Origin of the sequence: Nesterenkonia sp. CL21, from assembly GCF_031705515.1 — a bacterium.
GTDB lineage: Bacteria > Actinomycetota > Actinomycetes > Actinomycetales > Micrococcaceae > Nesterenkonia > Nesterenkonia aethiopica.
The window spans coordinates 112,785-154,421 of the sequence record NZ_JAUTWR010000009.1; the positions used below are offsets into that span (position 1 = coordinate 112,785).

Consider the following 41,637-nt stretch of genomic DNA (forward strand, 5'->3'; position numbering starts at 1 on the left):
CCGCCACCACGCGGGCCCTGGCCGCCGAGCTCGGCGTCGCCGTCGGGTCCCTGTGGCACTACTTCTCCGGCTTCGACGAGGTGCTCTCCCAGGCCTTCGAGATGATCTTCGAGCGCACCGACGCACGCATCGCCCGGCGGGTGGACGACTCCGCCGGGCTGGACGCGCTGCGCGCCATGCTCGAAGAGGTCCTGCCGATCGGCGGCGTCCCCCGCGATGAGGCCTATGTGGTGGTCAGCTTCTGGGGGCGCGTCGCGGCGAACCCCAGTGTGGGCAGCCTGCAGGTCGCGGTCGAGCACCAATGGCGTCAGCAGATGACCGGATACCTCAGGGAGGCGGTCGATGCGGAGGAGCTGCACCCGGAGGCGCCGGTGGAGGACATCGCCGATGCGCTGCTGTACCTGGTCACCGCCTCACAGTTCGAACGAGTGCTCGGCACGCGCCTGGGCCAGGAGGCCAGGCTCTGGCAGATCGTGCGCCACCACCTGGCCCCCTGGATGACCGAGCAGGCGGCTCAGCAGTGGCAGCCGCCGTCGTCCTGGGGTGATGCGCCGGAGGGGGAGGCTTCCGGCGCGCCCGAGGCCTGACAGTGCCAACCGGACTCCGGCGGGACGTCCAGGGTGGGGTTGCGGTCGAAGAACCCGTTCGGCGTCATGCGGAATCCCGCGTAGTCCACCGGCATGATCGGCCAGTCCTCGGTGCGGGGGAAATGGGTGAGGCCGAAGGTGTGCCAGAGCACCACGTCCTCCCCGTCGAGTGCTCGGTCCTGCGCCGCATACCGGGGGAGGCCGTCGTCGCCGGGGTTGAGGTTGACGAGCCGGCCGGCGGGGTACAGCTCCTCGGCGTCGTACCGGGTCACCCACAGGTGATGCGCGGCGAAGGCCGCGCGACGCCGGATCGGGGAATCGTCGGCCGCTAGCAGCGTGGGTGAATCCTCCGCGTGGAGCACGTAGGCGGTCGGCTGCCCCAGGCGGTTGGTGCCCTCGGTGCTGCTGATGCGCCAGAGGCGACCTGAGGAGCCGTCCGCATCGCGGATCGCCTGCTGTTCGGAGGGGAGTCGGGTGATCGTGCGGTTGAACGCGTTGCCCCACGGATTGCTCTGCGAGGTGGGCTCGCGGACGACGTCGATCTCGTCCACCGCGTTCGCGGTGCCGTCGACCATCATGTCCATCCGCGCGCAGAACAGGTGCTGGTGGATCGGGGCGCCGAGCCCCGGGGCGATCTCGGTGGAGTACGGGTAGTCGCCGCCGGGGTGGGCGTTGGTGAACACGATGCCGGTCGCTTTGGACTCCAGCTCGATCTTCCCGTCCAGGTACAGATGCCAGTAGAAGCCGTAGTCGTAGTTGCCCACGGTGACGAAGAAGGAGATGACCAGGCGCCGCTGGCGGCGGACCTCCGAGCTGCCGGAGAAGTCGTCGGTGTGCTTCCACAGGATGCCGTAGTCCTCCTCGTGGAGGCAGATGGCGTTCGGCAACGTCTGCGGGCGCCCGAAGTCATCGGCGACGACGGCGTCCACGTAGGTGATCTCCCCCTTGCAGTCGCAGCCCAGCTCCAAAGCGTTGGCGAGCCGTCCGAACTGGAACTCGCCGACGTCGTAGTAGTTCTGCCAGGCGTTGGTGGGGGAGGGGTCCCCGTAGTTGACCACCATCTCCGCCACGGAGCCGCGGTACATGATGGGGCGCCGGCGTCCCTGGTCGGAGAAGGTGAGCTGATGCAGGGTCAGGCCCTCCCGGCCGTTGAACCCCAAGCGGACGCTCCAGTTCTCCCACTCCAGCACGCCGTCTTCCAGTGTGAAGCTGACTCCCTCGGGCTGGGTGATGGAGATGGGTTTCAGTGAGGTGCGGAGCTCGCCGCGCACGGCCGGGTCCAGGTAGTCGCCGGACTCTTCCGGCACGTGGGTCACCTCGGTCTCCACGACGCGCAGGACCTTCCGGTCGGTCATGTCGATGTGGGCGACCATGCCGCCGATCGGGTGGGCCCAGATGGAGTCGGTCGGGTAGTCCTGCCGGAAGGAGAGCGCGCGCAGGATGCGGTGGCCGCGCTCATCCTCGTAGCCGAAGACGCCGGCGGAGAGGCCGATGACGACGACCTTCTCGAGGTCGGTCACGCCACGGTGCTCCAAGGCCTCGATGTAGCGCGCGTCGGCTTTGAGGACGTCGTCGACCCCGAAGAGCTCCTCCATGAAGATCGGGCCGGTGCCCTGCTCTGCGACGTCGACCGCCTGGTCGGAGACGATGGTGTCGCCGTCCAGGTCGACGATGACGTCACGGACCGCGTTGGTGGCCAGGTCGGTGACGACGAGCGAGGCCTGGCGGGGGAGCCGCTGGTCCGGCGTCCAGGCCAGGACCTTCTGCTTCTCCGGCTCACGCAGCATCAGGTAGCTCACCCGCGCGGACTCGGGCAGCAGGTCATGGTGCTCCAGCACGGCGCGGATCCGGGAGATCTCCTCGGCGGAGAGAGGGGTCAGCGGGTGGGCGGCGGCATCGCCCGAGGTCTTGTCAGTCATCGAACTCCTCCTTATAGTTGAGCGCACGCTCAAAATAAATATGGCACAGTTCACAGCATTCAGGGAAGAGGTGACGCCCATGGCGCCCGTCGTCCTGCGTCGTGCCGCGGCGACCTGTGCGGCGCTCTCCGGCGTGGTGCACCTGGTCCTGCTGGGCCATGGAGGACTGCTGATGGGTCTCGTCATGGCTGCCATGGCCGTGGTGTGCCTGCCGTGCGCGGGCCACCTCTGGCGGGGCGAGTCCCTGCGCGCCTGGACGATGATCGCCGTCATGAATGCCGGGATGCTGATCCTGCATCTCGGTCTGATGAGGTCGAACGGCGCTGAGGCGGGGAGCCCCGGAGAACTCGAGGCGGACGTGTCCCACCACGGCGGCGGCGTCGGGCCGGCCGAGCTGCACGAGCCGCTCATGCATCTCGCCCTCGGGTTCGCGACGGCGGAACTCCTGCTGGTGCTGGCGGCCATGTGCTGGCATCTGGGCTTGCGGCGAGAGACTCGGGCCGGGGAGACGGCGCGCTCCCGTCATAGAAGGCTGCAGGGGAAGACAACACCTTCCCGGCAGCCGTCGCGCACAGTGAAGTGAATGAAGCATTCCTGACGATGGAGGAGGAATCACAGCGATGACGACGCAGAACGTGCCCCAGAAGGTGTCCCTGCTGGAGCGGATCCAGCCGGCTGTTGGTGGGCGGGAGATCCTGGACCCGGCCACCGGGGAGGTGGTCGGTCGAGCCCCTGAGGCCACCGTGGAGGATCTCGATGCCGCGGTGGCCCGGGCCCGAGCGGCTCAGCCCGGATGGGCCGCCCACTCGGATGCTGACCGGGCAGAACGGCTCAACGCGGCTGCTGAAGCGATCGAGGCCCACGCCGAGGAACTGGCAGTGCTGCTCTCCCGTGAACAGGGCAAACCCCTCAACGGCCCCAACGCCCGGTTCGAGGTCGGAGCCTGCGTGGCCTGGCTGCGCGCCACCGCGTCCTTCCCGGTGGGCCCGGAAGTCATCGTCGATGACGAGTCCGGCCGGGCCGAGCTGTACCACCGCCCCCTGGGTGTGGTCGGGGCGATCGGGCCGTGGAACTGGCCGATGATGATCAGCATCTGGCAGATCGCTCCTTCCCTGCGGATGGGCAACACCGTGGTGATCAAACCCTCCGAATACACCCCGCTGTCGGTGCTGGGACTGGTCGAGGTGCTCAACACGGTGCTCGATTCTGATGTGCTCATCGCCGTGCCCGGGCGCGGAGACATCGGGGACCGACTCACTCGGCACCCCGACATCGCCAAGATCATGTTCACCGGCTCCACCCCCACGGGCAAGAAGATCATCGCCGCAGCCTCCGAGACCGTGAAGCGGCTGACCATGGAACTGGGCGGCAACGACGCCGGCATCGTCCTGGACGACGCTGACCCGACCGCGATCGCCGAAGACCTCTTCTGGGGGGCATTCATCAACACCGGGCAGACCTGCGCGGCCATGAAACGCCTCTATGTCCCCGATGCCCTCTATGACCAGGTCTGTGACGCTCTGGTGGCGATCGCCGGGCAGATGCCCATGGGAGTCGGGCTCGATGAGGCCAATGTGCTGGGCCCGGTGCAGAACCGTGCCCAGTGGGAGATCGTGGACCGGCTGGTCACCGCGGCCCAGGACTCCGGGGCCAGGATCCTCATCGGAGGAGACCCAGACCCCGAGGTCATCGCGGGGCGCGGTGGACATTTCTACCCGACCACCCTGGTGGCCGACATCGAGGAAGACAATCCACTGGTGGTCGAGGAGCAGTTCGGACCGGTGCTGCCGATCATCCGCTACACCGATCTGGAACAGGCCATCACCGCGGCCAACGCTCTGGAGGTCGGGCTGGGCTCCTCGGTCTGGTCCTCGGACCTGGACCGGGCCCGGGCGGTGGCGGCCCGGCTGGAGGCCGGTACCACCTGGATCAACAAGCATGGTGCGGTCGATCCCCGGATCCCCTTCGGCGGGGCCAAGGAATCCGGGTTCGGTCTTGAGTTCGGCACCCACGGGCTGCGTGAAGTCTCCCAGCCCCACGTCATCGCCTGGTAGCCCCACCGTCATGTTGCCTCAGCGGCCCAGCACGGTCTGCATCTCGTCGTCAGCGGTGCCGACGTGCTGGGTCTGGGTGACTTTTTGAACTGACCAACCGTTCGGTCAATAAATCTGGTACATTCTGTCGCAGAGGTGAGCTGCATCACACGATCCGGCCCCTTTGCCGGCGGCCCGTCCGCATCGACCGCACCCGGAGAGCACATGAGCCAGACGATCTATCTCAGCACCGAAGGCCATGAGATGACCCGCGAGGAGAAGAAGGTCCTCGCCGGGACGCTCGTGGGCACCACCATCGAGTGGTACGACTTCTTCATCTACGCGCAGGCGGCAGGCTTCGTGCTCGCCGTGCTGTACTTCGAGCCTCTCGGCCAGGAGAACCAGGCGTTGGCGCAGATCGTCGCCTGGGCCTCCATCGGCATCTCCTTCCTCTTCCGACCCCTCGGCGCCATCCTGGCCGGCTGGCTGGGGGACAGGTTCGGACGCAAGATCGTCCTGGTCATCACGCTGATGGGCATGGGCGGAGCGACCGTGCTCATCGGCCTGCTGCCCACCTACGCCACCCTGGGCATCGCCGCGCCGATGATCCTGATCTTCCTGCGGATCCTGCAGGGACTCTCCGCCGGAGGCGAGTGGGGCGGTGCCGCGCTGCTGTCCGTGGAGCACGCCCCGCGCCACAAGCGCGGCCTCTTCGGCGCCTACCCGCAGATCGGCGTCCCGCTGGGCATGCTGCTGGCCACCGGGTTCATGTTCGGCCTCAACGCCGTCACCACCGAGGAGCAGTTCCTCGAATGGGGCTGGCGCGTGCCGTTCCTGTTCTCCTTCGTGCTGATCATCGTCGGCTACCTGATCCGGGTGAAGGTCGACGAGTCCCCGGTGTTCACCGAGATGAAGGAGCGGAAGAAGGAGTCCTCGGCCCCGCTGAAGGAGCTGGTGACCACTCATAAGAAGTACACCTTCCTGGCCGCGCTGATCTTCGCCGCCAACAACGCCGCCGGCTACCTGGTCATCGCCTTCTTCGCCGCCTACGGCGTCAGCCACCTGGGTATGGCTCGTACCGAGACGCTCATCGCCTCGCTCATCGGCGGTGTGGGCTGGTTCTGCTTCACCCTCTTCGGCGGCTGGGTCTCCGACCGCATCGGCCGGGTGCGCACCTTCCAGATCGGCTACGGCATCATCATCGTGTGGGCGGTGCCCATGTGGTTCCTGCTGGACACCGCCTCCCTGCCGCTGTTCGCCCTGGCGATCTTCGTGCTCACCGTGGGCCTCGGGCCCTCCTACGGCCCGCAGTCCGCCCTCTACGCCGAGATGTTCCCGGTGGCCATCCGCTTCTCCGGGGTCTCCATCGGCTATGCGCTCGGCTCGATCATCGGTGGAGCCTTCGCCGCCACGATCGCCCAGACCATCCTGGACACCACCGGCAAGTCCTGGCTGATCGGCGTCTATATCGCGGCCCTGGCCGTGATGTCCTTCCTGGCGGTCTCGGTGGTTCCGAAACACCTGCAGGGCATCAACCTGACCGACGACAGCGACCGCGAAGAGCTCACCATCCTGAAGTCTTCGCGCTGACACGCCCGCCGAGGGCAGACAATCGGCGCCGACGTCGCGCATGATGTCAGTCATGGATCGCTCACCAGCGCTGATGACTGATCCGCACCACAGATGAGGAGAACCCCCATGCGACACCACAGCACCATTCTGAGGCTCTCGGCCGCCACGGCCGCCGCCGCTCTGCTGCTCACCGCCTGCGACGGCGGCGGCGAGGGAGAGGACGACGGCGGCGACGACGGCGACAGCTACTCCATCGGCATCACCCAGATCGTCTCCCACCCGTCCCTGGACGCCGCCCGCGAGGGCTTCAAGGCGGCCTTCGAGGACGCCGGCGTCGAGGTGGACTGGGACGAGCAGAACGCCCAGAACGATCAGGCCACCGCCACCAACATCGCCGGCACCTTCGCCACCGCAGGCCACGACCTGGTCCACGCGATCGCCACCCCCACCGCCCAGGCGGCCGCCCAGTCCATCACCGACATCCCGATCGTCTTCTCCTCGGTGACCGAGCCGCAGGAGGCCGGCCTGGTGGACGACTGGGACGCCCCGGGCGGCAACGTCACCGGCGCCTCGGACATGAACCCGGTGGCCGACCAGCTGGAGCTGCTCCAGGAGATCGCCCCGGACGTCGAGTCCGTCGGCATCGTCTACTCCTCCGGCGAGGTCAACGCGGCCGTCCAGGTGGAGCTGGCGCACGAGGCCGCCGAGGAGCTGGGTCTGGAGATCCACGAGGCCACCGTCTCGAACTCCGCGGAGGTCCAGCAGGGCGTGGAGTCGTTGAGTGTGGACGCGATCTACGTGCCCACCGACAACGCCGTCGTCTCGGCTCTGGAGTCGGTGCTGCAGTACGCGCACCAGAACCAGATCCCCGTCATCGCGGCAGAGGGCGACTCGGTGCAGCGCGGGGCGCTGGCCACCTATGGCATCAACTACGAGAACCTGGGCCGCCAGGCCGGGGAGATGGCGCTGCGGATCCTTCAGGATGGCGAGGACCCGGCCGAGATGCCCGTGGAGACCGGTGAGGTCCTCGAGCTGGTCGTCAACCCGGAGGCCGCCGAGCAGATGGGCATCGAGCTCGACGACGAGCTGCTCGATCGGGCCGACGGTGTGGTCGGCGAGGACCTCGAGGAGCTGGACCCCGAGGACGGCGACGAGGACGCCGACGAGGACGCCGACGAGGATTCCGACGAGGACTCGGACGAGGACGCTGAGGACGACGTCGACGAGGACGACGAGTGACCCTGACGCTGATCACGCACGCGTAGGATCACCCAGAGACAGAATCCAGGACGGGCATCGGCCTGGCCCACCAGGCCGAGCCGGTGCCCGTTCCCTGGGCGGACGTGGAGACGTCGTCGGGCGGAACCCGGCCGACGACGGCGGATGAGGACAGATGATCACAGCACTTGAGCTCGGGCTGATCTACGCGATCATGGCCCTGGGCGTCTACCTGACCTTCAGGATCCTGAACTTCCCGGACCTGACGGTGGACGGTTCGTTCACCTCGGGCGCGGCGACGGCGGCGATCCTGATCACCAACGGGGTCAACCCCTTCCTGGCGACGGCGGCGGCGTTCGTCGTCGGCTGCCTGGCCGGCCTGATCACCGGGCTGCTGCACACCAAGGGCAACATCAACGGCCTGCTGGCCGGCATCCTGACCATGATCGGGCTCTATTCGATCAACCTGCGCATCATGGGCGGGGCCAATGTGCCCCTGCTGGGGCAGGACACCATGATCAGCGCGCTGCGCTCCGTGGCCGGGGTCGGCTGGACCTCCGTGCTGGTGCTCGCCGCGGCAGCGGTGATCTTCAAGCTCGTCATGGACTGGTACCTCCACACGGACAACGGTCTGGCACTGCAGGCCACCGGTGACAACGAGCAGATGATCCGCTCCTTCGCGGTCTCCACCGACCGGCAGAAGATCACCGGACTGATGCTCTCCAACGGGCTGGTCGGAATCTCCGGCGCCGTGGTGGCCCAGCATCAGGGCTTCGCCGACATCGGCATGGGCATCGGTCTGATCCTGGTGGGCCTGGCCTCGGTGATCGTCGGTCAGGCGATCTTCGGCACCCGCACGGTCTTCCAGGCGACCCTGGCGGTCGTCCTGGGCGCCGTGATCTACCGCCTGGCCATCCAGCTGGCCCTCAACGTGGGACTGAACCCGAACGACATGAAGCTGATGTCCGCGGTGCTGGTGGTGGCCGCCCTGCTGCTGCCGCAGTGGAAGGGCTTCGCCAAGCTCACCCGCCGTCGCAAGGGACGCTCAGCACTGAGCGCCGCCGCCGAGGCCACGCTGACCTCCGACGCCGCTGCCGGCGCCGGCAAGAAGGGAGCCTGACATGTTGAGCATCACCTCCGTGTCCAAGACGTTCTTCCCCGGCACCGTCAACGAGCGTCGGGCCCTGGTGGACGTGGACCTCGAGATGGGCGAGGGCGACTTCGTCACCGTGATCGGCTCCAACGGCGCTGGAAAGTCCACCCTGCTGAACACCGTGGCCGGCCGGATCATCCAGGACGACGGCGTCGTCGCCCTCGACGGCAAGGACGTCAGCCGCCTCAAGGAGCACCAGCGCGCGGCGAAGGTGGGCCGGGTCTTCCAGGACCCCATGGCCGGCACCGCCCCGAACCTCACCATCGAGGAGAACCTCTCCCTGGCCGACCGTCGCGGCAAGATGCGCGGCCTGGCCCGGGGCGTGACCAAGGCGAAGCGCGAGCGGTTCGCCGAGGCGCTGACCCAGCTGGAGCTGGGCCTGGAGAAGCGTCTCAAGACCAAGGTCGGGCTGCTCTCCGGCGGGCAGCGGCAGGCGCTGAGCCTGCTCATGGCCACCTACTCCGACCCCCGGGTGCTGCTGCTGGACGAGCACACCGCCGCCCTGGACCCGCAGCGGGCGGAGCTGGTCACCCGGCTCACCCGCTCCGTGGTGGAGGAGAAGGGGCTGACCACCCTGATGGTCACCCACAACATGGTCCAAGCCTTGGAGGTGGGCAACCGGCTGATCATGATGCACGAGGGTCGGATCATCCTCGACGTCGATGCTGAGCGGAAGTCTCAGATGACCCCGGAGGACCTGCTGGCCGAGTTCGGCAAGCTCAAGGGCGCCGTCGTCGACGACAAGACGATGCTGCAGTAGGCGCACTCCGTCACCGTTGAGCTGGTGCGTTTCCACCGGAATCAGGCGCTGTCGAGCGTCATTCGGGCGGGAACGCACCAGCTCAACGCGTTCTGAGGGAGTACCGTGGGGGTCATGACTGCTGACGCGCTGGTGCTCCTGTCCGCCACCCCGCTGGTTCCGGCCGGGTTTGAGGCCGTGGCCAGCGGAGCAGGGCTCCTGACGCTCGCCCTGCTCGTCTGGGCGCTGGTCGAGATCTTCCGCTGCCCTGGCCTGGCCCCCGGGTGGAAGCTGGTGCTGGGACTGCTGGCGTTCACGCTGCCGTTCTTCGGTCCGCTCATCGCGGTGGTCATGGCACGTTCGCACCGCCGGCGGGTGGAGTCCGGGGAGCTCGCGCTCACAGCGATGGCACCGCGGGGTCGATGAGCGCAGGCTCTGCCACCGCCAGCAGGTGAGCCGCCGCTCGGGGCGGTGTGCCAGGCCCACGGCCCGCTCTCACAGGTCGACGTCGTCGCCGAACCAGGGTTCCGTGATCTCCTCGTAGGTGCCGTCGTTCAGGGCCATGGTCAGCCACTGGTCCACATAGTGCTTCATCACGGTGTCGCCGCGCGGAAGCATATAGGCCTTCTCGAAGTAGTCGAAGGGCTCGTCCGGATTCACAGCGCAGAGCTCGTCATACTCGTGGGCGATCCACAGCACCTCGGAGCGGTCGGTGGTCATGACGTCGGCCTCGCCGTCGACGATCTGGTCGAAGATCGTCAGATTGTCATGGGTGACCAGGTCCCCGTCGGGGTAGTGCTCCTGGGCGAAGATCTCGTTGGTCCCGCCGCTGGGCATGATCGAGGTGACGTCAGGGTCGTTGATCTGCTCGATCGTGCGGTACTCGTCCACGTTCTCACAGCGCGTGATCGGGGTCTTGCCGTCCTCCATCAGCGGTGCGGAGAAGAACACCTGCTCGGACCGCGCCGTGTTGATCGAGATGCCGCCGACGGCGATGTCGCATTCGGCCAGATAGTCGTCCATGAGGTCGTCCCAGGTGGTCTGCACCCAGTCGATCTCCACCGCGAGGTGCTCGGCGAGGTCCCGAGCCATGTCGACGTCGATGCCGGTGTACTCGCCGGTCTCCTCGTCGAGTTCGGTGAAGGGCGGGTAGTCGCCGGTGGTGCACACCGCCAGCGAGCCGGCGTCGAGGACCTAGTCCAGCCGAGAGGTGTCCTCGACGGCCGGTGGGGCGGCCTGCTCAGTGCTGCCCTCAGTGCTGCCCTCGGTGCTGTCCTCCGCAGAAGCGTCGGCACCAGCGTCGACGTCGGCCTCAGAAGCCGGGGAGCAGGCGGCGAGCAGCGCGACGGCGACGCCGGCGGCCGTCAGCAGGGCTGCGGTGGGTGTCAGAGCGGTGGGGTGGGATGTCATAGGACCTTCCGAGTCGAGTTCAGGGTGGTGGGGGAGCTCAGGACACGATCAGCAGCGTCGCGCCGAAGACGAGTCCGGAGGCGATGAGCACGATCGTGGTGTAGCCGAGGATGTCGCGCATCTTCAGCCCGGCGATGGCCAGCAGCGGCAGCGCCCAGAACGGCTGGATCATGTTCGTCCACTGGTCGCCGTAGGCCACCGCCATGATCGCCACTGCCGGATCGGTGCCCAGGGACTCGGCCGCCTCCAGCAGGATCGGCGCCTGCACGGCGATCTGCCCGCCGCCGGAGGGGACGAAGAAGTTCACGATCCCGGCCGAGAGGAATGCCCACAGCGCGAAGGTCTGGTCCGTGGAGATCGCCACGAACGCTTCGGAGAACACCTGCATCAGCCCGGTGCCGGCCATGATGCCCAGGATCCCGGCGTAGAGCGGGAACTGCAGCAGGATGTCGCCGACATTCGCGGCGGCCTCCTTGGTCAGCGCCAGCAGCTCGAAGGGGCTGCGCACCAGCAGCATGATCAGCGTCAGGAAGCTCCAGTTGACGATGTCCAGGGTCAGCCCGCCTCCGCCGGAGAAGTGGATGGCCAGGTAGCCGACCAGCATGAGCCCCACCAGCATCGTGGGAATGCGGCTGGCGTCCACGCGGTCGGCCGGAGTGACGACGGCGTCGTCGACCTCCGTGTCCTTCAGGCGCGCGTCCACTCCCAGCGGGACGACGTCGTGGGGATTGCGGGGCGCGATGAGCGTGAGCGCGCCGGCGACCACGAGGATCGTCACCGCGGCGGCGATCAGGTTCCAGCTGGAGAACACCGTCTCCGCGATGGACAGCGGCTCGCCGAGGACATCGGCCACGAAGGAGTCCGGCGTGGCGGCGGTCAGCGGTCCGGAGGCCGAGTACCCCATGTGCCACACCACGAAGCCGGAGAACCCGGCGGCCACCAGCATCGGGAAGTGCACCGGCATCTCCCGACGGCGGGCCTGCTCGGCGACCTCCCGGGCCATCAGACCGCCCACCACGAGTCCCAGCCCCCAGGTGATCAGCGAAGCCAGGGCGGCGATCAGGAACACGAACAGGTAGGCCTGCATGGGGGTCCGCGGGACCTGGGCCAGCCGGCGCAGCAGGGCGCGGACCGGACGGGTGCTGGCCAGGATGTAGCCCAGGAACAGGATCAGCGCGATCTGCGTCATGAACTCCAGCAGACCCGCCAGACCGAGGCCCCATTCCTCGACCACCTGCACCGGGCCGGCGTCGGTGAGCAGCAGGGCGAGCACCGCGACGATGACGGTCAGCCCGATCGCGAAGACCAGGGCAGAAGGGATCAGCTTCTCGACCAACGCGTTCAGCGGTCGCATGACGGGGCCGAGCAGGGCTCCGCCTCCCGCGCTGGGCTTCTGGCCTGAGGGGGCAGCGTTCACGGCATCCTCCTTGATGGTGAGACTGAGGCGTCAGTGACAGGGGAGGGGTGATCCCTGAGTGACGTGGCTCACCTCACCCTAGCCAGTCGACCGCCCTGACGGGCGGGCGACCCGCTGGGTGCAGTGCAGGCGACCATCTGGTGATTGACCTCACAGCCCGGGCGTGGAAGAGTGTTCAGGTGAACGATCGGTCAGTAATTCCGGTCCGGCGACCTGCCGCCGCCCTGCAGCCCTCACCGACAGTCGGAGGAACCCCGTGACCACCCCCGCCTTCCTCGTCTCCGGGACACGCACGCCCGTCGGCCGCTACGGCGGCGCGCTGTCCTCCGTCCGGCCCGACGACCTCGCCGCCCTGGTGGTGCGCACCGTCGTCGAGGACGCCGGCATCGACCCCGCCGCCGTGGATGAGGTCATCCTCGGCAACGCCAACGGCGCGGGCGAGGAGAACCGCAATGTGGCCCGCATGGCCTGGCTGCTGGCCGGGTTCCCCGAGACCGTCCCGGGCATCACCGTCAACCGGCTGTGCGCCTCCGGGATGAGCGCCATCGCTCAGGCGCACCACATGATCGCCGCCGGTGCCGCGGACCTCGTCGTCGCCGGGGGAGTGGAATCCATGTCGCGGGCCCCCTGGGTGATGGCCAAACCCACCCGCGGCTTCGGCAAGCCCGGGGAGATCGTCGACACCTCCATCGGCTGGCGCTTCGTGAACCCGACGTTCCTCACCATCGACAAACGGACCTACTCCATGCCGGAGACCGCCGAGGAGGTCGCCCGCGTCGAAGGCGTCACCCGGGAGGAGGCCGACGCCTTCGCGGTGGAGTCCCAGCGTCGGGCGGCCGCCGCCGTCGACGCCGGCCGGCTGGCCCGCGAGATCACTCCCGTGGAGGTCCCCGGGCGCAAAGGCGCGGTGACCGTCGTCGACACCGATGAAGGGCCCCGGCCCGGCACCAGCATGGAGGACCTGGCCGGTCTGCGACCGGTGGTGGGCGGCGGCGACGTGGTCACCGCCGGCAACTCCTCGTCCCTGAACGACGGAGCCTCCGCCGTCATCGTCGCCTCCGAAGCCGCCGTCGAACAGTACGGGCTCACCCCCCGGGCGCGGATCGCCGGCGGGGCCAACGCCGGCCTGGCCCCCGAGATCATGGGCATGGGGCCCGTGCCGGCCAGCACCAAGGCCCTCAAGCGTGCCGGCTGGGACATCGGCACGGTGGAGGCCGTGGAGCTCAACGAGGCCTTCGCCACCCAGTCCCTGGCCTGCATCCGACGCCTGGGCCTGGACCCCGCACTGGTCAACGCCGACGGCGGCGCGATCGCCCTGGGCCACCCGCTGGGCTCCTCCGGGGCGCGCATCGTGCTCACCCTGGCCCGCCGCATGGAGGACGAAGGCGCCCGCCGCGGCCTGGCCAGCATGTGTGTGGGAGTCGGTCAGGGGTCGGCGATGCTGCTGGAGGCGGTGTGACCATGACTGAGACCCCTGCGCCGCACTCCTCCGACCAGAACGGACCCCGGCTCGACGCCGCCGCCTTCACTACCCTGCGCATCACCGAGGCCGAGGACCGCCTCCACGCCCGACTCGACCGGCCCGAGGTCCGCAACGCCATCGACGCGACCATGGTCGACGAGCTCCACGCGCTCTGCGCCCACCTGGAGCACCACCCGAAGATCCTCATCCTCTCCGGCACCGACCCGGACCCGCAGGCCGGCCGGCCGGGAGTCTTCGCCTCCGGAGCCGACATCGGCCAGCTGCGTGCACGCCGCCGCGACGACGCCCTGCGCGGGGTCAACTCCACTGCCTTCGACCGCCTCGCCAAACTCCCCATGCCGGTCATCGCCGCCCTGGACGGCTACGCCCTCGGCGGCGGGGCCGAGCTCGCCTGGGCCGCCGACTTCCGACTCGGCACGCGTGAGCTGAGGATCGGCCAGCCGGAGACCGGACTGGGCATCATCCCCGCCGCCGGGGCCCTGTGGCGGCTGCGCGAGCTCGCCGGGGAAGCGATGGCCAAGGAGATCCTGCTGGCTGGGCGCATCCTCGACGCCGAGGAGGCTCTGGCCCATGGGCTCCTCAACGCCGTGCACCCGGCGGAGGAGCTGCTGGAGGCCGCCGATGCGCTCGCCGATCGGATCGCGAGGCAGGACCCGCTGGCGGTACGGATCTCCAAGCAGGTCTTCCACATGCCGCGGGAGGCCCACCCGCAGATCGACAACCTCGCCCAGGCGATCCTCTTCGAGTCCGAGGCGAAGTTCGACCGCATGCAGGCCTTCCTGGATCGGAAGCGACGCCAGGCCGCCGAGAAGAACACCGGAGACGACGCATGAGCACCCCACAGACCGTTGAGCCCGCCCGAGACGCCACCCTCCCCGACGTCGTCGGCGTCCTGGGGGGAGGGCGCATGGGCGGAGGCATCGCCCACGCGTTCCTCATCTCCGGAGCCGAGGAGGTCGTCGTCGTCGACGTCTCTGCGGAGGCGGCGGAGGCCGCCCGTGGGCGCATCGAGGCCGACGTCGCCGCCTCCCTGGACCGCGGCAAGATCAGCGGCGAGCTGACCGACTGGACGGCGAAGCTCACCTCCACCGACGACGTGACCGCCTTCGCCCGCTGCGGGCTGGTCATCGAGGCTGTGCCGGAGGACATGGCGCTGAAGACCTCCTCCCTGCGCCGGGCGGAGCAGCAGCTCTCCGCGGAGGCGTGGCTGGCCACCAACACCAGCTCCCTGTCCGTGACCGGACTGGCCGAGCACCTCCAGCGTCCCGAGCGATTCTGCGGACTGCACTTCTTCAACCCTGTGCCGGCCTCCAAGCTCGTGGAGGTGGTGCTCGCCGAGACCACTGGCGAGGAGCTGACTCGCCGCAGCCCGCAGTGGGTACAGGCGCTGGGCAAGACGCCGGTGGTGGTGAACGACGCTCCGGGCTTCGCCTCCTCCCGGCTGGGGGTCGCGATCGGACTCGAAGCCATCCGGATGGTGGAGGAGGGCGTGGCGAGCCCGCAGGACATCGACAACGCCATGGTGCTGGGCTACAAGTTCCCGATCGGTCCCCTCGCGCTGACCGACATCGTGGGCCTGGACGTGCGGCTCGGGATCGCCGAGTACCTCGAGTCCCAGCTGGGGGAGCGCTTCGCCCCGCCGCAGCTGATGCGGGACATGGTGGCCCGTGGAGAGCTCGGGAGGAAGACCGGCAAGGGCTTCTACGACTACCCTCAGGACTGACCCGTCGGCCCTCCTGATCCGGATGTCCTGCCGTGGACTCCCTGACGTGGCCGGTGACTAGCACACAGGAGGTGCCCTGAGCGCACGCCAGGACGCAGCGGAGCCGCGACCCTTCGGCCCTGGCCGGTGGGAGGAGTCGACGACGGCGCGGGGCCTGCACGCCGTCGTCGCGGCCCTGTGTGCCGTGGGCCTGGTGACCTCGGTGCACCTGGGGTGGACCACGGAGACCAGCCTGCCCGTCGGGGTCGGCTATCACGGAGGATTCGCGGCCGGGTGGGAGCACACCCTCAACCAGCCCGCCTACTTCACGGTGCTCTCCGGGTTCCTGGCCTGCCTGACCTCGGCGATGCTGGCGGTTCGGGTGCCTCGGACCTCCATGGTCTTCCATGCCCTGCGGCTCTGCGGGGTGGTGAGCGTGATCATCACCGGAGTGGTGTTCAACCTGCTCCTGCGGGGCCCGGACGTGCTCACCGGGGTGCGGTGGGTCAATGACACGGTGCTGCATGTCATCGTGCCGATCCTGGTGCCGGCCGTCTGGCTGCTGGTCGGGCCGCGAGGAGTCATCACCGGCAAGGTGGTGGCGCTGTCCCTGCTGGTGCCGTTGGGCTGGCTGGCCGTCACCCTCGGACGAGGGCCGCTGATCGACTGGTACCCCTATGACATCCTCGACGTCCCCGGGATGGGCTACGCCGGGGTCGGGGTGTACGTCGGCGCCATCCTGGGCGGGTATCTGCTGCTGGCGTGCCTGCTGTGGGCGGTGGATCGCCTGCTCGCGCGCGTGCCTGGGTGAGGTGCTGCGGCTCGGCTCGATGCGGTTGGCCTCGAGGAGTCATTCTCCCGCACATCGGGGAGGGCTGACGCGCGTCACCCGGCCTGTGGCGTGAGGGAAAGTGACTCCTCGATGGAGACAGCGTCCAGGTGAAGGATTCTGACGAGACGGCCGGGACGCGGCCACCGCTGCGTGGAGTCACGCGGAGGTGGGCCGTGTCCCGGCCGTCGTGCAGGGTGCGAGTGATCCTGCGGGCGGTCCGAGGGACCGGCTCAGTGGGACCGGCTCAGTGGGACCGGCTCTGTGGGGTCCGGGCGGTGGGGAGCGGCTCAGAGATCTGCCAGGGCTGTGGTGGGGTCCTCTACGCAGCGTGCCACGAAGTCGAGGAACCCTCCGGCGGTGCCGCCGTCGCAGACCCGGTGGTCGAAGGCCAGGGTGAGCGTGGTGATGCTGCGCACCGTCAGCTCCCCGTCCACCGCCCAGGGGCGGTCCAGGATGCGTCCGATCCCCAGGATCGCGACCTCCGGGTGGTTGATGATCGGAGTGGCCCCGTCGGAGCCGAAGACCCCGTAGTTGTTCACCGTGAACGTGCCGCCGGTGAGCTCCTTGCCGGAGATGGAGCCGTCGCGGGCGGCCCCCACGAGTCGGCCGATCTCGCCGTGCAGCTCACGGGCGGAGAGTCGCTCGGCATGCCGGACCACCGGCACCACCAGTCCGGTGTCGGTCTGGGCGGCGAAGCCCAGGTTCACCCCGTCGAAGTGGACGATCTCCTGCTCACCGTCCTCCCGGGTGTCCACCCGGGTGGCCAGCTCCGGGTGGCGGGACAGCCCGGCCAGCACGAACCGGCCGATGAGTGCGAGCAGTGAGGGCGCGGAGGAGCCTTCGGCCTCCGCCTGACGCTTCAGGCGGGCCCGCAGCGCCAGCAGCTCGGTGGCGTCCACGTCCTGCCACACGGTGGCCTCCGGGATCTCCCGGCGGGAGCGGGAGAGCGTGGTGGCCACGGCCTTGCGGATGCCGGTCACAGCGACCCGCTCGCGGATCTCGAGCCCGCCGGGAGCCGGCAGGGACGGCGAGGCCGACACAGAGCCCGTCGGCACCGGGCCAGCCGACGCCGGCGCCTGAGCAGTCTGCTGGTCCTGGGCGGGCGCCGCGCCGCGCGACTCCGCGGCGGCCAGCACATCGGCGCGGACGATCAGCCCGTCCGGGCCCGTGCCCGTCAGGCCGGTCAGCGGGACGGAATGCTCCCGGGCCAGTCTGCGGACCAGCGGAGAAGAGACCCGCGGTGCCTTCTGCGCGGGACGTTCCGCCACGGCGAGTGCGCTCCCAGCGCGGTGGCCGGCGGGCGACTGGCTCGAGCCACCGGCGCGACGGCGACGACGGCGGGCGCCGGCTGAGGCGGAGGTGCCGTAGCCGATCAGCACGTTCCCAGAGCCTTCGTCGCCCGTGTCCTGAAGGGTCTCCTCCCCGCCGCCGTCGGCGGGGACCGCAGTCCCGGCCCGCTCCTCCTCGCGGTAGCTCAGCGCACCCGCGGAGGAGACTGCGGCCGCGCTCGGCCCGGCGGCGTCGTCGAACCCGCCGCCGCCGTCGGTGTCCACGGTGATCAGCGGTTCGTCCACGATCAGCGTCTCGCCGACCGCGCCGTGCAGGCGCACCACGATTCCGGCGTAGGGGGAGGGGACCTCGATGGACGACTTCGCAGTCTCCACTTCGGCGATCGGCTGGTCGACCTCGATCATGTCGCCCTCGTCCACGAGCCAGCTCAGCAGGGTGGCCTCGGTCAGGCCTTCGCCCAGGTCGGGCAGGTCGAAGGTGGTCATCTCAGTCCTCCCACTGCAGTTCATCGAGGGTGTCCAGGATCCGGTCCACGCTGGGCAGGTGGTGCTCCTCGAGCTTCGGCGACGGATACGGGATGTCGAAACCGGTGACCCGCCGCACCGGGGAGGAGAGGGAGTGGAAGCAGCGCTCCTGGATGCGGGCCACGATCTCACCGGCCACCGAGACGAAACCCTGCGGCTCGGCGATCACCACGGCGCGGCCGGTCTTCTCCACGGTGGCGGTCAGCGCGTCGTCGTCGAAGGGCACGATGCTGCGCAGGTCCAGGACCTCGGCGGAGATGCCCTCCTCGGCGGCGGCCTGTGCGGCCTTCAGCGCCACGGAGACGGAGGGCCCGTAGCTGATCAGGGAGACGTCGGAGCCCTCGCGGACGACGACGGCGCGGCCCTCGGTGCCCACCCCGGCGTCCGCGGCGCCAGACTCATACCGGCGGCGCAGCGCGGCCAGGTCGACCTGCTCCTTGGTCCAGTAGAGCTTCTTCGGCTCGAAGAAGACCACGGGGTCGGGGGAGTCGATGGCCTCCCGCAGCATGAGGTAGGCATCCGCCACGGTGGCCGGGGTGTAGACCTTCAGGCCGGGGGTGTGGGCGTAGTACGCCTCCGAGGAGTCGCAGTGGTGCTCCACGCCGCCGACTCCGCCGCCGTAGGGCACCCGGATCACCATCGGCAGGCGCACGTGGCCGCGAGTACGGTTGGCCAGCTTGGCGATGTGGCTGAAGATCTGCTCCAGCGCCGGGTATGCGAAGGCGTCGAACTGCATCTCGATCACCGGCTTCATGCCGTTGATCGCCATGCCAGTGGCCATGCCGGCGATCCCGGACTCGGCCAGCGGGGTGTCGAAGCAGCGGTTCTCGCCGAAGCGCTGGGTCAGCCCGTCGGTGATGCGGAAGACGCCGCCGAGGGTGCCCACGTCCTCGCCGAAGACGCAGACGGCGTCGTCGTGCTCCATGGCGTCGGACATGGCGGTGTTCAGCGCCGCGGCGAAGGTGGTGGCCTTCACTCCGGTGGGCGAGGTGCCGCCCGCGGCGGAGGCGGGGGAAGTCTCGGCGGTGCTGGTGGTCTCTGTGGTGGTGGCCATGGTCAGTCCTCCTGGCTGCGCTCGAGCTCGTCGGCCAGCTGGGCGCGCTGCTCGCGCAGCTGGGCGGTGGGGGCGGAGTAGACGTGATCGAAGATCTCCAGCGGGTCCATGGCCGGCTCGGTGGTCATCGCCTGGCGCAGGGAGGCGGCCACCTCCTCGGCCGTGGCGCTGATGCGGGACTCGACGGCGTCGTCGAGCACGCCCTTGCCGGAGAGGAACCGCTTCATCCGCAGCAGCGGATCGCGCTCCTTCCACAGCTCCACCTCATCCGCGTCCCGGTAGCGGGTGTCGTCGTCGGCGTTGGTGTGGGCCTGCATCCGGTAGGTGGTGGCTTCCAGCAGCAGCGGCATGGAATGCTCCCGGGCCAGGTCGACGGCGCGGCGGAGGGTCGCCAGTACGGCGACCATGTCGTTGCCGTCCACCTGTTCGCCCGCCATGCCGTAGCCGATGGCCTTGTGCGCGAGGGAGGGCGCGGCCGACTGGTGCGACAGCGGCACCGAGATCGCATACCCGTTGTTCTGCACGAAGAACACCACCGGGACCTCGAAGACGGCGGCGAAGTTCAGCGCTTCGTGGAAGTCGCCCTCACTGGTGGCGCCGTCGCCGCACATGGCCAGCACCACGGTGTCCTCGCCGCGCAGCTTCGCGGCGTGGGCGACGCCGACCGCGTGCAGCAGCTGGGTGGTCAGCGGGGTGGAGAGTGCGGAGACCTGGTACTGGTGCGGGTCGTATCCGCAGTGCCAGTCGCCGCGGAAGGAGACCATGACCTCCAGCGGGTCGACGCCGCGGGTGATCACCGCGACCGTGTCCCGGTAGGTGGGGAACATCCAGTCGCCGTCGCCCAGGGCGAGAGCGGCGCCCACCTGGCAGGCCTCCTGCCCGTGGGAGGAGGGGTAGACGGCCAGGCGGCCCTGCCGGACCAGGGCGTAGTTCTGGTCGTTCATCCGGCGGCCGACCACCAGGGCCTCATAGGCTGCCAGCAGGGCCTCGTCCTCCGGCAGGGGGTACTCGTGGCCGGGGCTGGTGCCCTGCTCATCCTCCGGGATCAGGGTGCCGTCGGGGGCCAGCATGCGGATCTGCTGGCCGGCCGGGAGCATGTACTGCTCGGGCGTGATGCCGAAGCGGCGGCTCGTCTCCCAGATATGGGTGGCCTGTTCGGCCTTCTCATGGCCCGGGACCTCCGGGGCGAAGCGCGGGTCCACGTCGGTGCTCGTGGACCCGGCTCCGGCTCGCGGTCCGTCGTCGGCGGCCTGGTCGGGCTGCTGCGCGTGCGACGAGGCCTCCCCGGTGGGGGTGGTCTCGTCGGCTGGTGCTGTGCCGGGGGTCATGGCTGTCAGCCTCCTCGAAGGTGTCGCCGGCGCGGGGGTCGCGGCATCGGTGCATCACGGGTGATGCTTCGAGTGTGACCCAGCTCATGGCGAGGTCTCCAGCTCTGCCGGACATCCAAGACGTCGTCTCACTCGGCGGGCTGTCGGCTGGACGATCTGTCCTCGATGGCTGGTTCTGACGGTGGTATCGTCCAGCGATATGAGCAGTCTGCCGGACACCACTTCGTCGAGCATGCGGCCGCTGGATGCCGTCGACCATCGCATCCTGGCTGCGCTGAGTGCGGATGCGCGGAAATCGGTCACCAGCATCGCCCAGGAGCTCCACCTGTCTCGGGCCAACGCCTATGAGCGCATCGCGCGGCTTCGCGAGGCCGGGGTGCTCCGTGGCTATACGGCAGTCATCGATCCCCGCGCCGCGGGCCTCGCGACGGCGGCCTATGTGTTCCTCACGCTCAAGCAGGATGACTGGGAGGTGCTGCGCTCGGCGCTCGCCGACGAGCCGGCGGTGCGGCACCTGGCCCTGGTGGGCGGGCAGTACGACGCCGTGCTGCTGGTCCGCACGCGCACGGTGGAGGAGCTGCGCCGGGTGATCTTCGAGCGGATCCAGTCACTGTCCTGTGTGCAGTCCACGCAGACCGCCTTGATCTTCGACGATCACGCCGAGCATCGGCATGCCGTGGCGCCGGAGGGCTGAGGCCCCGTCTCGGTGGATGGGGTCTCGGTCCGCATCGACTGCCCCTCGAAAAGTGGCCGCGATCACGTTAGTATGATCATGATTACCGACCGTTCGGTCAGTTACGCCGCCGTCGAGAGGACGCCATGACCGCCACAGCCCCCACCGCCGAGGCCGCCGTCGTCGACCTGCTGCCCAGCTACATCCAGGACTCCTGGTGGACGCCGGAGGACCCGCAGAAGGTCGCCGAGGTCCACGACGCCTCCACCGGAGAGCCGGTGTGCCGCATCTCCACCGACGGCCTCGACACCCGTGCCGCCGTCGAGCATGCCCGCAGCGTCGGGCAGGCCGGGCTGGGCGAGATGACCATCCACCAGCGCGCGCTGCGCCTGAAGCACATCGCCGGCTACCTGGACGAGCACAAGGAGGAGCTCTACGCGCTCTCCGACCGCACCGGCGCCACGCGCCGTGATCATCTGATCGACGTCGACGGCGGCATCGGCACCCTGCGCGTGTTCTCCTCCAAGGGGCGCAAGGAGCTGCCGAACACCAACGTCATCATCGACGGCGACGTCGAGCAGCTCTCCCGGGACGGATCCTTCCTCGGCGAGCACATCTACACCCGGCTCACCGGCGCCGCCGTGCAGATCAACGCCTTCAACTTCCCGGTGTGGGGCATGCTCGAGAAACTCGGGCCCAGCTTCATCGCCGGAGTGCCGACCATCGTCAAGCCTGCCAGCCAGACCGCCTACGTCACGCAGGCCTGCGTGCGGCTGATGCTGGAGTCCGGGCTGGTGCCCGACGGCGCGATCCAGCTGATCTCCGGCTCCGCCCGGGATCTGCTCGACCACCTGGACCATCGCGACCACGTGGCCTTCACCGGGTCGGCGGCCACGGCGCAGATGCTCCGCTCCCACCGCAACGTCCAGGAGGGCGGCGTCCGCTTCACCGCCGAGACCGACTCGCTCAATGCGGCCATCCTGGGCCCTGACGCCGGGCCGGGGACCCCCGAGTTCGACGCCTTCATCAAGTCGGTGACCCTGGAGATGACCGCCAAGGCCGGGCAGAAGTGCACCGCCGTGCGGCGGACCATCGTGCCCAGCGAGCATGTGGACGCCGTGGTCGAGGCGCTGCGGAGCCGGCTGGAGTCTCGCGTGGTCCTCGGCGACCCGCGCGACGAGGCCACCACCGTCGGGGCACTGGCTTCGAAGGACCAGCAGGCCGAAGTGGGCCGTGCCGTGCAGACCCTGCTGAGAGCCGGGGGAACCCTCTGCCTGGGGGGACCCGAGGGCGACGTCGGCACCGCCGATGCCGAGGCCGGCGCGTTCTTCCCACCCACCGTGCTGTCCTTCGACGACGCCCGCACTCCCGAGGTGCACGCCGTGGAAGCCTTCGGGCCGGTCACCTCCGTGCTGGGCTATGCGGACGTCGACGACGCCGTCGAACTGGCGGCGCTGGGCGGCGGCTCCCTGGTGGCGACCGTCTGCACCCACGACCCGCAGACCGCGGCGGCCTTCGCCCGCGGCATCGGTTCCCACCACGGACGCGTGCTGTTCCTGGACCGCGACGACGCCAAGACCTCCACCGGTCACGGCTCGCCGCTGCCGCACCTGGTCCACGGCGGGCCCGGCCGCGCCGGCGGCGGGGAGGAGCTCGGTGGAGTGCGGGCGGTGAAGCACTACATGCAGCGCACCGCCGTCCAGGGCTCGCCGGATCTGCTCACCGGGGTCACCGGGGTGTGGCACCGCGGCGCACGGGCGAACACGGCCACCCCGGAGACGGTGGCCTCCGGCGAGGCCGTCCACCCGTTCCGGAAGTCCCTGGCCGAGCTGCGGATCGGCGACCAGTTCGCCTCGGGGCTGCGGACGGTGAGCCTGGAGGACATCCTGGCCTTCGCCGAGTCCACCGGGGACACCTTCTACGCGCACACGGATGAGGAGGCGGCGACGGCCAACCCGTTCTTCCCGCGCCGGGTGGCCCACGGGTACCTGCTGGTCTCCTGGGCCGCCGGGCTGTTCGTGGAGCCGGCGCCGGGGCCGGTGCTGGCCAACACGGGCCTGGAGAACCTGTCCTTCCAGACTCCGGTGACCTATGACGACTCCATCCGCGTGACGCTGACCGCCAAGCAGATCATCCCTCGCGAGACCGACGACTACGGCGAGGTCCGCTGGGACACCGTGCTGCACAACCAGCATGACGAGATCGTCGCCACCTATGACGTGCTGACCCGTGTGGCCAAGGAGAAGGACCCGGACTGGGCCTGAGGAGCGGAGGACATGATGACAGCAGTGGAGCAGTTTCTGCAGAGATGGGGCCGGTCCGACGCTGACGCCCGGGCGCAGCTGCGGCGCGAGTCCGTGGCGCGGGCCGAGCACGCGGCGTCGTCGGCGGGTGTGTTCCTGGCGGTGTCCGAGCCGGTGTCCGAGCCGGTGTCTGAGGCGGGAGATGCGGAATCCGACGTCGACGGGGGTTCTGGCGAGCTCGCCGGAGTCCCGTTCGCCGTCAAGGACAACATCGACGTGCAGGGTCTGCCCACGACGGCGGGGAGCGGGCTGTTCGAGGGCAACGTGCCGCGTCATGATGCAAGCGTCGTCAGTGTGCTCCGCGACGCCGGTGCCTGGGTCGTGGGCAAGACCAACATGCACGAACTGGCACTGGGCGTGACCAGCAACAATGGACATTTCGGGCCGGTGCGCCACCCCGTGGATCGCACTCGCACGGCCGGTGGTTCCAGCGGTGGCAGCGCGGCGGCGGTCGCCAGCGGCGTGGTGCCGTTCAGCCTGGGAACCGACACCGGTGCGTCGGTGACCCTGCCCGCGTCGTTCTGCGGTGTCGTCGGATTCCGACCGACGACGGGGCGCTACCCCGACGATGGGCTCCTGCGCATCTCATGGACCCGGGACACCGTCGGGCTGCATACGACCACCGTGGCGGATGCCCAGCTCCTCGATGGGATCATCACGCGCGAGTCCGAGTCCGAGTCCGAGTCCGAATCCGGGGCCGAGGTGGGGAGCAGGCCGCTGGCAGGTCGCAGGATCGGCGTCCCAGTCGGTAGATTCGACGACCTCTCACCGGAGGTGGATGCTCTGTCCCGGGCCGCACTGGGGCGGCTGGAGGACGCCGGTGCGACGCTCGTCGAGGTCTCCGTCAGGGATGACCTCCGGGCGGCAGCCGAGGGCGGTATGACGGTCGTGCTCTATGAAGCGGCACAGCTGCTCCAAGAGCAGCATGCGATCTTCACCGGCGGAACCCCGGGGGCTGCCCTGGCAGAGCTGGCGGATTCCGTCGACTCTCCCGATGTGGCAGGGCTGCTGAGGCACCTGTCCGCCGCCCCAGTCAGTCGCGAAGACTATGAGACGGCGCGGAGGATGGTGTGGCGGCTGCGCGGGGCCTATGCGTCGGCGTTCAGGGATCGACACGTCGAGGCCCTCATCTCGCCGACGGCTGTGGCGCTTCCTCCTCTGTTGGGTGAGGATCAGACCTTCCGCCACAACGGGCGGGACGTCCCGGTGTTCGAGACGTTGATCCGCAACACCGGCCCCGGAACGTCTGCGGGCCTGCCGATGATCTCCGTCCCGGCGGGTCGTGCGGCCGACGGCATGCCGGTCGGCATGCTTCTCGAGGGCCCTCGATTCGCCGATACGGCCTTGTTGAGACTCGCCGCCGCGGTGGAGGAGGCGTTCGCGGCCTCAGCCCACTGAGACGGCCGCGAGACGCCGACGCGAACGGCGCCGCGCGCCGTCGTCCCGTGAGCATTGACACCCAGACATGTATTTGCGATAGTGAACGCCAGTGGTCGGTTCCCGTGGAAGGCGGATGAGATGACCTCGGCTCACAGATCGCATACCCCGCTCGCCCTGGCCGCGCTGGCGGTCCTCCTGGCCTCAGGCTGTGTGCCGCTGGGCGAACCGGCGGCCTCCCAGGAGACCCTCGACTCCACCAGCGACGATCCGACCGTGGACGGGGGAGCGGACGAGGACGGCGCTGCGGACGGCGCCGGCGACGATCCCACTGATGAGCCCACTGACGAGCCCACTGACGAGCCCACTGACGAGCCCACTGACGAGCCCACGGTGGAGGCCGAGGGCGAGGTCGTGATCGACTCGGGTGCGGATCAGCTTCCCGACGGCATGGGCGTCACGGCCCAGACCACGCTCTGGGACTTCCTCAACGATCAGGAGGTCGAGGCGCAGGTCACCGTCTACCCGCTGGTGAGGACCACCTTCGACGGCGAGGACTTCCTGGCCTCGCGCATGGACTTCACCCTGCTCAGCGAGGACGGCGCGCTCGATCTGGACCACACGCTGAGATCCCACACCGAGAACCCGGTGGAGGTGCGTCTGGTGGACACCGAGGCCATGGACATCCAGCTCACCACGGTCAGCTCGGACGGCCAATACGTCTGGGACCTCTTCGCGCTCGACCGTGACCTGGTCCTGCCGGACCAGGGTGGGACCTGGGTGTCCTACTTCGGAGACACCGGTTTTGAGGAGGCGGCCCTGTTGTTGCCGTACTTCGGGCTCGTGGAGGGCGTGGAGGTCCTGGATCCCGATGACCTCGACGCTGAGGTGCTGGAGGCCTACCCGCTGCTGGAGGATCTGGAGGACCCGCCGGAGCGGATCGAGCCGCGGATCTTCCCGGCGGACATCTATCGGGAGCGTGACGGCGGAGACGTGACCATCCGCGACGACGACGGCCAGGCCACCTTGACGATGGCCTCCGACGTGCTCTTCGACGTCGACGAGCACGAGCTCGATGACGACGCCGAGGCCGCACTGCAGGCCGCAGCCGAGGAGCTGGAGCGTCTCGACGGCGGTGAGCTGTTCATCATCGGGCACACCGATGACGTGCTCGACGAGGACTACAACCAGGCGCTCTCGGAACGGCGTGCGGAGTCCGTCCATGACCGGCTCGACGACCTCACCGACCTCTCCGGCTTCGACATCACCGTGGAGGGCCGGAACTTCCAGGAGCCGGTGGCGGACAACGAGACCGAGGAGGGGCGGGCGCAGAACCGACGCGTGGAGCTGCGCTTCGAGCTCCCGGACCTGGAGGACCTCAGCGACCTGGAGCAGATCGGCGAGCCGGCGGAGCCGCAGGGCCCGGTGGGTGCGGCCGACGACGTCCTGGAGGTCACCGCGGAGGACGGCCGATCCGCGGAGGTCGCCGTGGAGGAGCTCTATCAGGTGGACAGCCTGCTGGTGGGTCGTCTCTCGGTGGAGATCACCCAGAATGCGGACGGCCACGACAGCTCAGGCTCGTTGGCCTGGCCGTTCAGCTTCGGCCCCGGCGGCGAGCGGGATGACCTCGATGCGCTGGCCGACGGGGGACAGGCCGATGCGGTGACCCTGCTGATCGGTGACAGCCGGGTCTTCCCTCTGGAGATGAGCGGGCAGGGGTTCGTCTCCGGGGTCGACGAGGACGGCGAGTTCATCATCGACGACCTCCCCTGGTACTCGCCCATGGCGGACCAGTACTTCGGCGGTGACTACGGCGCGGCCGAAGGTGTCCGGGGAGTCGTCACCGTGGTCTGGCCCCTGGTCTCCAGCGAGAAGGTGACCATCGACGTCCCGGTGGAGACCGAATGGGAGGACCGTGAGGGCTTCGACCCGTGGAGGTTCGAGGACGTCCCGGTCCAGGAGCACCGGCAGGACGACGACACTGACGAGGACACTGACGAGGACACTGACGAGGGCTGACTCCCGAGCGTCACTCGCCGCGGAAGGTGGGGGTCCGCTTCTGCTGGAAGGCCGCGAAGCCCTCGGCGTAGTCCGCGGAGTCGCAGACCCGCCCCTGGGCCCGGTTCTCCTCCTCGAGGGACTCCCACAGCCCGATCCGCTCATCCCGCACCCGGGCTACCAGCGCCTTGGACTCGCGGAACGCCAGCGTCGCGCCGGAGGCCGCCCGGCGGGCCTTCTCGCGGGTGAAGTCCACCAGCTCCTCGGGCGGCAGGCACCGAGAGAACAGCCCGGAGGCCACCGCCTCGGCTCCGGACATCAGGTCGCCGGTGTAGATCAGGTCCAAGGTACGGTGCGCCCCCAGCCGCTCGGTGAACAGGGCGTGGCCGCCCGAGTCCAGGGTGGCGCCCAGCGCGGCGAACGGGGAACCGATCTTCGCGTCCTGGGCCACATAGACGACGTCGGTGGCGATGGCCAGCCCCAGCCCGACCCCCAGGCAGGGGCCCTGCACGGCGGCGAAGGTCGGCGCGGGGAAGTCCGCCATCCGGCGAAGCACCGGGGTGACCTTCTCCTGCAGATAGCCCAGGGCGTCGTCGGTGGCGGGGTCCACTCCGGAGATGTCCCGCCCGGCGCAGAATCCCTTGCCCTCGCCGCGCAGCAGCACCGCGCGCACTCCGGCCTCCTCGGCCTGCCGGTAGGCCTCGTCCAGTGCCGACAAGGCCTCCTCGTCCAGGGAGTTCAGCTTCTTCGGGGCGTCCAGGACGATCTCGGCCAGGCCGTCGTCGAGGTGGGTGCGGATCACAGGGCGTCTCCTCAGCGGCACGTCAGCAGGCGGGGCGGGCGGGTCTGGGTGGGTCTGGGTCGGGCAGGTGGGTGGGATCGGGGCCGTGTCAGGCGTCGTAGTCCACCACGAGCTTCTCCGCGGTGGGACGGGTCTGGCAGGTGAGCACATAGCCGGCCTCGAGCTCATCGGTCTCCAGGGCGTAGTTCTCCTCCATCTCAAACTCCCCGCGCACCACCTTGGCCCGGCAGGTGCCGCAGACGCCGCCTGCGCAGGCGAAGGGCACGTCCGAGCGGGAGCGCAGCGCCGCATTGAGCACGGTCTCCCCGGATCCCTTCGGGGAGGTCACCTGGCCGGTCAGCCCGTCGAGGGTGAACTCGATCTCCACGGTCTCGCCGTCGGCCTCCTGCTCCACCCGGCGGCCCTGATGTCCCTCGGGGCGGTCCGGGCGGCCGGTGGTGAACAGCTCGAAGCGGACCTTCTCCTCCGGCACGCCGCGGGCGGCCAGCTGGTCGCGGACCAGCTGGACCAGCTCGAAGGGTCCGCAGAGGAACCATTCGTCGGTCTCGGGCACACGGAGCACCTTGTCCAGGAGGTCGCCGAGCTTCTCGACGTCGATCCGGCCGGTCAGCAGCGGGTTGATGCGCTGCTCGCGGCTGAGCACATGGTGGATCGCCAGCCGGGAGGGGTGGCGGTCCTTCAGATCGCCCAGCTCCTCGGCGAACATGACGTCGCCGGCGGAACGGTTGGCGTAGACCAGGTCGAAGGTCGAGCTGTCCGAGGCGGCCAGCACAGAGCGGGCGATCGCCATGATCGGGGTGATCCCGGAGCCGGCGGCGAAGGCCACCAGGTGCACATCGGGGCGGCCGGCAACGGCCTCGGCGGCGAGCTCCTCGGGACGGTTCATCGAGGTGATGGCGGTCTTGGACACGAAGGTCCCGGAGGGGTTCATCACCTGCAGCGTGTCACCGGGGGAGAGGTGCTCGTTAGCCCAGGTGGAGAAGGATCCGCCGAGGTCGCGCTTGATGGCGATCCGGATCTCGCCGCGCGTGGGCTCCTGACACAGCGAGTAGGAGCGTCGGATCTGCTGGCCCTCGATCTCGGCGCGCAGCGCCACGTACTGGCCGGGCGCGTAGTCGAAGTCGTCCTGGAGCTCCTCCGGCACGGCGAAGGTGACCTCCACCGAGTCGGGGGTGAGCCGCCGCACCTCGGAGACGGTGAGGGTGGAGAACTTCGCGCGGCGGCGCTTGGTGGTCTTGATCTGCATCAGTGCACCTTGAAGTGGTCGAAGGGTTCCAGGCACTGCCGGCACTGGTAGAGGGCCTTGCAGGCGGTGGAGCTGAAACGGGTCATCTCGCGTGTGTCCGGGGAGTCGCAGTGCGGGCACTTCACACTCAGCCCGACCCGCACAGGGCCGACGGCGGCCCGCCCCGTGGGCGGAGCGATCCCGTAGGCGCGCAGCTTCTCCTTCCCGGCCTCCGTCATCCAATCGGTGGTCCAGGCCGGCTGCAGCACCGTGTCCACGCGGACGCGCTCGTGGCCGGCGGTGCGCAGCGCTTCCCGGACATCGGAGGTGATGGTGTCCATGGCGGGGCAGCCGGAGTAGGTGGGAGTGATCACGACGACGGCGGTCCCGTCCTCGTCGAGGCGGGCCTCGCGCAGGATGCCCAGGTCCTCGATGGAGAGCACAGGGATCTCCGGGTCGTTGACCGTGGCGGCGACCTCCCACACGGTGCGTTCCCTGCCGTCGTCGAGGGCTGGCTTCGTGCTCTGGTCAATGGGCTCCAGTGACGGGTGGCCGGCCATCATGGTCTCGGCCACGATGCGGGAGGCCTGGCGAGGGTCAGATGTCTTATAGCGTGTGCTCATGTCGTCCTCCGTCCTGCCGGCACGGGTCCGGACTGCGATGCTCACCAGGTCGCCCCGGGGTGCTGCCGGGCGAGGACCTGCATCTCGGCGAGGATGTAGCCCCGCTGCTCGGAGAACCGTCCGGTGCGGTCCGAGCCGTAGGCCCCGGACATCTCCGGGACGGTGAGACCGGCGGCCTCGATGGTCTCCCGGAGTCGGTGCAGAGTGTCCTCGCGCAGGCTGGAGGGCAGGACCGCGACGTCGCCCAGTGCGGGGATCGGGTCGACGTCGAGGAACAGCTCCTCCACGTAGGACCACAGCGAGTCCAGCCCGTCCTGGATGCGGCGGCTGGACTCCTCGGTGCCCAGTCCGAGCCTCAGGGTCCACTGGGCGGCATGGTCCTGATGGTACTGGACCTCCTTGAGTGCCTTGTCCGCGATGGCGGCCAGGGTCGGGTCGGTGGAGTGGACCAGCCGGCTGTAGAGCTGGTGCTGATAGGTGCTGAAGATCAGCTGGCGGGCGATCGTGCGGCCGAAGTCCCCGTTCTCCTGCTCCACGAGACGGCAGGAGCGGAACTCCTCCTCATCGCGGAAGTAGGCCAGATCGTCCTCGGTCTTGCCCCAGGCGGTGCCCGCATAGGTGAGCAGGAAGCGGGCATGTCCCAGCAGATCCAGGGCGATGTTGGCCAGCGCGACGTCCTCCTCCAGCTCAGGGGCGCGGGAGATCCAGGAGCTGAGGCGCTGGGAGAGCATCAGGGCGTCGTCGCCGAGGATCATCGCGTAGCGGGCGGTGGCCTCGTCGGCGACGGCGTCGGAGGCGGCGATCTCCTCCGGGGTGATCGCCTCGCCCTGGGACTGGCGCGTGGCGGAGTCGTGGGATGCGAAGCTCACAGGTGCTTCACCCCCTCCGACTGCGTGTAGTAGGTGGCGTGACGGTAGCTCTTGCCCTGCGGGGACTCGAAGAACCCGCCCTTGGAGTCGGGGTCGGAGGCCATGATTGCCTCGGCCGGCACCACCCACACCGAGGTGCCCTCGTTGCGCCGGGTGTAGAGGTCCCGGGCGTTGCGCAGCGCCATGGTGGCGTCCGGGGCGTGCAGCGAGCCGGCGTGGACGTGGGAGAGTCCGCGGGAGGAGCGGATGAACACCTCCCACAGGGGCCACGAGCCGGAGTCTGCGGGGTCGATGGAGGTCATGGGCCTCGCCTTTCCTGAGGGTGTCTCGGGAGTCGAAGGGTGATGGGATGTGACGAGCCGATGGATCAGGCGCCGGCGAGGGCGGCCTGTTCCTGGTGCTGGCGGCCGGCGTAGGCCGCGGCGGCCTCGCGCACCCACGCGCCCTCGTCACGGGCGCGGCGGTAGTGCTCCAGGCGCTGGCGGCTCAGCGGGCCGTTGCCCTTGAGCACGGAGAAGAACTCGTCCCAGTCCAGCTCGCCGAAGTCGTAGTGGCCGCGCTCCTCGTTCCACTGCAGGTCGGGGTCCGGCAGCGTCAGCCCCAGGGCCTCGGCCTGGGGGACGATCATGTCCACGAAGCGCTGGCGCAGCTCGTCGTTGGAGAAGCGCTTGATGTTCCACGCCATGGACTGTCCGGAGTTGGGGGAGTCTCTGTCCGGCGGGCCGAACATCTGGAGGGCAGGTCCGTAGAAGCGGTCCACGGCGTCCTGGGCCATCTGATGCTGTTCCTCGGTGCCGTGGGAGAGCGTGTAGAGGATCTCCCAGCCCTGCCGCTGGTGGAAGGACTCCTCCTTGCAGACGCGTACCATCGCGCGTCCGTAGGGCCCGTAGGAGGCGCGGCACAGGGGTACCTGGTTGGTGATGGCCGCGCCGTCGACCAGCCAGCCGATGGCGCCGACGTCGGCCCAGGTCCGGGCCGGGTAGTTGAAGATGGAGGAGTACTTCGCGCGGCCCGTGTAGAGCTGGTCGAACATCTCGTCCCGCGGAGTGCCCAGCGTCTCGGCTGCGGAGTAGAGGTAGAGTCCGTGGCCGGCCTCGTCCTGGACCTTGGCCATGAGGATGGCCTTGCGCTTCAGGCTCGGGGCGCGGGAGATCCAGTTGCCCTCCGGCTGCATCCCGATGATCTCCGAGTGCGCGTGCTGGGAGACCTGGCGGACCAGGGTCTTGCGGTACGGCTCGGGCATCCAGTCCCGCGGCTCCACTCGGGAGTCTGCGGCGATGAGCTCCTCGAAGCGCTCCTGACCGGCCCGCGCGGCGTCCGCGGCCGCGGACGCGTCGGAGTCGTCCGCCAGGCGGAGCTGCGGTGCGTGGGGGTCCTGGGAAGGGTGCTCTGCCGACATGCTGGTCCTCGTTTCCGTCGCCTGAATTACCGACCGTTCGTTCAGTATAGCAGGGTAGGTGTGATGGTCAACACACGATGACCTGGGGATATCTGGTCCAGGACAGGTGCGGGAACGCACCGATCGGGCGATGCGACGGGCCTCGTCGGCCGTGAAGCCTTCGGTGGGCACTCGCATCGCCCGATCGGCGGCAGAAGGATGTGGTGGCGGCGTCAGCTCCGCGGGGAACGCAGCCCGTCCAGCAGCAGGTGGGTGACCGTCGCGGCCAGGGCGTCGTCGGGCTGCCCGTCCTGCGGGCGGTACCAGTCCACCAGGGAGTTGACCATGCCCATGGCCAGGCGCGAGGCGGTGCGGGCGTCGACGTCGTCACGCAGGTCGCCGTCGGCCTGGGCCTGACGGATCAGCTCTGCGATCCGCAGGGTGATCTCCCGGCGTCGCTGCAGGGCCTTGACCTCCATCTCCGAGTTGCCGCGCAGCCGCAGCAGCAGCGTCACGTACGGCAGCGAGGCGGTCAGGACCTTCACCGACTCCCGGATGATGGTCTCCAGCTCGTCCACCGCCGGGGCGCCGAGCGCCTCGGCCTCGCTGACCACGCGCTCCAGCTCCGCCAGCGACCGGTTCAGCGCGATGTCCAGGATCTCCTCCTTGGAGGAGACGTGGTGGTAGATCGCGGACTTGGAGATGCCCAGCTCCCGGGACAGCGCTCCCATGGAGGTGGCCTCGTAGCCGTGGCGGTTGAAGGCCTCCACGCAGACGGTCAGCAGGGCCTCGCGGTCATAGCCGGGCCGCCCGCGGCGCGAGGTCCCGGAAGAGGTGGGGGTGGTCGTCATGGGCATCAGGCTATCCGGCCTGCCGCGGACGCTCGTCGTAGATGCGCCGCAGCTTTCCGGAGGAGCGGGCCAGCGATCCCGGCTCCTCCACCGATACTCGGCAGCTGGTGCCGATGCGGACTTTGATGCGGCGGGCGAGCTCAGCGCCGGCGGAGTCGGCGGCCGCGCCGTCGCACTCCGGCCGGCGCTCGATGTGGACCGTCATCTCGTCCATGGTTCCTGGGCGGCTCAGGCGCAGCTGGAAGTGCGGGGAGAGCTCCTCGATCTCCAGGGCGATCTCTTCGATCTGGGAGGGGAACAGGTTCACCCCGCGCAGGATGATCATGTCGTCGCTGCGACCGGTGATCCGGGCCATGCGTCGATGCCCCGGCCGGTCGGTGCCCGGCATCAGCCGGGTCAGGTCATGGGTGCGGTAGCGGATGATCGGCAGCGCCTGCTTGGTGAGCGTGGTGAACACCAGCTCGCCGTCCTCCCCCGTGGGCAGCGGCTCCTCGGTGATCGGGTCGATGATCTCGGGGCGGAAGTGGTCCTCCCAGATCGTGGAGCCGTCCTGCAGCTCCCAGGACTCGCCGGCCACGCCCGGGCCCATGATCTCGGAGAGGCCGTAGATGTCGCAGGCCCGGATCGCGAAGGTCTCCTCGATCTCATGCCGCATCTGCTCGGTCCACGGTTCGGCGCCGAGCACCGCGATCTCCAGGGAGGTGGAGCGCGGATCGATGCCGGCTTCCCGGAATGTGTCGGCCAGGGCCAGCAGGTAGGTGGGCGTGCACAGGATGACGCGGGGCCGGAAGTCCTGGATTAGCTGCACCTGCTTCTCGGACTGTCCGCCGGACATCGGAATCACGGTGCCGCCGAGCCTCTCGATGCCGTAATGGGCGCCCAGGCCCCCGGTGAACAGGCCGTAGCCGTAGGCGTTGTGGACGAGGTCGCCCGGCCGGACGCCCGAGAATCGCAGACAGCGGGCCAACAGCGACGCCCAGACGTCGATGTCGTCCTGCGTGTAGCCCACCACGGTGGGGCGACCGGTGGTGCCCGAGGAGGCGTGGATCCGGCGGACCTGTTCCATGGGTACGGCGAAGGCCTTGAACGGGTAGGCCGCCCGCAGGAACTCCTTGTCGGTGAAGGGGAACTTCGCCAGGTCCTCCAGGCTGCGCAGGTCATCGGGTCCCACGCCGTGGGCGTCGTAGAGCGCGCGGTAGGCGGGGACGTTGTCGTAGGCGTGCCGGACGGTGTGCTGCAGTCGGGTCAGCTGCAGCGTCTCGATCTCCTCGCGGGTGGCCAGCTCCTCAGGATCCGGCAGGGCGGGGTCGTGGGGCTGTGCGCTGTCACGGGTGGGTTCGTCGGCCAGGGTGTTCATGGCTCACTTCTTTCCGGGGGACGGGACGGCGCGGGAGCGGCCGCGGAAGACGGCGATGGTCTCGTCCCCGCGGGTGACGGTGACGTCGTAGACTCCGCTGCGTCCGGAGCGGGAGACCTCCACGGCCTCGGCGATGAGCTCATCACCCAGCCAGGCGGTCTTCAGGAAGTTGATGTCGGCCCCGGAGGCGACGGTCACGGTGGCGTCGTCGCCGTCGGGGTGGTTGCACGCCATGGCGAAGCAGGTGTCGGCCAGGGCGAAGATCATTCCCCCGTGGACGATGTCGAAGCCGTTGGTCATCTCGCGGCGCACCGTCATGCGCAGGCGAGCGTGCCCGGGGTCGGCCTGGAGCACCTCGGCGCCGAGCCAGCGGGTGCAACGGTCCGTCTCCAGCATCCTGTGCCGGGGTCCGCCGTCGGGCATGATCACGCCTTCGTAGGCCAGCTGGGTGGGCTCGGTCATCGACACTCCTCGACTTATTTCCAGACCGATTGGTCGGTAAGTCAACTCAAGCATCGCCGTCATGTGATGTCAAGCACATCTCTGGGCGGCGGCCCGTGCGGCGGCCCGTGCGGCGGCAGAGGTCGGCTGACCGGCCCTCTCAGTCGTCCGCGGCGGGCTTCTCGAGCATCGGCGCATAGCCGGATCGGAAGTCCGGGTGCCTCAGCCCGCCCAGGAAGCGGTGCAGCGCCGCGCCGTCGACGGCCCGGCCGTGGGCCGGCGTCGCGCTCCACAGGGGGTCCTCCCGCCCGGTGTGGAGCACCTGGTCCAGTGCGACGCCCTCCGGGATGAGGTGCGGCCACGGACGCGGCAGGCCGAGCTCATCGGCCAGCCAGTCGTGCACCATCCCCACCGGCACGGGCAGCTCGTCCACGCCCAGCAGCACCGAGGGGCACTCGGATGCGGTGACCATCGCGGCGGCCGCCGCGGCGGCGTCGTCCACGTGGATCCGGTTGGAGATCTTCCAGGGGTCCGTGCCCAGGCTTCCGGCGGTGGAGACCTGGGCGGAACCGGTCAGCTCAGCGGCGGCGCCGAACCCTCCGCCGAGCACCTGGTCGAGCAGTCGTCGACGTCCGGGCCCGTAGATCCCGGCCAGGCGCAGCACCACGGACTCCACCGAATCGTCGCTGCGCAGCAGCTGCTCGGTCTCGGCCAGCACCTCGCCGGTCGGAGTGTTCGGGTGCAGGGGAGAGGTCTCATCGATCAGGCCCTCCTCCCCGCCATGGACCGCGGTGGAGGACACCAGCACCATCCGAACCCGCCGTCCGGAGCGGCCGCCCAGCCGATCGGCACGCTCCAGCAGCGCGCGCAGGCCGTCACGGTACACGGCTCGGTAGCGCGCTGCGGAGCGCGCCCCAGCGGTCGGACAGAACACGACGGCGGCGGTGTCCTCGGGCAGCTCGGGCAGCTCCGAGCCGCGGGTGAGGTCCGCCGGGACGCGGCCGAACCCCTCCGGCAGCGTCGAGGGGTCACGCTTCCAGCCGTCGACGGCGCGGCCTGCCGACCGCAGCAGTCGTCCGATCCGGGTGCCCAGGTCGCCCGCGCCCACGATCACCACCCGGCCGACCTCGGAGGACTCTGCGGTGGGGCCGGTGCTCGCCGTGGGGGAGGTCATGGACTTCAGGCTACCGGCCCCGTGCTGTTCAGGCCCAGTGGAGTTCAGGGCCAGTGCTGTTCAGGGCTAGGGCAGCTCAGCCCCAGGGCCAGGGGGCGCCGTCGAGCAGCTGCCAGCCGCCCAGGGCCAGCGCCGCGACGCAGACCAGCCAGAACAGCCCCACCCACAGGGCCGCGGGAGTGCGGGTGAGGCGGGCCAGCTGGTCGGCGTCGCTGTCACCGCCGCGGGTGCGTCGGCGCTGGCGCTGCAGCTCGACGACCGCCCGCGGCGCTGCGAGCAGCAGCGACCACACCACCACCTGGGCGGCCGCCGAGAGCACCGGTCCGGTGGCCCACCAGGACAGTGCGCCCACCGTGGCGCCGAGCATCAGCACGACCCACAGGCCGTAGAGGTTGCGCACCAGCAGAAGCATCAGGGCGCTGGTGACCACCAGGATCCACAGCACCGCCGCCGCGTGGCCGGCGCCCAGCAGCATCGCGCCCGCGGCCCCGGCCACGGCCGGGGCCGGGTAGCCCGCGCACAGCGTGGCGATCATGCCGGGGCCGTCCGGCCGTCCCCGGGAGACCGTCAGGCCGGAGGTGTCAGCATGGAGGCGCACTCCCTGCAGTCGCCGGCCCGCCAGGGCCGCGACGACGGCGTGGCCCGCCTCATGCACCAGCGTCACCAGGTGCCGCACCAGGCGGTACCCGCCCGGGCTCCAGATCACGGCCAGCACGACGGCGGCCAGCAGCAGGGACACCTGCCAGCTCACGGGATCCTGGGCGGCGGCGACCCGGTCCCAGAGCTGGGCGGGCCAGTCCGCGAGCGTCGACATGTGCGGCGCCAGGGAGGTTGCAGGCGGGGGCGACGCTGTAGCACCCGCGGAGGGGGCGGTCTCGGAGACGATCATGACGGACAGTGTGCCGTCTCCGTCCGGATGCGAGCTGACAGCGCGCGGTCGGCGTCGCCGACGTCTGACGTGACGCTGCTCACCGCGATACTCTGGCTGGACGTCTGACGGGACGACGGCGTCCTCTGCGGTGCGGCCGCGGCGTCGTCCGGCTCCCGGACAGGATGCGACCATCACTGCAGCAGAGGAGAGTCATGTCTGGAACTGTCATCGTCGCCGGTGCCCGCACGCCCATGGGGCGGCTGCTGGGAGGGCTGTCGTCGCTGTCGGCCGCGGAGCTCGGCGCGGTCGCCATCTCCGGCGCCCTGGAGCGTGCCGGGGTCTCCGGTGACGCGGTCGACTATGTGGTCATGGGTCAGGTGATCCAGGCCGGCGCCGGGCAGAACCCTGCACGCACCGCCTCGATCGGGGCCGGGATCCCCGCCTCGGTGCCGTCGATCACCCTGAACAAGGTGTGCCTGTCCGGCCTCAATGCCGTGGCCACCGCCGACCAGCTCATCCGCGCCGGGGAGTGCGAGATCGTCGTCGCCGGCGGGATGGAGTCGATGTCCAACGCGCCGCACCTGCTGCCCGGCTCCCGGACCGGTACCAAGTACGGTGACACCGCACTGGTCGACTCCATGGCCTATGACGCGCTCTACGACCAGGCCACCTCTCAGGCGATGGGGGCGCTGACCGAGTCCTGCAACACCGGCGAGGCCGAGGTCTCCCGGGAGGAGCAGGACCGGGTGGCCGCCGCCTCGCACCAGCGCGCCGCCGCCGCCCAGGAGAACGGCCTCTTCGCCGCGGAGATCGTCCCGGTGGAGGTGCCGCAGCGTCGCGGGGAGCCGCTGGTGGTCGACGCGGACGAGGGCATCCGGCCCGAGGCCACCGCCGAATCGCTGGGCAAGCTGCGTCCCGCCTTCGCCCAGGACGGCACCATCACGGCCGGCTCGGCCTCACAGATCTCCGACGGTGCAGCCGCCCTGGTGGTCATGGCCAAGGAGAAGGCCCAGGAGCTCGGGCTGGAGTGGATCGCCGAGATCGGCGCCCACGGCATGGTCGCCGGTCCGGACTCCTCCCTGCAGCTGCAGCCGGCCAACGCCATCGCAGCGGCCTGCGCCAAGGAGGGCGTCGAGCCCGCCGAGCTGGACCTGGTGGAGATCAACGAAGCCTTCGCCGCCGTCGGGGTGGCCTCGGCGCGGCAGCTAGGGATCGGGGAGGAGAAGCTCAACGTCAACGGTGGGGCCATCGCCCTGGGACACCCGGTGGGGATGTCCGGTGCGCGGCTGCTGCTGCACCTGGCGCTGGAGCTGGGACGCCGCGGAGGCGGAGTCGGCGCGGCCGGCCTCTGCGGCGGCGGCGGTCAGGGTGACGCCCTGATCCTGCGGGTCTGATCCTGCGGTCTGGGCAGGAGGGTCTGAGTCGCAGGCCTGACCGTTTTGCCCCGACATGATTCTGGAACCCCGCGAAGGTCAGCGGGGTTCCAGAATCATGTCGGGGCGCCAGTGGTGGACGATGACGCTGTGGCGCGTCAGGTCGAGGAGCGTATCGGACGATTCCTCCTTGGCAATGCACTCAGCGTCGAATCTCCTTCTCTGTGACGATGATCACCTCTAGGTTGGTCGGGACAGCGCTGTCCACTGCCTGAGGGGGAGACCAGATGTCCGAGTCCGCCGCACCCGAGCGACCCACCGTCCGCAGAAGAAGAGGCCCCGCCGTGAGCTCCCGCGGAGCGACGACGGCCGTCGCCCTGGCGCTGGTCGGCGCGCTGCTGGCCCCGCCGTCGGCCTGGGCCGACGCCGAGCAGGAGTCCGCTCCGGAGCCAGACGTCCAGGCGGAGGAGCTCGAATGGCAGGAGATCACCTTCGGCCAGTCCACCGACCTGGACTTCTCCTCCAACGTGCTGCCGGAGAAGGTCGGCGTGAATCATGCTGTGCCTGATGAGCCCGGCACGATCGAGGGCGAGATCTTCATGGAGAGTCGCGGCGGTAAGCTCGCCCCGGGCCACGACGGCCTGACCTTCTACCATGTGACGCTCGACCCGAACGAGCACAACTTCGTCCTCGAGGCGGAGGTGACCGTCCACCAGCTCGGTCCCGAGACCGGGGCGAACCCGAACGGTCAGGAGGGCGCGGGGCTGATGGTCCGCGATCTCAACGGCGGACCCCGCCAGGACCCCATGCTCGAGGGCTTCGAAGAGGTCCCGGCGGCCTCGAACTACGCCTCCACCACCATGTTGCGTCATGGGTCGGTGGGGATGACACGCACCGGCGTCACCGAGCCGTGGGGGACGGTGGGCTCGGAGCGCAGCGCCACGGACCTCGGACGGCACGGACTGATGATCGACGAGCCGGTCACCATGCGCCTGGAACGCACCGACGACGCCTTCCTCATGTCCACCACCTATACGCATCTGGATGAGCCGGAGACCCACACCCACGAGCTCGAGGGCGCGGACTGGGTCCAGGACATCGAGCCGGACCTGATGACCGTGGGCTTCTTCGCCTCCCGCAACGTGGCGGTGACCTTCTCCGACGCCTCCCTGACCCTCAGCGATGCCGACACCCAGCCCCGCCCCGAGCAGCCCGAACCGGTCACCCCGGTCGCCTTCGACCTGCGTGCCCCCGAACATTCCGGCAGCACCGACTATCCCTTCGCCGCATCTGCCAGCTACCCGGGCACCGTCGACGTCGCCGTCGACGGGGAGACAGTCCTGGCCGGTGAGCCCATCACCGCGGAGGAGGAGTTCACCGCGCAGCTGGAGCTGCCCGAGGGGGCGAGTACCATCAGCGCCACCTACCACCCGGCCGACGGGCCGGACCTGAGCCCGATCACCCGCGGCGTCGATGTCACCGTGCGCGAGTTTCGCGACGACGCCCCGCTGGTGGTCTCGCCTGAGGGAACCCCCGAGGGGGACGGCACCGAGGAGAGCCCGCTCGATGTGCACACGGCGGTCACCCACGTGCTGCCGGGCCAGGAGGTCCAGCTGCTCGAGGGCGACTATGAGCCGGAGAGCACCATCTCGCTGTCCCCGGCCTACTCCGGCACGGCCGAGGAGCCGAAGACGCTCACCGCCGTAGAGGATGCGGAGGTCACGCTCGACGGTCGGTCCGCCCTGCAGCAGATCATCCGCTTGGACGCTGACCATTGGGTCATCTCGGACATGGAGCTCACCCGCTCCGCCGGCAACGGGCTGCGCTCCTCAGGCTCGCACAACGTCGTCGACTCGATGGTTTTCAGCCATAACGGCAACTCCGGCTTCCAACTCACCGGTTCCGGCGACCCGGAGGACTGGCCCGCCGAGAACCTGATCGTGAACTCTGAGGCCCACGACAATCGCGACCCGGCCGACATCAATGCCGACGGCTTCGCTGCCAAGCTCGGCGTCGGACCCGGCAACGTCTTCCGCAGCAATGTGGCCCACCACAACATCGACGACGGCTGGGACCTCTACAACCGGACCAACGAGGGCCCCAACTTCCCGATCACCTTGGAGGACAACATCGCCCACCACAACGGGCAGCTCTCCGACGGCTACAACGCCGGGTCCGGCGTGGGCACCGGCTTCAAGGTCGGCGGCGAGGGCCTGCCGGTGGACCACGTGCTCGCCGGGAACCTGGCCTACGCCAACAACCTGGACGGCTTCTCCGACAACTTCAACCCGGGCCGGCTCGAGCTGACCAACAACACGGCGGTGGACAACGCCCGGTACAACTACATCTTCCGCACCAATCCGTATTTCGAGCCCGAGGAGCAGGGCGTCTTCCGCAACAACCTCTCGGCGCACACGGACAGCCATGACCGGGCGGACCAGGTCTCCGGCGACGTCGACGCCAGCAACGTCCTCTACGACGGCAGCCGCTCACAGACCTCCGACGGGCAGCGGCTCGTGGTGCAACGCGACCTGGTCTCCGCCACGCCGCCGGTCTCTCACGCGCGCGACGAGGACGGGGCACTGGTCCACGGCGACTTCGCCCGACCCACGTTCCATTCGTTCCTCACCGGTGGTGGGATCGACGGTGGGCATGTCGGCGCGGTGGAGCCTGCGGGTCATCCAGGAGGACGCGACTGAGCGGAGGTGTGAGTCCACCCCGCCCCGAGAAGATTCTGGAACCCCGCAAAGATCAGCGGGGTTCCAGAATCAACTCGGGGCGCAAGCGGCTGCGGCGCCGACCGGAGCGGTCGGCGGCGGTGCCGCGTCCGTGCGACTCCTGGGCTCCCGGTCTCCTGGGCTCCCGGGGTCCGACACCTGAGGACACAGACTTGCCCTGATCCCGCAGATCAGGGCAGACTGTGAGGCAGGTCAAGAGTGCCAGCGTCAAACCCCGGTTTGCTGGCCGGCAACCCTCCAGTTCGCGGTGGGGTGCCCCGGGTGACGACCAGGCCCTGCCGCCCATGCGGTGGGGCAAGCGCGGGCCATCACACCACAGTGCGGCCCACAAACCCATGTCCTCGACGACAGGGCCGCCACACGGGCAACAGCTTCGGGCGTCACGCCTGGAGTGTCTCCGACGGTCCTGTCGACACGACCGCATTGAACGGAGACACCTCCCATGACGACCACCGAGCACACGCAGACCCCTCGGTTCGAGACCCAGCAGATCCACGCCGGCGTCGCCCCGGATCCGGTGACCGGCGCCCGGGCCCTGCCCATCCAGCAGACGACCTCCTTCGTCTTCCCCAGCACCGAGGCCGCCGGCAAACGGTTCGGGCTGGAGGAGGTCGCCCCGATCTACACCCGCATCGGCAACCCCACGGTGCAGGCCGTGGAGGACAAGATCGCCGCGCTCGAAGGAGGCGTCGGTGCCCTCGCCGTCGGCTCCGGCCAGGCGGCGGCCTCGTTGGCGCTGCTCAACGTCGTCGAGGCGGGCGGCCACATCGTCGCCTCCCCGTCGCTGTACGGCGGCACCCAGAACCTCTTCAAGCACACGCTGACGAAGTTCGGCATCGAGGTCACCTTCGTGGAGGACCCGGACGACACCGAGTCCTGGCGGGCCGCCATCCGCGAGAACACCGCGGCCTTCTTCGGTGAGGTCGTGGCCAACCCGCGCGGAGACGTCCTGGACCTGGAGGCGGTCTCCGCCGTGGCCCACGAGCACGGCGCCCCGCTGATCGTGGACAACACCCTGACCACGCCCTACCTGATCCGGCCGATCGAGCACGGCGCCGACGTCGTCATCCACTCCGCCACCAAGTTCCTCGGCGGCCACGGCACGGCGATCGCCGGTGTGATCGTGGACTCGGGGAACTTCGACTACACCGCCTACCCGGAGCGCTTCCCCGGCTTCAACACCCCGGATGAGAGCTACCACGGCCTCGTCTTCGGCCGGGACCTGGGCGCCGACGGCGTCTTCGGAGTGAACCTGTCCTACGTGCTCAAGGCCCGCGTGCAGCTGCTGCGCGACCTCGGCCCGGCGCTGTCTCCGCACAACGC

General features: G+C 69.6%; 37 protein-coding genes and 1 riboswitch (1 of these 38 cut by a window edge). Of the genes, 19 read left to right on the top strand and 18 right to left on the bottom strand.

The window, feature by feature from the left end; all coding sequences use genetic code 11:
* A protein-coding gene (locus Q7C18_RS13070) for a TetR family transcriptional regulator C-terminal domain-containing protein (protein WP_311025750.1) crosses the window boundary here: on the top strand, positions 1-587 show its 3' portion. The gene continues 85 nt to the left of window position 1, outside the view; only the last 587 of its 672 coding nucleotides appear in the window; its start codon lies off the left edge, out of view; its stop codon occupies positions 585-587.
* Here Q7C18_RS13070 and Q7C18_RS13075 read toward each other — a convergent pair.
* Entirely contained in the window at positions 515-2,506 is a 1,992-nt protein-coding gene (locus tag Q7C18_RS13075; protein ID WP_311025751.1) for a primary-amine oxidase, read from the bottom strand. The genes Q7C18_RS13070 and Q7C18_RS13075 overlap by 73 nt on opposite strands.
* A gap of 79 nt (positions 2,507-2,585) precedes the next feature.
* On the opposite strand from Q7C18_RS13075, the gene Q7C18_RS13080 reads away from it, so the two are divergent.
* The 7 genes from Q7C18_RS13080 (at position 2,586) to Q7C18_RS13110 (ending at position 9,647) form a co-directional block, all read left to right on the top strand.
* A complete protein-coding gene (locus tag Q7C18_RS13080; RefSeq protein ID WP_311025752.1) occupies positions 2,586-3,089 on the top strand; it encodes a hypothetical protein in 504 nt (167 codons plus the stop codon).
* Between the two features lie 37 nt (positions 3,090-3,126).
* On the top strand, positions 3,127-4,560 hold the full coding sequence (locus Q7C18_RS13085) for an aldehyde dehydrogenase family protein (protein WP_311025753.1): 1,434 nt from the start codon (positions 3,127-3,129) through the stop codon (positions 4,558-4,560).
* A gap of 204 nt (positions 4,561-4,764) precedes the next feature.
* Entirely contained in the window at positions 4,765-6,129 is a 1,365-nt protein-coding gene (locus tag Q7C18_RS13090; RefSeq protein ID WP_311025754.1) for an MFS transporter, read from the top strand.
* A 108-nt stretch (positions 6,130-6,237) separates the two neighbouring features.
* Entirely contained in the window at positions 6,238-7,350 is a 1,113-nt protein-coding gene (locus Q7C18_RS13095) for an ABC transporter substrate-binding protein (protein ID WP_311025755.1), read from the top strand.
* Between the two features lie 154 nt (positions 7,351-7,504).
* A complete protein-coding gene (locus Q7C18_RS13100) occupies positions 7,505-8,449 on the top strand; it encodes an ABC transporter permease (protein WP_311025756.1) in 945 nt (314 codons plus the stop codon).
* Position 8,450: 1 nt separating this feature from the next.
* Complete coding sequence (locus Q7C18_RS13105) at positions 8,451-9,242, top strand: ABC transporter ATP-binding protein (protein WP_311025757.1); 792 nt, start codon at positions 8,451-8,453, stop codon at positions 9,240-9,242.
* A 114-nt stretch (positions 9,243-9,356) separates the two neighbouring features.
* Entirely contained in the window at positions 9,357-9,647 is a 291-nt protein-coding gene (locus Q7C18_RS13110) for a hypothetical protein (protein ID WP_311025758.1), read from the top strand.
* A 69-nt stretch (positions 9,648-9,716) separates the two neighbouring features.
* Here the strand turns inward: Q7C18_RS13110 and Q7C18_RS13115 are convergent, their stop codons facing one another.
* The 3 genes from Q7C18_RS13115 to Q7C18_RS13125 are packed head-to-tail and all read right to left on the bottom strand — an operon-like array spanning position 9,717 to position 11,985.
* On the bottom strand, positions 9,717-10,391 hold the full coding sequence (locus tag Q7C18_RS13115) for a transporter substrate-binding domain-containing protein (protein ID WP_311025759.1): 675 nt from the start codon (positions 10,389-10,391) through the stop codon (positions 9,717-9,719).
* 24 nt (positions 10,392-10,415) lie between these two features.
* Positions 10,416-10,631, bottom strand: coding sequence for a hypothetical protein (locus Q7C18_RS13120; protein WP_311025760.1), 216 nt, complete (start codon positions 10,629-10,631; stop codon positions 10,416-10,418).
* A 37-nt stretch (positions 10,632-10,668) separates the two neighbouring features.
* On the bottom strand, positions 10,669-11,985 hold the full coding sequence (locus Q7C18_RS13125; protein WP_311025785.1) for a TIGR00366 family protein: 1,317 nt from the start codon (positions 11,983-11,985) through the stop codon (positions 10,669-10,671).
* Positions 11,986-12,304: 319 nt separating this feature from the next.
* Between Q7C18_RS13125 and Q7C18_RS13130 the strand changes: the two genes are divergently transcribed.
* From Q7C18_RS13130 to Q7C18_RS13145, 4 genes are all read left to right on the top strand, one after another.
* Entirely contained in the window at positions 12,305-13,507 is a 1,203-nt protein-coding gene (locus tag Q7C18_RS13130; protein WP_311025761.1) for an acetyl-CoA C-acyltransferase, read from the top strand.
* A gap of 2 nt (positions 13,508-13,509) precedes the next feature.
* Positions 13,510-14,364 carry an enoyl-CoA hydratase/isomerase family protein gene (locus Q7C18_RS13135; RefSeq protein ID WP_311025762.1) on the top strand — a complete coding sequence of 285 codons (855 nt, stop codon included), beginning with the start codon at positions 13,510-13,512 and terminating at the stop codon, positions 14,362-14,364.
* Entirely contained in the window at positions 14,361-15,254 is an 894-nt protein-coding gene (locus Q7C18_RS13140; protein WP_311025763.1) for a 3-hydroxyacyl-CoA dehydrogenase family protein, read from the top strand. The genes Q7C18_RS13135 and Q7C18_RS13140 overlap by 4 nt, the downstream gene beginning before the upstream one ends.
* Before the next feature lie 193 nt (positions 15,255-15,447).
* Positions 15,448-16,044, top strand: a complete 597-nt coding sequence (locus tag Q7C18_RS13145) for a Pr6Pr family membrane protein (RefSeq protein WP_311025764.1) — start codon at positions 15,448-15,450, stop codon at positions 16,042-16,044.
* A 308-nt stretch (positions 16,045-16,352) separates the two neighbouring features.
* Here the strand turns inward: Q7C18_RS13145 and Q7C18_RS13150 are convergent, their stop codons facing one another.
* From Q7C18_RS13150 to pdhA, 3 genes are read right to left on the bottom strand one after another with little or no spacing between them, the layout of a single operon-like run.
* Entirely contained in the window at positions 16,353-17,840 is a 1,488-nt protein-coding gene (locus Q7C18_RS13150; protein ID WP_311025765.1) for a dihydrolipoamide acetyltransferase family protein, read from the bottom strand.
* A 1-nt stretch (position 17,841) separates the two neighbouring features.
* Positions 17,842-18,933, bottom strand: a complete 1,092-nt coding sequence (locus Q7C18_RS13155; RefSeq protein WP_311025766.1) for a transketolase C-terminal domain-containing protein — start codon at positions 18,931-18,933, stop codon at positions 17,842-17,844.
* A 2-nt stretch (positions 18,934-18,935) separates the two neighbouring features.
* Entirely contained in the window at positions 18,936-20,261 is a 1,326-nt protein-coding gene (pdhA, locus tag Q7C18_RS13160) for a pyruvate dehydrogenase (acetyl-transferring) E1 component subunit alpha (protein ID WP_311025767.1), read from the bottom strand.
* 199 nt (positions 20,262-20,460) lie between these two features.
* Between pdhA and Q7C18_RS13165 the strand changes: the two genes are divergently transcribed.
* The 4 genes from Q7C18_RS13165 (at position 20,461) to Q7C18_RS13180 (ending at position 26,633) form a co-directional block, all read left to right on the top strand.
* Positions 20,461-20,955 carry an Lrp/AsnC family transcriptional regulator gene (locus Q7C18_RS13165; RefSeq protein WP_311025768.1) on the top strand — a complete coding sequence of 165 codons (495 nt, stop codon included), beginning with the start codon at positions 20,461-20,463 and terminating at the stop codon, positions 20,953-20,955.
* 125 nt (positions 20,956-21,080) lie between these two features.
* Positions 21,081-23,198, top strand: a complete 2,118-nt coding sequence (paaZ, locus tag Q7C18_RS13170; RefSeq protein ID WP_311025769.1) for a phenylacetic acid degradation bifunctional protein PaaZ — start codon at positions 21,081-21,083, stop codon at positions 23,196-23,198.
* A 12-nt stretch (positions 23,199-23,210) separates the two neighbouring features.
* Positions 23,211-24,635 carry an amidase family protein gene (locus Q7C18_RS13175; RefSeq protein ID WP_311025770.1) on the top strand — a complete coding sequence of 475 codons (1,425 nt, stop codon included), beginning with the start codon at positions 23,211-23,213 and terminating at the stop codon, positions 24,633-24,635.
* A 120-nt stretch (positions 24,636-24,755) separates the two neighbouring features.
* A complete protein-coding gene (locus tag Q7C18_RS13180) occupies positions 24,756-26,633 on the top strand; it encodes an OmpA family protein (RefSeq protein WP_311025771.1) in 1,878 nt (625 codons plus the stop codon).
* 10 nt (positions 26,634-26,643) lie between these two features.
* Here Q7C18_RS13180 and Q7C18_RS13185 read toward each other — a convergent pair whose 3' ends face one another.
* The 11 genes from Q7C18_RS13185 to Q7C18_RS13235 form a co-directional block, all read right to left on the bottom strand.
* A complete protein-coding gene (locus Q7C18_RS13185) occupies positions 26,644-27,414 on the bottom strand; it encodes an enoyl-CoA hydratase-related protein (protein ID WP_311025772.1) in 771 nt (256 codons plus the stop codon).
* 88 nt (positions 27,415-27,502) lie between these two features.
* Positions 27,503-28,660, bottom strand: coding sequence for a 1,2-phenylacetyl-CoA epoxidase subunit PaaE (paaE, locus tag Q7C18_RS13190; RefSeq protein WP_070158944.1), 1,158 nt, complete (start codon positions 28,658-28,660; stop codon positions 27,503-27,505).
* Positions 28,660-29,262: a 1,2-phenylacetyl-CoA epoxidase subunit PaaD gene (gene paaD / locus Q7C18_RS13195; protein ID WP_311025773.1), complete on the bottom strand. Its 603-nt coding sequence runs from the start codon at positions 29,260-29,262 to the stop codon at positions 28,660-28,662. Before paaD ends, paaE begins: the two co-directional genes overlap by 1 nt.
* A 41-nt stretch (positions 29,263-29,303) precedes the next feature.
* Positions 29,304-30,131 carry a 1,2-phenylacetyl-CoA epoxidase subunit PaaC gene (gene paaC, locus Q7C18_RS13200; protein WP_311025774.1) on the bottom strand — a complete coding sequence of 276 codons (828 nt, stop codon included), beginning with the start codon at positions 30,129-30,131 and terminating at the stop codon, positions 29,304-29,306.
* Positions 30,128-30,433: a 1,2-phenylacetyl-CoA epoxidase subunit PaaB gene (gene paaB, locus Q7C18_RS13205; RefSeq protein ID WP_070158946.1), complete on the bottom strand. Its 306-nt coding sequence runs from the start codon at positions 30,431-30,433 to the stop codon at positions 30,128-30,130. Before paaB ends, paaC begins: the two co-directional genes overlap by 4 nt.
* Positions 30,434-30,498: 65 nt before the next feature.
* A complete protein-coding gene (gene paaA / locus Q7C18_RS13210) occupies positions 30,499-31,530 on the bottom strand; it encodes a 1,2-phenylacetyl-CoA epoxidase subunit PaaA (protein ID WP_311025775.1) in 1,032 nt (343 codons plus the stop codon).
* 212 nt (positions 31,531-31,742) lie between these two features.
* On the bottom strand, positions 31,743-32,360 hold the full coding sequence (locus tag Q7C18_RS13215) for a TetR/AcrR family transcriptional regulator (protein WP_070158952.1): 618 nt from the start codon (positions 32,358-32,360) through the stop codon (positions 31,743-31,745).
* A gap of 10 nt (positions 32,361-32,370) precedes the next feature.
* Positions 32,371-33,717, bottom strand: a complete 1,347-nt coding sequence (locus Q7C18_RS13220; RefSeq protein WP_311025776.1) for an AMP-binding protein — start codon at positions 33,715-33,717, stop codon at positions 32,371-32,373.
* 3 nt (positions 33,718-33,720) lie between these two features.
* Positions 33,721-34,179: a hydroxyphenylacetyl-CoA thioesterase PaaI gene (paaI, locus tag Q7C18_RS13225; protein WP_311025777.1), complete on the bottom strand. Its 459-nt coding sequence runs from the start codon at positions 34,177-34,179 to the stop codon at positions 33,721-33,723.
* 139 nt (positions 34,180-34,318) lie between these two features.
* On the bottom strand, positions 34,319-35,332 hold the full coding sequence (locus Q7C18_RS13230; protein ID WP_070158947.1) for an NAD-dependent epimerase/dehydratase family protein: 1,014 nt from the start codon (positions 35,330-35,332) through the stop codon (positions 34,319-34,321).
* A 76-nt stretch (positions 35,333-35,408) separates the two neighbouring features.
* Positions 35,409-36,146, bottom strand: coding sequence for a M50 family metallopeptidase (locus Q7C18_RS13235; RefSeq protein ID WP_311025778.1), 738 nt, complete (start codon positions 36,144-36,146; stop codon positions 35,409-35,411).
* 269 nt (positions 36,147-36,415) lie between these two features.
* Between Q7C18_RS13235 and Q7C18_RS13240 the strand changes: the two genes are divergently transcribed.
* From Q7C18_RS13240 to Q7C18_RS13250, 3 genes are all read left to right on the top strand, one after another.
* Positions 36,416-37,597 carry an acetyl-CoA C-acyltransferase gene (locus Q7C18_RS13240; protein WP_311025779.1) on the top strand — a complete coding sequence of 394 codons (1,182 nt, stop codon included), beginning with the start codon at positions 36,416-36,418 and terminating at the stop codon, positions 37,595-37,597.
* A gap of 323 nt (positions 37,598-37,920) precedes the next feature.
* A complete protein-coding gene (locus tag Q7C18_RS13245) occupies positions 37,921-40,275 on the top strand; it encodes a right-handed parallel beta-helix repeat-containing protein (RefSeq protein ID WP_311025780.1) in 2,355 nt (784 codons plus the stop codon).
* 229 nt (positions 40,276-40,504) lie between these two features.
* A riboswitch (SAM riboswitch) is annotated at positions 40,505-40,621 on the top strand.
* Between the two features lie 135 nt (positions 40,622-40,756).
* Positions 40,757-41,637 (top strand): aminotransferase class V-fold PLP-dependent enzyme (locus Q7C18_RS13250; RefSeq protein ID WP_311025781.1); only part of this gene is annotated, 881 nt, incomplete at its 3' end.

What these genes read in the sequence shown, in the direction of transcription:
- Q7C18_RS13155 (WP_311025766.1), bottom strand. Translation starts at nt 18,933, where the DNA reads ATGGCCACCACCACAGAGACCACCAGCACCGCCGAGACTTCCCCCGCC.
- Q7C18_RS13110 (WP_311025758.1), top strand. Translation starts at nt 9,357, where the DNA reads ATGACTGCTGACGCGCTGGTGCTCCTGTCCGCCACCCCGCTGGTTCCG.
- paaA (WP_311025775.1), bottom strand. Translation starts at nt 31,530, where the DNA reads ATGTCGGCAGAGCACCCTTCCCAGGACCCCCACGCACCGCAGCTCCGC.
- Q7C18_RS13105 (WP_311025757.1), top strand. Translation starts at nt 8,451, where the DNA reads ATGTTGAGCATCACCTCCGTGTCCAAGACGTTCTTCCCCGGCACCGTC.
- Q7C18_RS13140 (WP_311025763.1), top strand. Translation starts at nt 14,361, where the DNA reads ATGAGCACCCCACAGACCGTTGAGCCCGCCCGAGACGCCACCCTCCCC.
- Q7C18_RS13230 (WP_070158947.1), bottom strand. Translation starts at nt 35,332, where the DNA reads ATGACCTCCCCCACGGCGAGCACCGGCCCCACCGCAGAGTCCTCCGAG.
- Q7C18_RS13135 (WP_311025762.1), top strand. Translation starts at nt 13,510, where the DNA reads ATGACTGAGACCCCTGCGCCGCACTCCTCCGACCAGAACGGACCCCGG.
- paaD (WP_311025773.1), bottom strand. Translation starts at nt 29,262, where the DNA reads ATGAGCACACGCTATAAGACATCTGACCCTCGCCAGGCCTCCCGCATC.
- Q7C18_RS13235 (WP_311025778.1), bottom strand. Translation starts at nt 36,146, where the DNA reads ATGTCGACGCTCGCGGACTGGCCCGCCCAGCTCTGGGACCGGGTCGCC.
- paaI (WP_311025777.1), bottom strand. Translation starts at nt 34,179, where the DNA reads ATGACCGAGCCCACCCAGCTGGCCTACGAAGGCGTGATCATGCCCGAC.
- Q7C18_RS13150 (WP_311025765.1), bottom strand. Translation starts at nt 17,840, where the DNA reads ATGACCACCTTCGACCTGCCCGACCTGGGCGAAGGCCTGACCGAGGCC.
- Q7C18_RS13080 (WP_311025752.1), top strand. Translation starts at nt 2,586, where the DNA reads ATGGCGCCCGTCGTCCTGCGTCGTGCCGCGGCGACCTGTGCGGCGCTC.
- paaE (WP_070158944.1), bottom strand. Translation starts at nt 28,660, where the DNA reads ATGCAGATCAAGACCACCAAGCGCCGCCGCGCGAAGTTCTCCACCCTC.
- Q7C18_RS13220 (WP_311025776.1), bottom strand. Translation starts at nt 33,717, where the DNA reads ATGAACACCCTGGCCGACGAACCCACCCGTGACAGCGCACAGCCCCAC.
- paaB (WP_070158946.1), bottom strand. Translation starts at nt 30,433, where the DNA reads ATGACCTCCATCGACCCCGCAGACTCCGGCTCGTGGCCCCTGTGGGAG.
- Q7C18_RS13085 (WP_311025753.1), top strand. Translation starts at nt 3,127, where the DNA reads ATGACGACGCAGAACGTGCCCCAGAAGGTGTCCCTGCTGGAGCGGATC.
- Q7C18_RS13075 (WP_311025751.1), bottom strand. Translation starts at nt 2,506, where the DNA reads ATGACTGACAAGACCTCGGGCGATGCCGCCGCCCACCCGCTGACCCCT.
- Q7C18_RS13125 (WP_311025785.1), bottom strand. Translation starts at nt 11,985, where the DNA reads ATGCGACCGCTGAACGCGTTGGTCGAGAAGCTGATCCCTTCTGCCCTG.
- Q7C18_RS13240 (WP_311025779.1), top strand. Translation starts at nt 36,416, where the DNA reads ATGTCTGGAACTGTCATCGTCGCCGGTGCCCGCACGCCCATGGGGCGG.
- Q7C18_RS13180 (WP_311025771.1), top strand. Translation starts at nt 24,756, where the DNA reads ATGACCTCGGCTCACAGATCGCATACCCCGCTCGCCCTGGCCGCGCTG.
- Q7C18_RS13175 (WP_311025770.1), top strand. Translation starts at nt 23,211, where the DNA reads ATGATGACAGCAGTGGAGCAGTTTCTGCAGAGATGGGGCCGGTCCGAC.
- Q7C18_RS13100 (WP_311025756.1), top strand. Translation starts at nt 7,505, where the DNA reads ATGATCACAGCACTTGAGCTCGGGCTGATCTACGCGATCATGGCCCTG.
- paaZ (WP_311025769.1), top strand. Translation starts at nt 21,081, where the DNA reads ATGACCGCCACAGCCCCCACCGCCGAGGCCGCCGTCGTCGACCTGCTG.
- Q7C18_RS13165 (WP_311025768.1), top strand. Translation starts at nt 20,461, where the DNA reads ATGAGCAGTCTGCCGGACACCACTTCGTCGAGCATGCGGCCGCTGGAT.
- Q7C18_RS13120 (WP_311025760.1), bottom strand. Translation starts at nt 10,631, where the DNA reads ATGACATCCCACCCCACCGCTCTGACACCCACCGCAGCCCTGCTGACG.
- Q7C18_RS13090 (WP_311025754.1), top strand. Translation starts at nt 4,765, where the DNA reads ATGAGCCAGACGATCTATCTCAGCACCGAAGGCCATGAGATGACCCGC.
- pdhA (WP_311025767.1), bottom strand. Translation starts at nt 20,261, where the DNA reads ATGACCCCCGGCACAGCACCAGCCGACGAGACCACCCCCACCGGGGAG.
- Q7C18_RS13215 (WP_070158952.1), bottom strand. Translation starts at nt 32,360, where the DNA reads ATGACGACCACCCCCACCTCTTCCGGGACCTCGCGCCGCGGGCGGCCC.
- Q7C18_RS13095 (WP_311025755.1), top strand. Translation starts at nt 6,238, where the DNA reads ATGCGACACCACAGCACCATTCTGAGGCTCTCGGCCGCCACGGCCGCC.